General features: G+C 65.1%; 38 protein-coding genes, 1 tRNA gene and 2 pseudogenes (1 of these 41 running past the window's edge). 22 read left to right on the forward strand and 19 right to left on the reverse strand.

Translation table 11 applies throughout. From position 1 onward, the window contains the following. A pseudogene (locus NVS89_RS09320) lies at positions 1-299 on the reverse strand (alpha/beta hydrolase); the annotation flags it as partial. A 199-nt stretch (positions 300-498) separates the two neighbouring features. Beyond that, on the reverse strand, positions 499-2,076 hold the full coding sequence (locus NVS89_RS09325) for an ABC-F family ATP-binding cassette domain-containing protein (protein WP_258732392.1): 1,578 nt from the start codon (positions 2,074-2,076) through the stop codon (positions 499-501). Positions 2,077-2,158: 82 nt separating this feature from the next. Here NVS89_RS09325 and NVS89_RS09330 point away from each other — a divergent pair, with 82 nt between their 5' ends. Continuing rightward, positions 2,159-2,830: a TetR/AcrR family transcriptional regulator gene (locus NVS89_RS09330; RefSeq protein ID WP_374114551.1), complete on the forward strand. Its 672-nt coding sequence runs from the start codon at positions 2,159-2,161 to the stop codon at positions 2,828-2,830. Positions 2,831-3,055: 225 nt separating this feature from the next. Here NVS89_RS09330 and NVS89_RS09335 read toward each other — a convergent pair whose 3' ends face one another. The 5 genes from NVS89_RS09335 to NVS89_RS09355 form a co-directional block, all read right to left on the reverse strand. Further along, positions 3,056-4,279, reverse strand: a complete 1,224-nt coding sequence (locus NVS89_RS09335) for an NAD(P)/FAD-dependent oxidoreductase (RefSeq protein ID WP_258732394.1) — start codon at positions 4,277-4,279, stop codon at positions 3,056-3,058. Between the two features lie 192 nt (positions 4,280-4,471). Further along, positions 4,472-5,152 carry a response regulator transcription factor gene (locus tag NVS89_RS09340; protein WP_258732705.1) on the reverse strand — a complete coding sequence of 227 codons (681 nt, stop codon included), beginning with the start codon at positions 5,150-5,152 and terminating at the stop codon, positions 4,472-4,474. Between the two features lie 13 nt (positions 5,153-5,165). Further along, positions 5,166-5,555, reverse strand: coding sequence for a response regulator (locus tag NVS89_RS09345; RefSeq protein ID WP_258732395.1), 390 nt, complete (start codon positions 5,553-5,555; stop codon positions 5,166-5,168). A gap of 2 nt (positions 5,556-5,557) precedes the next feature. After that, complete coding sequence (locus NVS89_RS09350; protein ID WP_258732396.1) at positions 5,558-6,199, reverse strand: response regulator transcription factor; 642 nt, start codon at positions 6,197-6,199, stop codon at positions 5,558-5,560. Further along, positions 6,196-9,081: a PAS domain-containing sensor histidine kinase gene (locus tag NVS89_RS09355; RefSeq protein ID WP_258732397.1), complete on the reverse strand. Its 2,886-nt coding sequence runs from the start codon at positions 9,079-9,081 to the stop codon at positions 6,196-6,198. The genes NVS89_RS09350 and NVS89_RS09355 overlap by 4 nt, the downstream gene beginning before the upstream one ends. A 377-nt stretch (positions 9,082-9,458) precedes the next feature. Here NVS89_RS09355 and NVS89_RS09360 point away from each other — a divergent pair, with 377 nt between their 5' ends. Continuing rightward, complete coding sequence (locus tag NVS89_RS09360; protein ID WP_258732398.1) at positions 9,459-10,376, forward strand: MBL fold metallo-hydrolase; 918 nt, start codon at positions 9,459-9,461, stop codon at positions 10,374-10,376. Between the two features lie 195 nt (positions 10,377-10,571). Further along, complete coding sequence (locus NVS89_RS09365) at positions 10,572-11,558, forward strand: alpha/beta fold hydrolase (protein WP_374114552.1); 987 nt, start codon at positions 10,572-10,574, stop codon at positions 11,556-11,558. 170 nt (positions 11,559-11,728) lie between these two features. On the opposite strand, the gene NVS89_RS09370 is transcribed toward NVS89_RS09365, so the two are convergent. Beyond that, entirely contained in the window at positions 11,729-12,154 is a 426-nt protein-coding gene (locus tag NVS89_RS09370; RefSeq protein WP_258732399.1) for a hypothetical protein, read from the reverse strand. A 30-nt stretch (positions 12,155-12,184) separates the two neighbouring features. After that, positions 12,185-12,934 carry an SDR family NAD(P)-dependent oxidoreductase gene (locus tag NVS89_RS09375; protein WP_258732401.1) on the reverse strand — a complete coding sequence of 250 codons (750 nt, stop codon included), beginning with the start codon at positions 12,932-12,934 and terminating at the stop codon, positions 12,185-12,187. Between the two features lie 96 nt (positions 12,935-13,030). Between NVS89_RS09375 and NVS89_RS09380 the strand changes: the two genes are divergently transcribed. From NVS89_RS09380 to NVS89_RS09395, 4 genes are all read left to right on the forward strand, one after another. Next, positions 13,031-13,900, forward strand: coding sequence for a LysR family transcriptional regulator (locus tag NVS89_RS09380; RefSeq protein WP_258732402.1), 870 nt, complete (start codon positions 13,031-13,033; stop codon positions 13,898-13,900). A gap of 906 nt (positions 13,901-14,806) precedes the next feature. Continuing rightward, on the forward strand, positions 14,807-19,672 hold the full coding sequence (locus NVS89_RS09385) for a hypothetical protein (RefSeq protein WP_258732403.1): 4,866 nt from the start codon (positions 14,807-14,809) through the stop codon (positions 19,670-19,672). Further along, positions 19,669-21,078, forward strand: coding sequence for a hypothetical protein (locus tag NVS89_RS09390; protein ID WP_258732404.1), 1,410 nt, complete (start codon positions 19,669-19,671; stop codon positions 21,076-21,078). The genes NVS89_RS09385 and NVS89_RS09390 overlap by 4 nt, the downstream gene beginning before the upstream one ends. Positions 21,079-21,462: 384 nt before the next feature. After that, positions 21,463-22,362, forward strand: coding sequence for an HNH endonuclease (locus NVS89_RS09395; protein WP_258732405.1), 900 nt, complete (start codon positions 21,463-21,465; stop codon positions 22,360-22,362). Here the strand turns inward: NVS89_RS09395 and NVS89_RS09400 are convergent. After that, positions 22,352-23,017 carry a hypothetical protein gene (locus NVS89_RS09400; protein WP_258732406.1) on the reverse strand — a complete coding sequence of 222 codons (666 nt, stop codon included), beginning with the start codon at positions 23,015-23,017 and terminating at the stop codon, positions 22,352-22,354. The genes NVS89_RS09395 and NVS89_RS09400 overlap by 11 nt on opposite strands. 157 nt (positions 23,018-23,174) lie before the next feature. Between NVS89_RS09400 and NVS89_RS09405 the strand changes: the two genes are divergently transcribed. Together NVS89_RS09405 and NVS89_RS09410 are read left to right on the forward strand one after the other, a co-directional pair. Further along, positions 23,175-23,390 carry a transcriptional regulator gene (locus NVS89_RS09405; protein ID WP_258732407.1) on the forward strand — a complete coding sequence of 72 codons (216 nt, stop codon included), beginning with the start codon at positions 23,175-23,177 and terminating at the stop codon, positions 23,388-23,390. 604 nt (positions 23,391-23,994) lie between these two features. After that, positions 23,995-26,103: a DUF3363 domain-containing protein gene (locus NVS89_RS09410; RefSeq protein WP_258732408.1), complete on the forward strand. Its 2,109-nt coding sequence runs from the start codon at positions 23,995-23,997 to the stop codon at positions 26,101-26,103. On the opposite strand, the gene NVS89_RS09415 is transcribed toward NVS89_RS09410, so the two are convergent. Both NVS89_RS09415 and NVS89_RS09420 read right to left on the reverse strand, forming a co-directional pair. Beyond that, the gene (locus NVS89_RS09415) at positions 26,100-27,359 is read right to left on the reverse strand and encodes a hypothetical protein (RefSeq protein ID WP_258732409.1); all 1,260 of its coding nucleotides are present in this window, start codon (positions 27,357-27,359) and stop codon (positions 26,100-26,102) included. The two genes, NVS89_RS09410 and NVS89_RS09415, sit on opposite strands and share 4 nt — an antisense overlap. A 512-nt stretch (positions 27,360-27,871) precedes the next feature. Then, positions 27,872-29,092, reverse strand: a complete 1,221-nt coding sequence (locus NVS89_RS09420) for an AlbA family DNA-binding domain-containing protein (RefSeq protein ID WP_258732410.1) — start codon at positions 29,090-29,092, stop codon at positions 27,872-27,874. A gap of 278 nt (positions 29,093-29,370) precedes the next feature. Here NVS89_RS09420 and NVS89_RS09425 point away from each other — a divergent pair, with 278 nt between their 5' ends. From NVS89_RS09425 to NVS89_RS22985, 4 genes and pseudogenes are all read left to right on the forward strand, one after another. Continuing rightward, a complete protein-coding gene (locus tag NVS89_RS09425) occupies positions 29,371-30,813 on the forward strand; it encodes a VPA1262 family N-terminal domain-containing protein (RefSeq protein WP_258732411.1) in 1,443 nt (480 codons plus the stop codon). Between the two features lie 49 nt (positions 30,814-30,862). Then, positions 30,863-32,836, forward strand: coding sequence for a hypothetical protein (locus NVS89_RS09430; protein ID WP_258732413.1), 1,974 nt, complete (start codon positions 30,863-30,865; stop codon positions 32,834-32,836). A 532-nt stretch (positions 32,837-33,368) separates the two neighbouring features. Next, on the forward strand, positions 33,369-33,617 hold the full coding sequence (locus NVS89_RS09435) for a hypothetical protein (RefSeq protein ID WP_258732414.1): 249 nt from the start codon (positions 33,369-33,371) through the stop codon (positions 33,615-33,617). Between the two features lie 24 nt (positions 33,618-33,641). Continuing rightward, positions 33,642-35,273 (forward strand): annotated as a pseudogene (locus NVS89_RS22985) (recombinase family protein); the annotation flags it as partial. Here the strand turns inward: NVS89_RS22985 and NVS89_RS09445 are convergent. Together NVS89_RS09445 and NVS89_RS09450 are read right to left on the reverse strand one after the other, a co-directional pair. Further along, positions 35,244-35,333: transfer RNA gene (locus NVS89_RS09445), tRNA-Ser, on the reverse strand. The pseudogene NVS89_RS22985 and the gene NVS89_RS09445 sit on opposite strands and share 30 nt — an antisense overlap. 271 nt (positions 35,334-35,604) lie before the next feature. Further along, a complete protein-coding gene (locus tag NVS89_RS09450) occupies positions 35,605-35,955 on the reverse strand; it encodes a hypothetical protein (RefSeq protein ID WP_258732415.1) in 351 nt (116 codons plus the stop codon). 365 nt (positions 35,956-36,320) lie between these two features. Here NVS89_RS09450 and NVS89_RS09455 point away from each other — a divergent pair, with 365 nt between their 5' ends. The 6 genes from NVS89_RS09455 to NVS89_RS09480 all read left to right on the forward strand — a co-directional run bounded on the left by NVS89_RS09455 (position 36,321) and on the right by NVS89_RS09480 (position 49,636). Beyond that, positions 36,321-37,682, forward strand: coding sequence for an efflux RND transporter periplasmic adaptor subunit (locus NVS89_RS09455; protein ID WP_258732417.1), 1,362 nt, complete (start codon positions 36,321-36,323; stop codon positions 37,680-37,682). A gap of 45 nt (positions 37,683-37,727) precedes the next feature. After that, entirely contained in the window at positions 37,728-40,916 is a 3,189-nt protein-coding gene (locus NVS89_RS09460; protein WP_258732418.1) for an efflux RND transporter permease subunit, read from the forward strand. Between the two features lie 400 nt (positions 40,917-41,316). Continuing rightward, positions 41,317-44,628 carry a transglutaminase family protein gene (locus tag NVS89_RS09465; protein WP_258732419.1) on the forward strand — a complete coding sequence of 1,104 codons (3,312 nt, stop codon included), beginning with the start codon at positions 41,317-41,319 and terminating at the stop codon, positions 44,626-44,628. Positions 44,629-44,730: 102 nt separating this feature from the next. Then, on the forward strand, positions 44,731-47,247 hold the full coding sequence (locus NVS89_RS09470) for a circularly permuted type 2 ATP-grasp protein (protein WP_258732421.1): 2,517 nt from the start codon (positions 44,731-44,733) through the stop codon (positions 47,245-47,247). Beyond that, the gene (locus NVS89_RS09475; protein ID WP_258732423.1) at positions 47,244-48,149 is read left to right on the forward strand and encodes a transglutaminase family protein; all 906 of its coding nucleotides are present in this window, start codon (positions 47,244-47,246) and stop codon (positions 48,147-48,149) included. The genes NVS89_RS09470 and NVS89_RS09475 overlap by 4 nt, the downstream gene beginning before the upstream one ends. A 128-nt stretch (positions 48,150-48,277) precedes the next feature. Continuing rightward, positions 48,278-49,636, forward strand: coding sequence for an AmpG family muropeptide MFS transporter (locus tag NVS89_RS09480; RefSeq protein WP_258732424.1), 1,359 nt, complete (start codon positions 48,278-48,280; stop codon positions 49,634-49,636). 31 nt (positions 49,637-49,667) lie between these two features. Here the strand turns inward: NVS89_RS09480 and NVS89_RS09485 are convergent, their stop codons facing one another. Then, entirely contained in the window at positions 49,668-50,840 is a 1,173-nt protein-coding gene (locus NVS89_RS09485; protein WP_258732426.1) for an acyl-CoA dehydrogenase family protein, read from the reverse strand. Between the two features lie 136 nt (positions 50,841-50,976). Here NVS89_RS09485 and NVS89_RS09490 point away from each other — a divergent pair, with 136 nt between their 5' ends. Then, positions 50,977-51,669 carry a winged helix-turn-helix transcriptional regulator gene (locus NVS89_RS09490; RefSeq protein WP_258732427.1) on the forward strand — a complete coding sequence of 231 codons (693 nt, stop codon included), beginning with the start codon at positions 50,977-50,979 and terminating at the stop codon, positions 51,667-51,669. Between the two features lie 4 nt (positions 51,670-51,673). On the opposite strand, the gene recR is transcribed toward NVS89_RS09490, so the two are convergent. Further along, complete coding sequence (recR, locus tag NVS89_RS09495; RefSeq protein ID WP_258732428.1) at positions 51,674-52,279, reverse strand: recombination mediator RecR; 606 nt, start codon at positions 52,277-52,279, stop codon at positions 51,674-51,676. Positions 52,280-52,489: 210 nt separating this feature from the next. Here recR and NVS89_RS09500 point away from each other — a divergent pair, with 210 nt between their 5' ends. Beyond that, on the forward strand, positions 52,490-53,926 hold the full coding sequence (locus tag NVS89_RS09500; RefSeq protein WP_258732430.1) for a sodium:proton antiporter: 1,437 nt from the start codon (positions 52,490-52,492) through the stop codon (positions 53,924-53,926). A 7-nt stretch (positions 53,927-53,933) separates the two neighbouring features. Here NVS89_RS09500 and NVS89_RS09505 read toward each other — a convergent pair whose 3' ends face one another. The 3 genes from NVS89_RS09505 to NVS89_RS09515 all read right to left on the reverse strand — a co-directional run bounded on the left by NVS89_RS09505 (position 53,934) and on the right by NVS89_RS09515 (position 57,032). Beyond that, positions 53,934-54,458, reverse strand: a complete 525-nt coding sequence (locus NVS89_RS09505; RefSeq protein WP_258732432.1) for a DUF3016 domain-containing protein — start codon at positions 54,456-54,458, stop codon at positions 53,934-53,936. A gap of 37 nt (positions 54,459-54,495) precedes the next feature. Next, positions 54,496-56,118, reverse strand: coding sequence for a phosphoenolpyruvate carboxykinase (ATP) (locus NVS89_RS09510; RefSeq protein WP_258732433.1), 1,623 nt, complete (start codon positions 56,116-56,118; stop codon positions 54,496-54,498). 161 nt (positions 56,119-56,279) lie between these two features. After that, positions 56,280-57,032 (reverse strand): HugZ family pyridoxamine 5'-phosphate oxidase, encoded by a 753-nt coding sequence (locus NVS89_RS09515; RefSeq protein WP_258732434.1) that lies wholly within the window; start codon positions 57,030-57,032, stop codon positions 56,280-56,282. Between the two features lie 192 nt (positions 57,033-57,224). On the opposite strand from NVS89_RS09515, the gene NVS89_RS09520 reads away from it, so the two are divergent. Further along, positions 57,225-57,671, forward strand: partial view of a response regulator transcription factor gene (locus NVS89_RS09520; protein WP_258732435.1) — the 5' portion only. Its footprint extends 252 nt past the window's final position; only the first 447 of its 699 coding nucleotides appear in the window; the start codon lies at positions 57,225-57,227; the stop codon falls past the right edge of the window.

Genomic DNA, 57,671 nt, shown 5'->3' on the forward strand with positions numbered 1-57,671 from the left:
TGAGGCGCCACGTCCACATAGGCGTGGATGTCATAGGGCCAGCCGTGCAGCAGCAGGACGACGGGCCCGTCGGCCGGGCCGGCCTCGGCATAGCCCACATCGAGCGATCCGGCGCGCACCGTCTTCAGCGGAGCGAAGGTCGTGTGAGCACCACGCCCGGCCGAGGCCTCGGCATGAGCCGTCGATGATGAAGCCGCCGGCTGCGCGGCGGCGGTGGACAGGGCGAGCGGGCCTGTTGCAAGACCGAGGGCGGCCATGCCGAGAAGGTTGCGGCGCTGAAGATCCATGTCGAACTCCATGAGGTATTTCCGATTGCTAGTAATGACTAGGAGTAGATGGCGAACTATCCGCAGGCTGGGGAACATAATGAGCCACAACAAGCGACCGCTCTTGCCAGGTCGCACGGGATCGCTACTTGAAATTCAGCAAATCGGGTGTGCCAATGTTTGAACGTCGCTGGTCGATGGCAGAGACTTATCCAACCAAGCCACGACATGGCTAACCGAGACTGATGCGTCGCTCGATTCCGATCTTGCCAAGGAATGCCTCGTCATGGCTAACGACGAGCAGAGCGCCGTCATAGGTGAGGAGGCTGCGTTCGACCGCCGCAGTCGACTCGATGTCGAGATGGTTGGTCGGCTCGTCGAGGATGAGCAGGGAAGGAGGGAATACTCCTCCGAGTACGCAGGCAAGCCCGGCACGCAGCAATTGTCCGCCACTGAGCACGCTGGCCAATTGGTTGGCTGCTTCCGCCCGGAACTCGAAATTGGCAAGGGCGGCACGGCACGCGTTCTCGCCTGTGCCGGGATTGAGCTGCAGAAAGTTGTCGCGCAGGGTGGCCGAGGGATCGAGCATGCCAACGCTTTGATCGAGCATGGCCAATGCCACCGAGACTGTGACATGGCCGGCCGTGGGCAAGAGGCTGCCGATGATGAGCTTTAGCAGCGTGGTCTTACCCGATCCGTTCGGTCCCACTAGGGCGACGCGTTCAGGCCCCGTCATTGAGAGGGAAAAATGTCGGATGATCGGGTTCGCCGCTCGATAGCCTCCCGTGACGTCGTCCAGGTTCAGGACCTGTCGGCTCGCCGGAAGGCCCGTCGATGGCAGCTTCACCGACATCGTTTGCAGAACCTCCAGGCGCGATCTGGCTGTCGAAGCCGATTCAGCCGCTCTCGTCCGTTGGTGTTCAATAAGCCGCAGACCGCTGGCGCGGCTCGCTTCCGCGTTGTTCTTGCGTCCGCCGACAACGATGCGGGGAAGGTCGCCGCGAGCGCCCTTGCGGGTCGCGTTCGCTTTGCGTCGGTCGCTGCGCTCGGCTGCGAGCTGAGCCTTGCGATGAGTCTCGGCCACCTGTTTCTCCGCATGAGCGAGGTCATGCTCAGCGGCGGCGCGTTCGGTCGCCTTGCGGATTCGATAAGCGCTCCAGTTGCCGCCATAGCGCGCGACACCGAGCGAGGTCAGCTCCACGATGGTGTCAACATGGTCGAGAAGTTCGCGGTCGTGGCTGACGATGATCGCGCCGGATCGCCAGCCAGAAACGAGGTCAATGACCAACAAACGGCCGGCGCGGTCGAGATTGTTGGTCGGCTCGTCCAGCAGGAGGAAATCCGGATTCCCGAAGATCGCCGCCGCAATGCCGGCCCGCGTCCGCTGTCCGCCCGAAAGCCTTGCAAGCGGCACGGCGGCATCAGCAGGCAAATTCATGCGCGTCAGCACGGCGGCGAGACGCTCTTCGAGGCCCCAGTCGACATCGGGGAGTTCATCAATGGTCGCCTCGCCCGCCATGGCGCGATGCGCCAGCGCCAGCGCGCCCGAAGCTCCAAACAGATCGGCGATAGTCATCCCCGGATCGACCTGCGCCATTTGCGACAGACGACCAATTCTGCCGTTGGCGCGGACAGCTCCGACTTGTGGCGCGATGTCGCCAGCGATCAGCCTGAGCAGGGAAGACTTGCCTGTGCCGTTGCGTCCGACAACGCCTGTCCGCTCAGGCCCGAAGGAAAGATCGAGGTCGGTAAAGAGCGAATTGCCATCCGGCGCGGTCCATGACAGTCCCGACAGATCGATTGACGCCATTGGTTTCATCATTCATTGCATAACGGCACGGTTCCGTATCGTTACAGAATACAGACCTAAAACGCAACGACGTCGTGTCGTTTTGGTGAGGGCGAGGTGTGCAGTGAAAAGCGAGTGTCATCCTGGCAGGCGGCCCGGCGGACGGCCGAGCAAAGAGGAAGCGGAACGCCTCGGCGCGAAAATCCTTGATGGCGCACGTGCCGTCTTCGGCACGAAGGGAATCGGGCATGCGTCGCTGGATGAAATCGCGTCCGAGCTGGGTGTATCCAAGCACACGATCTATCGGCGCTATCCCGGCAAGGCGGCCTTGCTCGACGCGGTTGTCGGTCGCGATATAGCGAGATTTCGGCAGGCGCTTGTCGCTGCCGGCGAGGCGGGCACGGAGCCGCTGGACAAGGTGCGGCGGATTGCCCGGAGCTATGTCGCGTTCGGCACGGCGCGCGACTATGCCGCCTTCTATCTCTCAGTGAACGCCGAAGCCGCCGTCAGTCCGTCATTGAGGGAGCAACTCGCCATATGGTCGGCCGCGGCATTGGAACCGCTGGCTGAGGCGGTAAGCGTCGCACAAGGAACAGGCGTCCTGCGACCGGGCGATTCCCTCTTGGCACGCGACGTCCTGATCGATCTCATGGAGGGGGTGAACAACCGTGTGCGCCTCGCTGCGGGTGCGATCCCAGATGTCGAGCGCTTGTTCGAGGACCGGTGGCAAGTCTTCCTTGCTGCGATGTCGACGCCGGCAGATCCTGGCCGCTAAACGTGTCTGGAGAACGCAGCCACCATCAATCGTCACGCTGACGCCAGTCATGTAGGCCGACAGCGGAATACCTCGATCCTCCTTTGGCATGCTGGCCAAGAGAGATTCCGTGTCGCGAAATTCCTAGCCAAGATCAACTTTGACAATCTGATCAAGGATCGTGCACTGCGGGCGCCGGAGAATAGGTGCAAACCTTACCGGCGCCCTCCGCACTAGGTGGCTCTGCTACAGATTCGTGACCTGTTCCGGGTCGGCCGACGCCAGTGCTGCCGTACGATCCGGCTGCGGCGGATAGATCCACACTGTGTTGATCTCCCGCTTATACGCCTTGGCCTTGTCGCCGACGAACTCGACTTTCCGGTCCCAACCACGCGTGAAGACGGCGCCGGCCGCACCCAGATCCAGGCAGGTGACATACGCCTCCTGATGATAGGGGGACGTCGGCACGCCAAGCAGTTCGGCTGCCGCGTTGTTGCCGGCAAAGGCGCCCAACCGCGTGGCGTGCTGGCACGACATCAATGCATAGTTGCCGATATCGTCACTGGCGGCCTTGGCGGCGTCGCCGGTCGCGAACACCCCGGAAACGCCGGGAACCCGCAGCTCACGATCGACAACAAGACGGCCGGAACGGTCGCGCTCGGCGGGAATTTGCTCGGTGAGCGGCGCCGCCCGAATGCCCGCTGCCCAGATAACGGTTTCACTTTCGATGCGCTCACCGTTCGAAAGCGTGACGCCCGAAGCATCGAGAGCCGTGACGCCGAGACCTACCCGCGTGTCGATCCCGAGCGTGCTGAGCGCGGCTTCGACGATCGGCCGAGGCCCCGGCCCTAGGTCGGGAACGACGGTGCCGTTACGCTCGACAAGAATGACACGCGTCGTCCCTTCCACACCGAAGATTGCGCGCAAGCGCGCCGGCATTTCGGTTGCCGCCTCGATTCCGGTAAAACCTCCGCCCACCACGACAACGGTGTTGCGGGCCGGCGATGCAGGTCGCTGCGGCAGCGTCTGAAGGTGGTGATCGAGTTTGATGGCGTCATCGAGCTGATCAACACTGAAACCGTGCTCAGCCAGCCCAGGAATCGGCGGACGGAAGAGGCAGCTGCCGGTCGCGAGTACCAACCGGTCGTAGCTCACGGCGTGGCGCTCGGCCTTGGCCAACGCGATCTCGATCGTCTGCGCTTGCGTATCGATGGCCTCCACAGTGCCGCGCATGTAAGTCACGCCGATCGCTTCGAGGACATCGCCGAGCGGCGCGGTCAGCGTTTGCGGGTTAGGCTCATAGAGCCGGGGACGGATGACCAGTCGCGGCTCCGGAGAGACCAGCACAATGTCGAGTTTCTCGGGAGAGACGTTTTCGTTGTCACGCAGGCGCGCTGCGGACAAGGCTGCATACATGCCGGCAAAGCCGGCGCCGATGATCACAAGCCGCTTTTGCATCTCGGTCTCCATCCTCTCTGTCAAAGGCGCCGTCGCCGGAGATGGCGCCGTCGCTCGGGAATGGAGGGATGATCGCACCCTGGGCCACAGCCCTATACTGTGCCGCGGGATAGGTTGTGGTCTCCAGATGTCAGGTCGGCCAGACCCAGGCAGCAGGCAGGAACGACGGGCGTCGGTCGCCGTGCCGCATTAGGTGCAAAGGATCTAGGCTACGCTGCGCATAGCCTGTGGCTCGCGGATCGACGAGGGCAGCGTTTCCCAGGCTCGAATCAGGTCACCGATCGAAACGGCTTCCATCTTGCGCATGACATTGCCGCGATGGAGCTTGACCGTGACCTCGCGAATGCCGAGGTCAAAAGCGATCTGCTTGTTGACGCGTCCGCGCGCCACCTCCCAAAGAACCTCGCGTTCGCGGCACGTCAAACGTCGGAAGCGTTCGAGGTTTTGCCGGGTGATCTGAGTTTCCTTTCGGCGCGCTGCATCGATCTTCATGGCAGCCGTCACGGCATCGAGGAGGGTCTGGTCTCTGACCGGCTTGGTCAGGAAATCCACCGCGCCTGCTTTCATTGCCTGGACGGTCATTGGAATGTCGCCATGCGCGGTCAGGAAGATGATCGGCTTGGGGTTAGCGCGCTGGGCGAGGTCTCGTTGCAGATCGAGGCCGCTGGCGCCCGGCATGCGCACATCAAGAATCAGGCAACCCGGATTGTCCAGGGTGTCTGAATCCAGCAATTCCCGTGTCGAGGAGAAGCAGACGGAGCAGAATCCTGCTGAATGGATGAGTTCCGTCAGACCTTCTCGGACCGAAGCGTCATCGTCGACGATCACGACGAGAGGCTGGTCTACGCCTTTGCCTCGCGGCTTTGATGCCGGCGTCAATCCTATTGCGAAGGTTCGATCATTTTTCACGTCGGATTCCTCCTTTTGGATCTCGCAACGCGTCGCCGACGGCTGCAAGCAAAGCTTTCGCGTCGAAGGGCTTGCGGAAGAACGAGCCGCCGTCGATTGCGCGCTCGCGATCGGCGAGTTCATGGCGCGCGGTAATCAGAAACACCGGCAGGCCAGGACTTATCTTTGCGACCAGGTCGCGGAGCGCAAAGCCATTCATGCCTGGCATTCCAATGTCGGTGATGAGCAGGTCCACGCCCGACAGCCCGTCGAGCAGCAATGATTCAGCCGACAGGAAGCTTCGAGTTGCATAGCCTGCCGACTCCAGAAGCTCCTCTAGAGACTCGAGAGGTCTCGGGTCATCGTCGACAATTGCCACGACAGGCCTTCCTTGCTTCACACTTACTTCCTTCCGGCTCGGCGCGAATGGGTGATCGGTATCGCCAAGCGCTCTGCGATGCGTACGAGATCCGCGAGCGATGCGGCGGCCATTTTCTGCATCACGCTGCGGCGGTGGAGCTGCAGTGTGACCTCGCTGATTCCCAGCTCGGCGGCGGCCTGCTTGTTGAGGAGGCCGCTCACCACGAGTGGTAGAACCTCGCGTTCGCGCGGCGTGAGTTCGAGATAGCGTTGCCGCCACTCCTCGAGTTCGGCTCGCTCCGCTCGGTTCTTCCGGTCTTGCGCGAGTGCCGCATGGATCGCGGCCATGAGGGCGGCATCGCTGATCGGCTTGGTCAGGAAATCGACGGCGCCATGCCGGATCGCCCGTACCGACGAGGGGATATCGCCATGGCCGGTGATGAAGACGATTGGCGGGTGATCGTCCTTTGCCAGCTGCTCCTGTAGTTCGAGGCCGTTTATATCCGGCAGCTCGACATCCAGAATGAGGCAAGCGGGAACATTACCCTTGTCCGCGTTCACATAGTCCCGGGCGGACGCAAATGTGATGGCCCGCATGCCGTGGGACGCCAGAAGTTCCTCGAGCGCTTCGCGGATGCGTTCATCGTCGTCCACGATGAATACCGTAAGGCTCTCCACCGTCATGGCGTTGCCCCCGGGCCGATTGGCAACGTGAAGATGAATGCCGCTCCCCGAGGCTCATTGTTCTCCGCCCAAAGCCGCCCACCGTGCGATTCGACGATCGAACGGCAGATGGCCAGTCCCATGCCCATTCCATGCTCTTTCGTTGTGAAGAACGGCTCGAATATCTTTTCAGGAAAGGCGATGCCCCGACCGCGGTCGCGGATGTCGATTTGGATCGCATCCCCCGCGCGTCGTAGCTGCATCCCGACGACCTTGTCGCCTCCGACCGTATCCATCGCGTCCATGCCGTTTCGGACGAGGTTGATCAGGACCTGCTGGATCTGGACACGGTCGAGCGTGAGTGGCGGCAGACCTTCCTCGCTGTCGACCTCAAGGCGGACATGGCGTCGCAAGACCTCGTCGGCCAGCAATTCGCGGGTTTTGGAAACGATACTCTCGAGCGACGTCCGGCATCGAGATTCGGTGGACTGCCGGAACAGTGCGCGAATACGGCCAACGACATCCGCCGCCGAATTGGCATCGCGGATGATGCGCTCCACGATCTTCTGCACCCGTTCGATGTTGGGAGTGTCGCCATTGAGCCAGCGTTGGCAGGCGTGGGAGTTGGCGACGATCGCCGTCAGCGGCTGATTTACCTCGTGTGCGATAGACGCGGACAACTCGGCGAGGCTCGCCGCTTGGCTTTGGCGAGCGAGGTTCTCATAGGCGAGGCGCAGTTCCTCTTGCGCGCGCACAGCATCATCGATGTCGATCGACACGTGGTACCAATGTACGACCGTGCCGTCCTGGTCGCGTAGTGGTTCGGACCGTCCTTCCACCCAGCGATAGCCCCCATCGGGGGTTCGACGCCTATAGCGCATTGTGAAGGGATCGCCAGTCTTAAGGCAGTTCGCCGCCACAAGCTCCACCGCGACGCTGTCGTCGGGATGGATCAGTCCGCGTATGACCTTCGCGAAATCTTCGAAATTCGCTTGAGAAAGGCCGAGATGCTCCAAATATCGCTTGTTGACGTAGGCCAACTTGCCGTCGGGCGTCCAGCTCCAAATATGGATCGGCAAGGCGTCGATCAGCTGCTGCAGTTCTCGCTCGCTACGTCGCAGCTTCTCCTGGGCGGTCACCATGTCGTCGATGTCGACAGCCACGCCGTACCAGCGCAGGATATTGCCGCCATCGTCGCGTAGCGCCTCCGCGCGTGTCTCGGTCCAACGATAGGAGCCATCGCGTCGAATCTGGCGATAGCGCACGAAATAGGAGCCCCCGGTTTCGAACGCGCGGGTGCGCACTTGCGTTGCCGCCGCCCGGTCGTCGGGATGGGTTACTGCCAAGGGGGCCGGCGAGCCGTCCGCAGCGAAGAGCCCCTCGAGGGTGATGCCGGTTACGTCGATATATCGTTTGTTGAGGTAGGTCGGCGTTCCCTTGTCCGTCGTGCTCCAGATCATCACCGGCACCGTGTCGATCAATTGCTGGAGCTGCCGTTGGCTCTGCCTCAACGCCTCTTCGGCCTTCATCTGATCGTCGATGTCGTGGCAGACGCCGTGCCATTGAACGATGCGTCCGGCCTGATCGCGCAGCGGTTCCGCCCGGCTCGACATCCAGCGATAGGCTCCGTCGGCACGGCGCAGGCGGTAGATCTGATCGAAGCCGGCTCCGGCGACGAGACAACGCTTCAGCGTCTCTTTGAATCCTGCCGCGTCGTCGGGATGGATGGTCCGCATGAAGGCGTCCAGTCGGCTCCCATCCGACTCCTCGAGGTCGGTAACGTCGAGGCCGAGGAAGTCGATCATGCGCCGGTTGAAGAAGGTCGGCTCGCCGTCAGGCGTCAGCCTCCAGAGATGGCTTGGAACCATGTCGACAAGTTGTGAAAGCTCGCGCTCGCGGTTGCGCAGCGCCGTCACCGTTTTCTTGTAGACGTCAATATCGAGCGCGATGCCGAACCATCCGATGATACCCCCATCGCGGTCACGCGTTGGCCGGGCCGCGGTCCGGGCCCAGACATAGGCGCCATTCGCGCGCCGAAAGCGGAACTCGACGTTGAAGTGATCGCCAGTTTGCAGGCAATGACGCCAGGCGGCGGCGATCTGGTCGTAGTCGTCCGGATGCAGCAGTCGCTTCCAGGCCGTGTGCCCCTCTTCCAGGGCAGCATTTAGGTCATCCAGCGTCACGCCGAGAGAATTCAGGGCGAACGGGTGAAGATAGATCCATCTCCCCTCGGCATCGAACGCCCATCCGTTGCCGAACAGACTCTCGACGACCTTCGCCGACTGCCTAACGTCGAGATCGCAATAGCTGGTGGGTTCCGCCGGCGGCTCCCTATCGGTGACCACGTCGTCGATGTCGACGCTGATGCTGTAGTCCGGCTCGGATCGGGTCTCGATCCAGCGATAGCTGCCATCGCCATGGAGTTGCCGGTAGCGCACGACCTGTGGAACGCCGGTCCAGAATGCGCGAGCGGCCGCATGCGCGGCCAGGTCGCGATCTTCCGAATGGATGAGGCTCAGGGATGGGCCGCTGGAAGTCGTCTCGCTCCGGGCAATCGCGTGGTTGTCGGTCACTTGGGGCGTCGTTGCGGCGTTCGGATGCTCGCTTGCGGTCCCGTCGGCGCCTTCATCCGCGCGGGCGGTAGCGGCCGAGGTCACGATCGCCCCGATGCAAAGTGCGACAGCGAACATTGACGTCCACATCAGCGCGACGTCGAGCGTTGCCTTAGCGTGTGTGCCCCAAACCGCCGCCGAGAAGATGATCCCCGTACCCAACGACGCATTCAGAAGAGTCAGCGCTTTGCCTCGTGCGTAAAGACATAGGCCGGCGAGCGGGGCGAGCAGGCCGAACGGTGTTGTTGTGAGCCAGCAAACCGTGAGACCGACCAAGGTCGACAGAGTCATCAGCACTGGGCGACTTTGGGGTAGCGCAGCTCTCATGATCGGCGGCTCCTGCGGACAAGAATTGCCAAGGGATCGATAGCTCTTGTTGGACGCCTCAGGTTGACCGCGGGCCTTCTGACCAGCGCCTCCCCTTACTCCCGACCGGACCCCGCCGCATCTTATGGAAATCCATAAGAGCCTCGCCATTGGCGGTGGGACGAGGCAGCACGGGCTGCGCGAGAGGAACGCATCACATGGTGTTAGCCACCCAGCGCCAACAGCGAACGTGGTCTAGCCAAGGGCTAGTTCGACCTATCCCCGTGCACGATATCGGCAGCCTTGCTCCCTCCATAGCCTCCTCATGCCGCAAGCAAGGCGGCGTACAGCAGGAGAAAGCCATGAATCTGAACAACGCTCCACGCGCCGACACGGCGGCGCCCGAAGAGCTGGTTCCCTCGCGCTATGCGGTGCGGATCGGCGATATCGAAGTGCTGGTGATCAGCGACGGGGTGCTGCCGCTGCCGACCAAGATGCTGGGACACAATGTCGACCCGGCCGTGCGCGCGGCCTGGTTGGACAACATGTTCTTGCCGGCGGACGCCTTCGACTGGTCGTTGAACGCCGTTGTGGTTCGCAGCGGCGATCAGATCATCCTTGTCGACGCAGGGCTCGGGCTGGATCCGGACCTGAATCTGCCGCGTGCCGGCCAGTTGGTCAGGCGGCTGGCCGGCGCCGGCATCGACCTCGCTACGGTGACCGACGTGATACTCACCCACATGCATATGGATCATGTCGGCGGACTTCTTGTCGAGGGAGTGAAGGAACGGCTGCGTCCGGACCTGCGGATCCACGTGGCGGCTGCCGAGATCAGCTTCTGGGAAGCTCCCGACTTCACCCACGTCAACATGCCCGCTGGATTTCCGGACGCTCTTCGGGCGACCGCCAAGCGGTTCGCGCAGGAGTATCACAGCCAGCTGCGAGCGTTCGACGAAGAGCGCGAAGTGGCGCCGGGCGTCGTCGTTCATCGCACCGGCGGTCACACGCCGGGGCACAGCGTGGTTCGGCTGGCCTCCGGTGGCGAGCGACTTACTTTCGCGGGCGACGCCGTTTTCACGGTCGGGTTCGAGCATCCCGATTGGTACAACGGGTTTGAGCATGACCCCGAAGAGGCAGCCCGCGTTCGGGTTCGTCTCCTGACAGAGCTTGCCGACACCGGCGAACAGCTTGTGGCAACTCACCTCCCATTCCCCTCGGTCGGCCGGGTGGCGAGGGACGGCGACGCCTTTCGTTGGGTGGCCGCCTTCTGGGACTACTGACCGGCCGTTAGACCGGTAACGCCCCACTCATCCGCCGGGCACGCCGGCATCCTTGCCGGAGCTCCCGCGCGACAAGGCGGCACGCCTTCCGCCAGCACCTCAGAAGCCGCGCTTCTGCGGACGGAGGGCTGTGCGCCGTCGCAAGGCCAACAGACGGGAAACTGTCGGAGCCAGGATTCAAGCTAGGACACGACCATGACACATGCCCGCGAATACGCGTCAGGCGGCTCCACCCGCCGCAACGTCGTACTAAGTGGCGGCGCCGCCGCCATCGGTCTGACGCTGCCGGCGACCCAAGTGGCCGCTCTCGTCTTCGGACAGGTTCGTCCCTCCAATTCAAACCGCGAAGGAAGCAAGACGATGGGTACGATCACCACCAAGGATGGTGCCGAAATCTACTACAAGGACTGGGGTTCGGGCCCGGTCGTGACTTTCTCCCATGGCTGGCCGCTGAACGCGGACGCCTGGGACGGCCAGATGCTGTTCCTTGCCCGGAACGGCTATCGTTGCGTCGCGGTCGATCGCCGCGGGCACGGTCGCTCAAGTCAAGTCTCGACGCGCAACGACATGGATGGCTACGCCGACGATCTGGCTGAAGTCATCAACGCCCTCGACCTCAAGGATGCGGTCATGGTGGGGCATTCAACCGGCGGCGGCGAGGTTGCGCGCTATATCGGCAGACATGGCACCCGGCGGGTGAAGAAGGCCGTCCTGGTTGCCGCGGTTCCGCCGATCATGCTGAAGACCCCGGCCAACCCGGAAGGATTGCCCATCACGGTCTTCGATCAGATCCGGGCGGGGGTCGCTGGCGACCGATCCCAGTACTACAAGGAGCTTGCACGCGCCTTCTACGGCGCCAACCGTCCCGGCGCTACGGTGTCACAGGGAACGCTCGACCAGTTCTGGCTCTGGAGCATGCAGGCCGGCGCGCTCAACGCCTATGAATGCGTGAAGGCCTTTTCGGAGACGGATTTCAGCGAGGACCTCAAAAAGTTCGACATACCGACGCTGGTTCTACACGGTGAAGACGATCAGATCGTGCCGGTGAAGGATTCCGCGCGCAAGTCGGCGCATCTGATCAAAGGTGCCAAGGAAATTTACTACCCGGGCGCACCGCATGGTCTGACGGCCACGCATCAGGATCAGTTCAATGCAGACCTGCTCGCGTTCATCCAGGCCTAAGTCCGAGCCTCCGGAGATGGCCTGCCCACGCCCGTGATGGGGAGGCCGCCTTGCCGTCCCGCTTGGCCAGTTTGAAAGACCTGGGCTTGGAAGCGATCTGGCTCGGGCAGACCCGAGCCTTTGCCAGTCCACGCATGACACTGCGCCCGGCAAGCCGGGCGCAGTATCTTTCAGACGACCCTCCCACGTTTCGGCAGGAAATCACCCGCGTCTTCGGCGCGAGGAAATGCGGCAACGGTCTCTCCCGCGACCTGCCAGCCCTTCGCCTCTCTCCGCCACCGCAGTTCATAGAGTGCGGGCGCAGCCGCGGGATCCATCCGGCGGTAAAGCAGCGCGGTCGCATGGTCCCCCTGCTGCTCGACATGGAGCACGCGGTGCTCGGTCGACAGCGGCAGATCACCCGCGGCTCCGCGAGCGGCGAATTCCGCCATCATCGTCTCGCGAGGGGAGCGTGCGACATGGCCGCTGCCATCGACGAACAAAATGGACTGGTCAGCGGTGTAGAGCTCTTCCATCACGTCGACCCGGTAATGACTACCATGCTCGACGACCTTTTCGATGAAGGCGTCGATGGCGGGATCATGCAGCTTCTTCATTCTCGATGAGCCTCGATTGTGCTGTCTCGGTCAGGAAAGCGTCACGCCGCCGTCAACGGAGAGATTGACGCCCGTGATGAACCGACTGTCGTCGGAGCAAAGGAACAGGGCTGCCGCGGCCAGTTCCTCGACCATTCCCAGCCGGCCAAACGGAATCATTGCCGCGATCCGCTCTTCCATGCCGTTCATCGATTCTGCGGCTATGCCGAGCTTTCCAATGATCGGCGTGTCGGTCGGCCCTGGACTCAACACGTTCACCCGAATGCGCCGGTCCTTGAATTCGAGCGTCCAGTTCCGGGCGAAAGCTTCGATCGCAGCCTTGCTGCCGGCGTAGACGGCGTGACCTTCGAGAACCTTGTGCGTGGCGATAGAACTTGTCAGCAAGATCGCGGCCCCGCCCCGCAGCAGAGGCGCGATCTTCTGCACCCCGAAGAATGTGCCGCGAGCATTGGACAGGAACTGCGTATCATAGTCGGCGGGCGAAACTGCCGTGCTGGGCTGGATGCGGATGCCGCCGGCGTTCGCCACATAGATGTCGGCACGGCCGAACTTCCTCTCGACGACCGCGGCGACGCGGTCATGCGTTGCAAGATCGGCGACGTCGCCCACAAGCCCTTCCGCGCGTTCTCCGAGCCCTTCGACCGCATCATCGACGGCGGCCTTTCGCCGCCCGACGATCAATACTCGCGCGCCTTCGGCGACGAACGTTCGCGCGATGGCGAGGCCGATGCCGCTGTTACCCCCGGTAATCACGGCAACCTTGTCTGACAACTTGTTCATAGGGACCTCCATTTGGAACGTCCCTCAGTTGATGAGTTCCCTTCGAGAATTGGAGAGGGTTGTCTGGACCTTCACTTGTGCCAAAATGTTATCAATATGCAGAACTTGAGCATCTTTGTGCGTGTGGTCGAGGCGGGGTCATTCACGGCCGGAGCTCGATCGATCGGCACGACGCCCTCTGCGGTCTCGAAAAGCATGGCGCGTCTTGAACGACGTCTCGGCGCTCGGCTTTTCCTGCGATCTACCCGTGCCTTCGGCCTGACGCCCGAAGGCGAGGCCTATTTCGAACGCATCGCGCCGTTGATCCATGCCATTGAGGAAGCCGGCGACGTGCTGGGACCGGATGCTGGCGCTTCAGGGCGGCTGCGTATCAGCGTTCCCGCCGACTTCGGCCGCGTCCTCGTCGATGCCCTGACGACGCGTTTCCGGAGCGAGTACCCCGGAATCACGCTTGATCTCAGCATGAGCGACCGGCAGGTCGACCTGGTTCGTGAAGGATATGATGCGGTCGTGCGCGTGGGTCGTCTCGCCGACAGCGGACTGATTGCTCGTCCGCTCGGGAGCCTGCCTATGGCCCTTGTCGCCGCGCCCGCATATCTCGCCTTACGCGGTACGCCCGGCAGCATCGCTGCGCTCTCGCAGCACGATCACATACGCTATCTGCTCAACGGCAGGCCGTTCCCCATTCGATTCGAGAGTGGAGAGCAGATCGTTCCGGATGGCGTCTTCGACACAGACAGCGGCGAGGCGATGCGAATTGCCGCTCGTAACGGCTTGGGAATTGCGCAGCTCCTGCGTGCCTCCGTTTCGGAAGAACTGTCATCGGGAGAGCTGGTGACCGTCTTGACCGATCACCCGTTGCCCGCGGTGCCAGTCCAGATTCTGCATGCATTCGCACGAGCGACCCCAGGGCGCGCAAATGCCTTGTTCCGATTTCTCGAAGCCGAGACGGCGCGCTGGCAATAGCGTCAACTTTGGCGGATAGAGGAAGACTGCAGGGCGGGTCGTCGAGTGCCGACATTTGCATTGCACGATAGAGTCTTCACTCCGAGCGACCGTGGAGAACCGCCTTCTGGCGCAGGTGACCTAAAAGCATCTCTGCAAAATGCAGAAATTCACTAAGCGGGCTGGTGAACCCACTTCGTCAGCCTACAGCCCTGCCCACTCAGCAGTGCAATAATGTGGGGTAAAATGGCGGTAACTGCATCGGTGAACATCAAAAAATTTAATAAAATCAATGGCTAATGCAATGAAGTTGGCGGGCCGCGAGCGACCAAGAAGAGAACTATGTGTTCGCTATAGCCCTATGACGCATGCTGACCCCATACCTGCCCTTCGCCGCCTTTCAGCGAGGTCCGCTTTGCGCCGCCATTTCTGTCATTACCGTTCGAAAGGCTGCTGCCCAGAAGCGGGCATGAGCGAGGCAGGACGTCGTGCATCTTTGCGTCAAAAACGGCCATCGGAATGGGGCGACGTTCTCCGACGTGACATGCGCCTGAATACCGGGCGGCAGACAGATTAGAAGGAGCGATCCCGCACGGGGGCCAAGCTGCGGAGAGCCCCTTGAATGCACGGCTTGAGGGAATGCCTTGCGAGGGCCGGATCGCAAGGGCGATTCTGCAGGAGACGGAAGGCTTGCGCTGCCAACGCCCAAAGAGCATTGCGCGAGGGACCGCTACCGAGAATGAGCTTATCTGCTGCCAGGGCAGCATTTTTGCCTAGAGCCTGGTTCCCGTTTGGAGCGTCACCTGCCAGCAGCCAGCAGCCAGCAGCCAGCAGCGATTCGTGGCATATGCGGCATCTTCCAGGTACCTTCGTGAAAGCTTGTTAGGATCGTCCCGCAGTGCCAAATATTTCCCTCGCGAGGGGTTGATGACAGAGACAAATACGAATCCGCAGGCTGAAAAACTTGCGGCGGGCGGCGGAAACGCCACAGCCGCGGGCGTGATATTTCAGTCAGGCGTGGGCGCGCTTTTTGCTGTCGATATGCTCACTCAACGCGCCCTTGACCATCGGCTGGAACTGGGCGCCGCACGTCCTGTGGCAGTGCGTTTCGAGTCAGAGGCGCCCGTCGATGACATTTTGGTCGAGACCACTGCGGGTGGCTGGATATTTGTCCAATGTAAGACGACGATGACGCTTTCGCGCTCGCTCGAAAGCCCCCTCGGCAAGACCGCAGACGAGATTGTGCGTCTCTGGCAGATCTGTGAGTCCGACTCCCCATCTTACGGGTGGGACCGCCCGCTCGATCCGGCGCGCGACCGAATTGTTGTCGCGGTCGGCGCCGCTGCATCATCGTCAGTCCGAGAGGCCCTGGCTGGGGCGCTGGCCGCCGTGCGCGCGCCGAGTGCAGCTCCGCTCACCCAAATCGCTTACGAGGCTTTGGACGCGCTGCGGAATTTGCTCACCCTAGCTTGGTCGCGGGTGACCGGCAGCTCGCCGTCAACCGGGCAGGTCGAAGCCATCCTGCGGCTGGTTTGGGTCGTCGAGTTCGATCTGCCGGGGGGCGCCCAGAGCGCTGCGATCGAAGCGCTCCGCGGAACCCTGCAAAATCCTGAGACCGCGTCGGCGACGTGGTCGGCAATACAATCGCAATGTGCGGTTTTGATGAGCGCGCGCCGCGGCACGGACGAGTTCGATCTTAAACGCCGGCTTGGAGTCTCTGTCGCCTTCTTGGCCCCGCCCGATTTCCGGGAGGATGTCCGGGTCGTGCGGCAGCGCAGCGATGAGGTGCGCGACGACCTCGCGCGTTTCGAGGAGACCCGCGTACACGGGGCGAGTATCCAGGTTCCCCGCGCCTGCACCGACGCAGTCGTTGCTGCTGCGCGAGATGGTTCGCTTGTCATTGTGGGGGATCCGGGCGCCGGAAAGAGCGGCGTCATCAACAGCGCCGCAGCTGCCCTTCGCGCCGAGGGGCATGACGTTATTGAACTTGCCGTTGATCGGCTGCCCGTCGACTCCCTTGGCGAGCTTCGCACTCAGCTCGGGCTGGAGCACAGCTTCCGGGAGGTGCTCGCAAACTGGCCGGGCGCTCAGACAGGGTACTTATTCATCGACGCGCTGGATGCCACGCGTGGCGGCCAAAGCGAAGCAGTCTTTCGTGCCGTCATCGCTGAGGTCCTCGGAATGTCCGATCGGCGATGGCACGTGATTGCCTCGATAAGAACATTCGATCTCATGTTGGGCGAGCAGTTTCGACGCCTGTTCGCGGGTGCGCCGCCAAGCCCTCAATTCGCTAGCCCGTCGTTTGGGCGTGTCCGCCACATCCAGATCCCGGAATGGTCAGACACGGAATTTGCCGAACTGCTGCGTCAGGCGCCCGACCTGCGAACGGCGATTGAACACGGCGGCGAGCGCCTTCGGAATCTGGCGCGGGTTCCGTTCAACACCCGCTTGCTGGCCGACCTTCTCAGCGGCGGCATGGCCCCGGAGGCCTTCGGAGAACTCGCCTCGCAAGTTGAGCTCTTGGGCCTCTACTGGCAGGAGCGCGTCGTTCGCCTCGGCACCCCGGCTGAGCGGTGCTTGCGCCGAACAGTAGAGCTGATGGTGCAGCGGGGCCGCCTTCAGGCGAACCGGATTGAGGCAAGCCGCGATACCGGCTCGGCCATCGACGAGCTTCGCCAGGCCAACGTGCTGGTCGATGTCGGCGACCGCGACGCGTCCTTTCGCCACCATATCCTGTTCGACTACGCCGCGAGCCGAGTGTTCATCGACCCGGACGACATCGCGGCGACCGCATCGCTGCTGCGCGCAAATCCAGCGCTTGGCCTTATGCTCGGGCCCGCGCTCGCGTTTGCGCTACAGGGGCTCTGGGCGAGCAGCGCGCCTGGAAGGTCGGAGTTCTGGGACGCTATCATCGAGCTCGCCGGAAACACGGCCGCCGACGCCGTTGGCCGCAGCGTGGCAGCCCGATGCGGGAGCGAGCTGCCCCGCACGGTCGGAGATATCGAGCAGTTTGCTGCGATGATCGCGGCGAACGACTCGCGCCGCAGCAATACCGCCGCGGCGTTCGCAAATGTTGTCGGTGCGCTTGCCGTTCGCGCCGAGGACAAGCTGACGATCGCCCTCTCGCCGTGGTGCCGCCTCGCTGCGTTGATCAGCCAGGTAAGGCAGGAGGTGGCCTGGCCGCTCCGAACGCTCCTTCACCTTCTTCTGGGTCGGGAGCCGGCTGGGCCCGATTTGAACGAGGCGGGAACGGCGGCGCGCGCGTTGCTCGCGTATGCGGTGCGCGAGCCGAACGCACAGACCTTGGTCGCAAGCGCGATCGGATTCGTAGGATCCACTTACCCGACAAATCCGGTTGCGTCGCGCGAAGCCCTGGCCGCCCTCCTTGATCCGGTGCGCCTCGCCGAGCATGCGCATGAGGATATGCACTGGCTCACCCGAGAGACGGCTCACATCGCACCGTACGACGCGGCGTTTGTGGTCCGCCTCTTTGCGACCGTGTTCGGGCACGAAGTGGGGGACGAACAGCAAACCTCCCTTGGAAATAGCCGAATTCTGCCGCTGTCGAGCACACGACGGCAGGATTACGACATGGCGCGATGGTCGCTGAAGGAAGCCTTTCCGGACTTTATCGCCTCCCATCCCGCCGAGGGCGTTCGCGCGATGATCGCTGCGATTGCCGGCTACATCGCGCAGGGGCGGCACTCCACGTCCGGCACGGAGGCCGTACGAATTGAAGCCGGCGGTGCGTCCATAACCTTTCAGGAGGATATGAGCCACATCTGGGCGTGGGACCCAACCGATGCTCACTCGAACAATGCGATCGCCCTCGTCAACGCCTACGCAAAGTTCCTGGCTGCGGCACCCGCCGATAAGGCGGCCCGCCTCGTCGAAGCGGTCATGCAGGAAAATACGACTGCCCTCATCTGGGCCCGTACCTTTCAGGGCGCTGCCAAACGGGCGGACGATGCAGCAAGCGCGCTGCGGCCGTGGGCTGTTCAGCCGCCCTTCCTGATCAGCCTCGATACGCGCAAAGACGCAGTCGATTTCATCGCAAATGGGTATGGCACATGGCCGGTGGGAGAGCGCGCGGAATTCGAGCGCGACGTCCTCGCACTCAAGCGTCCAGACGTGAAGGACCCCGCCGAATGGCAGAATCATATTCGTCGCGTCATATTCGGCACAATTGGCGAAAGCGCGCTGGCGAGCGAGAACGCGCGCGCCTACGCGCGCCCGACGTCAGAAGGCGTAGAACAGCCATCAAATGAGCGTGCATTTGCCATCCGGTCTTACTCCCGCGGCGTGGATGATCACTGGTGGCTGCTCGATAGAGGCGTGGATGTCGATGCCGAACCAAATGCATCCGTGCTGGAGCAAATCGACGCCGCCACAACGATCGCGCCCGGCGACCTGGACGCCGCGACCCTGCACGCATTGAGCGAAGCTCTGGCGGGTTTGGTTGCCGCGCTCGAGACGACGCCGGCCGATCCCCTCGTCATCGATCAAGGATGGCGCCGCGCCGCGTCGGCCTGTGAGCGGCTGTCCCAGCAGTCGGAAATCCTTCGCCAGCTGCCGGACGATGTGACCCGCTTGGCTTCCATCGTGTCACGCCTCCTCGCTCTTCCCGTCGAGGCGGCCGATGCCGACGATCAGGGGCAGGTCTCGCTCGGCGGCATAGAGAGCGAGGCACTGGAAGCGGCACTGAATCTCGCGCTCCTGGATCGCTCGACAGCCGAGCGCTTTCTGCCCGCGCTGCATGATCGCGCCGGGGTCCCCCGGGCGTCGGCGCGGTTGGCGGTGATGTCGCGGCTGAACCAGCTCTGGAATAGTGCCCGCGAAGACATGTGGTGTATTGCCGAGGCGCGCGCTGCGGCCGAGAGCAATCATGAGGTCTTGCGGTTCTTGCTCGGCTTCCTCAATCGCCTGGTTCATGCCGATCCCGTGCGCGTGGAAGCGATCGCGCTGACGCTCCTCCAGCGCGGCGTTCTCGCGAACACCGATCCAAGCCGTGAGATAGAGGGTGCCGCGGGAACACTGTTCGCGATCCTGTGGGTCTCACACGGCCGCGAACAGTCGCATGCCGTTCTCGATCGCTGGCTCGAGGCACCCGCCGGCCACCGGGACGAGTTTTGCGAAATCGCCTTTGCCATCCGCGGCGGGCTCGTTCTTGGCTATGACAAGGAGGACGCGGCGGATGACCTTGTGCGTCACCGCTGCCAGGCACTCGCCGCTCGGATCATTGACGTCACCGCGTCTCAACTGGACGCTTATCTTGCAACGCCTGCAGATCAGGTTCCTGCCGACGGACCCGATCGCGCCGGTGTCCTGGCCCAGATCATGGACCGGATGAGCGACCAATTCTACTTCGCCTCGGGCGCTATGGCCGAGCGGGACAGAAGCGAGAGCACGGGACTTAGTACACCGGATCTGCGGCGCCGCTTTTTTGATGAAAATCAGGCGACGTTCCGCCGCGTCGGGACGTCGGGAACGCCGCACACTATCTATCACCTCATCGAGCTGCTTGACTTCCTTTCGGATGCCGACCCGCCGGCGATATTCGACCTCGTTGCACATGCTCTGCTGGTAGGTGGGCGGCGCCACGGCTTCCATTTCGAATCGTTGGGCGCCGACCGGTTCGTCAAAGTCATCGGCCGCTTCTTGGCTGACTATCGGCCCCTATTCGAAGCGCCGGATCGGCGTAGCCAGATCGTCGAATGTCTCAACGTATTCGCCGAGGCCGGCTGGCCTGCGGCCAGGCGGCTGCTCTTCCAGCTGCCCGAGCTGCTGCGATGAACATTTATGAGGCGCAAAGCAGGTTCAAGAGCCGGATGACCGAGCTTCAGCGCTGGGAGGAAAATCACGCATCGCCTGAGTTCGTCGGCGCGCGGTACTCCTCTCCTCTGGAAGCAACGACACGCAAATTCGTGATCGACGAAGTCATGGACGGCCTCCTGTGGGACCTCAGCCGGATGACCCGCGAAGTGGTGGAAGAAGCCCGCGTCCGGGGCGAGACCACGCTCTTTCTGGACTACCTTGGCGTGAACCCCGACACGCGCCGTCCTTGGCTGATCGTCGAGGCCAAGGCATGGGCCAAGCCCATGATCGCGTGGTCGGCAAATGGCCTGTCGAGCAAGACGGTCAGCAAAAACCCGGCCGAGATGGTGGCCGCCGCCATCAACCACCTAAAGGCCGGAAAGGAAGCGAAGGACTCACCCGTAATTTTGGAGTGGGCGCAATGGCTGGAAAAACTGCGCGACTACGTGCGGGATTTGAAAGCGGAAAGCGGTATCGCGGTTACCCGGGCCGCCATAACCTCTGGCCGGTGGCTGGTTATCATCAAGGACCCCCAGGTAACGCTGCTTGACGACCGCGTCGCCGGCGCACTCGAGGTGCTCGTCTATGAAGGGCAGTCGCTCGTCCAGTCGTCCGACGCGATCTTCGACCTCCTGTCGCGCATTTCGCTGCTGGGTGATACGCCCGAGTTCGCGACGCCGAGCCAAGCGGCGAGTCTAATCACAGCGGCAGACGTCGCGCGTGTATTCCGCGGGGTGTGGCTTGCCCGTCAGACGACTGGATCGCAGTTTCGGCCGCGACCCCTCATCAATCTCTACCCGATCATCGTGCTGGACCTTACCACAGGTGAAAAGCTGGTCGTTCATGATGAGTCGGAGTTCGCGCTGCCCGCCAAGGGGGACGCGGTACCAAAATCAACTGCCGAGCTGGAGGCAGCATCGAACGCTCTTCTGGCGCAGATCAACGCAGTGTTCGGTGCTATATTCACTGCCTCGCCCCTAAACGAATTCGGCGGGTTCCCCAACCGGCCTGGCGATCCTGCCCTATCGCCGATACGGCCGCTTTCAAAATACGCCAATGAGTACATGGCAGTTACCGGCGAGAGCGCCCACTATCTGAGGTCGGCGCCGACCATCGGGTCCTGCGCGGCGCATGGGTGGGGCGCGTTGGTGCCGTCAGGCGTGCAAGTTGGATCGATGGTGCTTCGATCATCTGTAGACCCTGCGTCATATTTCGCAGACGGTGATGCCTTTCATTGCGCCCACCGCGTCGTGCATGAGCGTCGCGACCGGCAATGTTTCATCGCGCCTTTTGAGAAGTATCTCTGCTGCAGAGCATGCATCTATCAGGATCGTTGTTGGTCGCCGGCCCAGCTTGGGGCGCTGCCTTGTGGTCTGACGATGTAAACAACGTAGCCCTCAAACGCCGCGCCGACAGGGTTGCGCTAAACGATCCCTTCGGTCCATCCGATGGTCCGTATTGACGTCGCATCTCGTCGCTGGGCGTACAGCGGCTAAGAGGGCGCAGATGAGCGGTCTCCAAGGTTCCGAATCTTGGACGATGTCAAAGGCAAGACCGTGCCATTGGCAATTTCGATCACTGCCACGGTCACTTCTTGCCCTATGCATTGATCGGCGGTGGGGCCGCTTCTCGTTGATCGCCCCTAATAGCTGACCATCCGCTGTCGGCCCCCAAACCGGGCATTCGTCCTCGCCGCAGCGAACGTGTCCTCCGGGCGCGACCGGCTCTTACGCGCTCGCCCGCGCGGGATAGCGCGGTAAGATCGTGTCATGGGATTCGGCGTTTTCATCCATCGTACAGACTCGATCTATGACGATAGGCCGGCTGAGCGGTACCAGTTCCCTCGGCAGTATCTCGGCCGCGTCGAGGCCTGCGTTGGCGATTGGGTTGTCTATTACGAGCCGCGGAAGGTGGCGGACACGCGGGGATACTTCGCCATCGCGAAGGTGGAGCGCGTTGTGCCCGATCCGACGACGCCGGGGATGTTTCTCGCGCTGATAGAGCCAGGAAGCTATCTCGACTTTGCCAGTCCGGTGCGCTTTAGCGACGAGGGTGGCGTCATCGAGCGCGGCGTTCTGAACCAGGATGGGCGGATCTCCGGCCGTGCCCAGGCTGCGGTTCGAGCGCTCTCCCCGGGTGATTTCGACCGTATCATTGCGCGCGGCCTCGATGACCGGGCGCCGCTGCTTCCGCGCACGGATATGGATTTGCCTCCGAACGGATTCAGCGAAGAACTGGCTCCCTTTGTGTTCGAGGAGAGTCGGGAGCGCATCAGCTATCTGTCGTCACGGATCGTGCGGGATCGCGTCTTCCGCCGCATCGTGCTGCGCGCCTATGACGAGCGCTGCGCCATCAGCGGCTTGAAGTTGATCAATGGTGGCGGGCGGGCCGAGGTCGCAGCGGCCCACATTCAGCCCGTTCAGGCGAACGGACCGGATATCGTCAGCAACGGATTGGCTCTGTCGGGCACGGCACACTGGATGTTCGATCGCGGGTTGATCAGCCTGTCGGATGATCTCGACGTGCTGATCTCCCGGCACGCCAACGATCCCGACGGCGTACGCGCCTTCGTCAATCGGAGCGGGCGCGCAATTGCCCCGCAACGGGCGTTCGAGCGTCCGCATCCGCACTTCCTGCGCTGGCATCGCGAGCACTGCTTCAAGCAGTGAAGCCGACTGCATCGTGACGCTGTACCTGCATCAAGCGCGCAACATCCCGGCGGATGCGCCGTAGTTCGGGCCAAGGGAAATGCCGCCCCTCGGCGCCATCCGCGCCGACGGCAAGCAGCACGTCGAGCTTCGTGGAGAGGCCGCGCAGAGACGTGGCTTCCGCTGCAAGAACTCCCTTCATCAGGCGCTCTTCTTCGTCGGAAGCCGCCTCCTCTCGCTGCCGAGCGACGGAGTAGCCGATGGCGCGATCCGCTTCGTCCCAACGCTGCTGATGTGCGCGCAGCACTGCGGCGACTTGGGCGCGCCGCGTGCAAAGTGACGGCAAATCGCCAGCAAGCTGATCGAACTGCCACAAGGAGTTGATGCGCACCGGTGATGGCAGTTCGGCCGCAGCTAGAACCGCCTGCGGAAAGCCGATCGTCCGCGCGAGTTCGGACTCCAGAGCTTGCTGTTTCCGACACAGGGCGAGCGTTCGCCGATGCGCGGCGCGCCACGCATTCCACGCAATGACTGCGGCATCTGTCGTGCCGCCATCCTGGGGCGCAGCTGCAGCGGAATTGTTGAAGGAGGTGCCGCCGATCGTCATCAGGGCGGCAGAGAGAACGTCCCTTCGGGATGGTCGGGACAGACTCGTGCTAATCTCAGAATCAGCCATGATCCGAGCTCCAGGCAGCTTGGGTTGTGGTCAGGCCGGGCGCGTGGTGCAAACACGCGTTCGGCCGTCATGAGTCACCAAAGGTACACTTCTGTAGGTCGATGAACAATAAAAATCACCATATTATGGTGACTTCGTGACCCCGGCGCAGTGCAGGATGGCGCGCGCGGCGTTGACGTGGGGAGTGCTCGATCTCGCTCGCGAGGCTTCTATTTCCACGCAGACGATCGTGCGTTTCGAACGCGGTGAACAGCTTCGTTCTTCTACAGTCGCAGCGATGCGGGACGCTCTCGAAGCCGCCGGCATCGAATTCATCCCAGAGAACGGCGGCGGCGCCGGTGTCCGCTTTCGTAAGCCGTCAGCGTCAGACTGAGGCCGAGTTGAGTGCAACTTGCACACTAAGAAATTGCGGGCTCCGCGCAGCTCGACGACAGTTTCACTGCAAGGTTTCTGCACGCTAGCAGACGGGCACGTGCAACTTCGCTGCGGATTGGCGGGAGCGCGGCCGCGGCGTAAGCGGCTTTTGGCCGCGAACTCACGCATCAACCGTCGCGACTCCTAAGCCGGCTGTAGCGCCTGCGGCGGCGACAGCGTGTTATAGGTTTGCTCGGGCGGCAGCAGACATTGCGCGGTTGTTGCCTCGTAGTATAATTGGCATGACTAGTTTGTTTAAGTGCGCCAATAGTGAATAAGAAAAGATTGAGGGCAAGATAAATCGGATTTTCAATCCGCGCGGGCGACGCCCGCAAAATGTTGTCTGCACGTTGTTTTCCGTTCCGGAAAACGGGTCTACGCGGATTTCCGGAAGGTGCGGATCTGTGCGACGGTCGTTCAAACGATTGATATTTAACCAATCTTCGTGTGCATGCGGAATGTGCGCTCCGCCGGCCCTGCGCCAAAGCCGACGTTTCCACGCTCTACTTTGATCGCGTAATTTTCGACTTGCGGGAGCCATTGGCGCGGCCAAACCTGCGGTCATGACACGCCACGACGACGATGATTTCCGCATCAAGCCAGGCCGTCCGCGAAGCCGGGGCACGCGGCTGAAGACGCACGAACTGCCCTTCGTTCGACAGGCCCTGATCGCCGCTCGCAATGCCGGCGGTGGCGCCCGGAGCGGTGGTGGCTTTGCCGGAGAGGCGGGCGGCAGCGGTCGGTTCAATGCCCGCGGACGCGGGGCGAAAGTGATGGCGTCGCTGCCGCGCGACAGCGGCGGCTGGCAGTCGGGTTCCTCAGGCCGGTTCCGCTCCCGCCGCGTCGTGGTCAAGGCAAGGGTGGTGAAGCTCGCCGGGAAGGGGAAGAGCGCGCGCGGCCCGAAGATGCGCGGTGCGGTGTCGGTCGGCGCTGTGGGCGCGCATCTGCGCTACCTCGAACGTGACGGCGTGACCCGCGACGGCGAGAAAGGGCGTGCTTACTCGGCGCTGGGTGACGAGGTCGACGCCAAGTCTTTTGTTGAGCGCAGCGGCAAGGATCGCCACCAGTTCCGCTTCATCGTCGCGCCGGAAGATGCTGCGGAACTCGAAGACCTGAAGCGCTTCACCCGTGACCTGATGCGACACATGGAGAATGACCTCGGCACCAAGCTCGACTGGATCGCCGTCGATCATCACAACACCGGCCACCCCCACAGCCATATCCTCGTGCGCGGTGTGCTGGATGATGGTCGTATCCTCAACATCGCCGGAGACTACATCGCCCACGGCATCCGCCATCGGGCGAGCGAGCTTATGACGCTGGAGCTCGGCCCGCAGACCGAGGTGGAGCTGCAGAACAAGCTGCGCCATGAGGTGAACGCCAATCGGCTCACCCGGCTCGACCGGATGATGTTCGCCGAGCAGCGCGAACATGGTGTCCTCGATCTGCGACCAGACGCTGGCGAGAGCTACCTCGTGCGGACCAACCGGCATGTTCTGATCGACCGGGTAAAGCGGCTGGAGAACTTCGGCATCGCCGAGGAGATCGAGCCGGGACGCTGGAGCATCGCCGAGCGAGCCGAGAGCACTCTCCGGGCGATGGGCGAGCGTGAGGACATTTTGCGCATCATGCACCGCGCGCTGGCCGATCATGGGCTCACGGAGGAGCGCGGCGCTGCGCAGTACCTCACCCATGGCGACCGCATCTCACATGCCTTGGTCGGGCGCGTGCTCGACAAGGGATTGGCCGGTGATGAGATGGGAGAGCGGTTCTATCTCGTGATCGATGGCGTGGACGGACGCACCCATCATGTCGAAACCAGCGACGCCTCCCGGTTAGACGACATCAAGCGCGGCCACATCGTCGCGCTCGACCCGCTGCCGACAAAGTCCGATCCACGTCCGGCGGACCTCAACATCGCCATCATGGCCGAGGCAAACAGTGGCATCTACCGGCCGAGCGAGCACCTAGAAGCGGCGCGCCCGGCAATCGAGCAGCAGCGCGGTGATCCCGATGCCTTTATCCGCGCCCATGTGCGCCGCCTCGAAGCCCTGCGTCGCGCCGGTCACGTCGAGCGCATCGACGCCGACCATTGGAAGATCCCCGACGACTTGCCCGAGCGCGGCATGGCCCATGACGCACGCACCCAAAGGAAGGACTTCGCGGTCCACACGCTCTCCGCCTTCGATCTCGACCAGCAGGTCGCCAGCGACGGCGCAACCTGGCTCGATCGGGAACTCGCCTCGCGCCAGCGCACGGAGCTTTCCGACGCCGGCTTCGGCCGTGAGGTGGGTGACGCTCTGGAGCGCCGCCGCCAGAGTCTCGTCGATCAGGGGCATGCCGTTCGACTGGAAAACGGCAATGTACGGGCACCGCGCGACATTCTCGCGCGGCTTGAGACCGCCGAGGTGGAGCGGGTCGGGCGTACCATGGCGGCAGAGCGCGGCCTCTCCTACACCCCCAGCCGGCCGGGCGAGTACGTGTCCGGCCGGCTCGCCGGCTCGGTCAATCTGGTCAGCGGGCGCTTCGCCATGATCGACGATGGCCTCGGCTTCCAGCTCGTGCCCTGGCAGCCTGTGCTGGAGAAGCAGATCGGCCGGCACATCTCCGGCGTCTCCCGAGACGGTGGCGTCGAGTGGAGCCTCGGTCGTAATCGAGGGCTCGGGCTTTAGGCCGCGCCGTCCTGCGGAGGCGGTGTTTCCTGATCAGGGTCGGCCGGCAGCGGCGCGAAGGGATCGACCTCCGGGAACAGCGTGCGCTCACGCAGCCAATCGCCAAACGAGGCGGGATCGAGCGCACGCTCCAGTTCGCCAAGGCGCCGGCGTGCCCAGTCAAGCATGCGCTGCGTTTCGGTGTCCTCAATATCCGCCGCCCAGGCCATCCAGGAGCGCAGCTGTTCGGCTTTGCGGCCCATCTCGACGATCTCATCAAGCAGTTCGTCGCGTTCCTCCTCGCGCTTGGTGCGCGCCTCCGTCCGCTTCCGGTTCTCTTCCGCGCGGCGGCGGAGACGTGCGTTGCGCTCGTCTTTGAGACGGTCATCGCGCCGGTAATCGATCCAGCCGCGGAGTTCCTCGATGATGGGGTCGAGTTGGGCTTCCAGGGTCGCACGGGTGTTGTCCCGCCAGTTGCGGCGGCGCTGGTCTGTGCTCCAGGCTTCAATGGAGATCGTCAGTTCACCAGTCGCGATGTAATCGAACTCGGGATATTGGCGCTCGTAGGTGAATGCCCAATCACGGTAGCGAGCCGAGCGGCGATAGCGCTCTTCCGCCTTTAACTCGTCGACCGTAGGCTCGTGCTTCTGCCTTTTGATGGTCTCCGCCAGGATGAAGGGGACCTTGTCGACGCCCCGACGCACTTCGACATGCTTGCCTGCGAAGGTGCAGGAAATCTCCCGCGCCTCCAGCCCGCGTGCGATGCTGTCGAGAATGAAGATCGCCCTCTCGATCGAACCGGCTCCCAGCCGCATCGACAGCAGGCCTTCCCCGCTAATCGCGATGATGCCGTCATGATCCGGCTTGGCCCGGCGCAGTGTATGGGCGGTCAGCGATACGGCAGTGTGGGGTTTGTCGATCCGGCTCCACTCGATCGTCCGTGTGTTCGGCTCTCGCGGCTTCAAAAGCCGGCGTGGCGCGGTGGCTGCCTTGCGCGCCTGTTGGAGGCGCTCCTCGACAATCGGATCTGACGGGCTCGTCGGATCGAGGCTGATTAGCTCGACGGCAGAATCGGCGGAGGAGGCAAAGATCGTTTGCCTCGGGCGCTTGCCGGCCGCCTTGTCTCGCCAATAGGCAGTTGTCGGGAGCGGCACGCGATGCCGGACGCAGAGATCTTTGAGCCGCCAATGCGAGGTGCCGAGCTTGGCAGCGACGGCCTCAAGCGGCTCGGCCCAAACGAGATCATACATCTCGCGGCGGGTAACATGGGCAATCATGCGGATATGCGAGCGACATCAACGGGAAGCATGCAGTCTATCGCCGATCGATGACATCCCGCCGGCCGACCAACGCCATTCACAGAAAAGAACTTCCGCGAAGAACCAGTAGGCCGGTCGGCCGCAGCCGCATCAAGGCTGGCGCTTCGCGCCACCGCTCACGCGGCTACGGCCTTGACCCAGCCGCGGCAGACCGGCAGGGCTGGCCATCGCGTAAGGCGGAGTGTGAGCGGCTTGCTCAACGAGTGGGAGACGCCGACGGTTGGGACGCGCCGGGAACGGACTGGTCGGTTTTTGGCTGCCGCTGTGCAGATAGCCGCCGTTCTGCAGCCGACCCCATTTCCGCCTTCATGCATTCCCTCGCGGGGTGACGGTTTTGAGCCCTGTTGCTGGAGCAGCCATGGCGTCTGGGGTGGAGAGCCGAAGCCGGAAACTCACCCTAGCGACGGCCGGGGAGCGGCCTTCCGTTCTGCCAAGCACGAACCTAGGCAGAGGTCCTCGCGGTGGTGCGTTTACCTCTGAGTTCCCTGTTTTTCGGGCGGCAGTTTCAGATACTGACGGATCTTGTTTTTCACCTGATCGGCTAAGTCGATCTCATCTAAGGGTACGTTCCTTCCACCAACATAGTGGGTGGCTCCGAATACTTCCCGTTGAATCTTGATGGCTGTCTCGAATTCCACATCAAGAATTTCAGCGAGCGCTTGAAAGGACAGCGCTTCACCTGGCCATTTTACATTTTCTTCGCCAGCAAGGACGGAGAGTGTAGTCCTAGATAGGTTAAAGCCCGACGGATGAAACGCTCTTTCCCGGATTTCATGAATATCCCGGGTCAAATCAGAGAGCCTGCGCTCCAATTTCTCGAGATTGTTTACGCCCTGTTCGAGTAACTTCTCCGATGGAGAGCTCACTCGAATGGTGCTGTGAAAATCTTTCAGGTAGTACGTATAGGTCTTGGTGTGTTGGTTTCCGTCTGCATCTGCGTAGTGCAAGGTTACATCCATACGATCTTCGAGATGATCGTGGAAGAAATTAAAGCCAGCGCCCGGAAAATTGCGATTCTCTCCAGGATGGATAATGCGGAAGGGCTCAGTATAGGGACGACCCAGCCCCGGTGTCCAGATTTTTGCGATGGCGCTGTTTTCTATGCCATCAATCTGGATCCAGACATTGAAGACCGCGCCAATCCCTTCGTTAGCGATAACAAATGATATCTCACCGCCCTGAAACAAAACTGAAAGACTTGCCCCGCTTGCGATGGCTGCGACGCGTCTACGAATGTCGTCGATCTCGAAGGCAAGTAGCGGATCGACGCGGAACAGGCGGCGCGCATAGTACCGTTTATCTGACGATTGATGTGGTGCATTCAACGACGGCGGCACGTCGATGACTAGGAGATGGCCGCCGACGGCTTCGATCCGAGTAATTGCAATATTAAGTCTTGGCGTGATGCGGGAGAGAAGACCGTCCTCAATCCAAGCCTCGTCCTTTTTACCGTCCGCCACAGGTACAATTTCCGAAATCCGCCGATCGCCGTCTTCCTCGACACCGATGATGAGAACGCCGCCGATGCTGTTGGCTAGAGCAGTGATCTCCTTTGAGAGAGTTTCAAATATCTTGTCATTCTTTTGATCAAAGAGACGGCACGATTTGAATTCGAGCGTGGCATTTTCGGAATCACCACGGTCTCGCATCTCTAGAATATGCTCTAACGTTTGCGGAACGAAATAGGGCATGTGCGGCATCTCGTTTCTGTGGAGTCACCTGAATCGTAGATCATCAAGTTGATGTAAAAAGAGATTTATTCGTCATGTAGCGGATGGCATACGTGACCTACATTTAGAGGTGGGGTGACTGCTATACACGTTTGCCTCCGGACCTTACAATAACAGGTAATATTTCAGCATGGTGCGACATGACGAGAACCGGAAGGCGCCATTGGCTTTGGGTGGCGTTCGGCATAGAGGCAACCCTACTCTACGGGTGCCTTGTTCATAGCGCTGAACTCGGAGCCGTGATTCCCGACAACGAGAAGCGGAAGACCGCGCGTTTCGACGGGACGGACGTCGAGATAATTCAAGCCCTCCTAGACAGCGAAGAGGCCCAGCAGATTGGGGATGCGGTTCGTACGCAGTCGACCTTGGATCTTTCACGGCAGGGCGGTCCGCGCATCGCGTTGGGCGGTTCCCGTCACAGGCTCGTTGACGGGTTTGGACGCCGTTCCCGTCCGATGAAAACCTATGTCGGCACAGTTCACCCTCCGCTCTCGGACAATGGATGGACTCAGGCTTTAAATTTCCTCAGGGAGACGATCGGTCTCGATTTTCGCCGGCTTCCCGATCGTCTCGGTGCTTTCGACATCTACGATGTGCCCGAGGCCGATGGTAGAGATCCGCCCATCGATTTCAGCGTGGAACGGGACCGCTCTACGGAAACGCTAACCTACCCGGAACAGTTCGTACTGCGCGCAAACCGAACGGCCGTCGACGATTACGCTGTCCATGTGGTGCTCGAACTCGGGCAGGAGCCTGTTTTTTCCAAACTGATCACCATGCACCCTACCGCAACGGTGGAGGTGGAGGCGGTTCCGTTCGATCACTACAGAATGTCCGTCTTTGACCGGTCGGGCATGCTAGTCCAGTTCGAGGAGCATTCGCTCCTGCTCCACATCAATCTCAACATATCAGCAATGGGGCCAACGCTCGCGATCAATGACACATTGGCCCGCTCGGCTCAGGGGCTCGGACCGGAACTTCGAGATAGCGCATCGAAGGTTCGCACTCGATCCACGAGCCGATCGAAGATTACGGCTGAAAGCGATGCCGCCTTCGAGGCGAACCGAACAAAGATGCGGGCGCTCGCGCACCGGTTGGTGCCTCCGTCAGGCAGCGACCGCTGGTTTCATCGAGGTATCGCAGAAGAGGTCGGCGTCATCGCTCACTTGAACGTTCTGCTGGACGGCGCGCGTGTCAGCGCCGGCACGATCGTCGATCCGTATTTCGGGATCGACACCCTGAAGCGGGTCATTTCCCGGCTCGAAAGCCTGGATGTCGATCTGACGGTCGTCACGAGTCTGATAGAGACCGACCCGGAAACAAATGATCCAAATGTAAGCCTGCTCGACGAACTGGAAACGGTCCTGCGCGACTTGCGGGGCAGCGGCATCCCCAACGCCGCCCGCCGACTGAGGGTTCGCAATCTCGTCGATGGCCCGCGACAAGCATTCCATGACCGTTATCTCCTGCTCACGCCTCATGAAGGCGAATGCGAGGTCTATCTTCTTTCCAACAGCTTGAACCGTATGGCGGGAAAATGGCCGTTCTGCATGTCGAAGCTTGAGGGGGCCGCGGCGCGTGACGCCGCGCTTTACATTGATGGGCTTGCCAATGGGCGGGACATCTCCGGATCGACGCAACCGACGACAAACTTCCAATGGCCTTACGATGACGGGCGATAGGGCTGATCCAAGGCTTGCGCCGGGCGTGCTTGCTGCTGCCGTCTGGTTGATGAACGACGAGCGCGAAAGCGAAGCCAGTCTGTTCAAGAGAGCTTATTTTACGGGGTTGCTTCGCAAAGGACGCAACGGCGGCCCTTGGCACTGCGACGGGCCGCTTCTGGCGCGTCTGCTCAGACGCCGCGTACTTTCCGACGAGCTGGCTTGTCACGGTGCCGTCCTCGTCGGCATCGGCGAGATGATCGCGCACGGCCACGCGCCGGAGGATGAGATTGAGAGCAGTCTGGGCCGGCTGTTTCGCCGCGCCTATCCAGAAGCGGCCCGACAGAGATTATTACGGCAGGCACTTGATCTCGTCAGATCGAAAACATCTACAACGCAATCCTCGCCTTCGCCCGTCTACCAGAGCGAACATCTCTCGGTCATGGATTGGACGCGAATCAACTTCGCGAATCGATGGATGCAGCATCCAGTACCGCTTGGTTCTTTCTTCGGCTACGGATTGAGCTTCATCGCCCGTATCCTCCTGCGCAATGCTCCCACTCGCTTGCGGTGGTTCGCGAACGAAGCGAACAAACGAAGCCTTCTGCCTGCTGTTGTCGGAGGTGTCGGAGAAACCTGCTACCGGAACGGTAAGGCCTCGCAACAAGCCTTGCGAAGCGGCGTGCCGCTCTTCATAGGTTTTGGGGTGGCCAAGCTTCGAGACGGCGGAAAGGATGGGGAAGGCTGGAAGGCGTCCGCCATAGACGCCGCGCTTATCGACAATAAGGTGGCAGTCGAAGGACGGATACACGTCAGCGCTTTCATGTTGAAGGAAGCCGTTCATGCTTGGCATCGTCAGAAAAATCGCCCTGCCGAAAACCGCCGCCGGCGCTCCCTGCTCGAAATCGACCCTTCCCAAGCGCTAGGCGGCGAACATCACGCCATTTTCCAGATCGAGCGTCTGAAGGAAGAAGAGCCTGAACTGGAGCGATGGCGGTCTGCGGTCATGCTGGCGCTTGACGACGCTTTGCAAACTGCCGCGCAGCAAGACATCGATCCAGGCAAACTCTGGAGCGTCTTCGAGCCATCGCTGGTCGATACTCCGGAGATAAGGCATCGCTTCGCGATGGCACATGCCGACGGGCTACTGCGGCGTGCGGCTTTAGAAGCGGCTTTGGCAAACTTCGATAAGTTAGTGGCCGTCCGGCACCCGGAAACGATCATCGGTCAAGATTTTGAATCGTTCCGCGCCGAGTGGGAGTTTGCCTTTTGGGCTGCGAGGTCTCAGGTCGAACTATCAAAAGTTAACGGACGCGATCCAGGCCGTGACGCCGCGCGCAGGATCGAAAAGGCCGAAGCCGCGCTGCGTGCCTTCGCGTTGCAGCCATTCGCGGCCACACGTTTCAATGAGCGCTTCCAAAACAGCCTTGGCCGCTGGTCCCTTATACTCCAATTCGCGTTCCTAGTCGCTCTTTCGGATCCAAGAGCCCCGTTTGTCATCTTACGCGACGCGGCGCTGAAATCGGCGGCAACATTCTTGCCGGTCGCCAATCGATCCGGGTACGACCACCGATGGGCAGACGCCGTCGCCGATTTGGTTGTCGACGCGGTTTCGACGACGCAAGACAATAAGGCTCGTGACTGGATCGACGACGAGCGTCAGCCTGTACTGCTTCGCACGCAACTCGTCTGGGCGTGTCCAGCTACTCTCGAAACAGACTTTCAACGTGCAACATCGCTTGTCGATGAGATCGCCGCTCGAAAGACCTTCCGCGCAGACGTCGGACGGAATGCGTCAGACCTGCTCAACATAGTCGACCGGGCAGCTGCCGCGATGAAGCGGGAAGATCGGCCGGACCTTTATGACCACCTGGCAATCCCCTACGCAAAAGCGGTGGCGCACACCGATGCTCCGCTCGCCAAAAGCGTCTCTCTGCAAACGCTACTTGCCGCTCTGAACGCTGATCCCGATGCGCGTACGATTCTGCTCAAGGATCCGGTGTGGGGGCACAGCCGTGTTAGTGAGACGCTTCGCAACGATTGAAGGGAAGCGGACTAATTTGATGGCGGGGCGGGGAGTTTAAGGGCTTGCGTCACCGAAGAGGCGGAACGCCCGCGCGTGCGCGTCGAACATCATCTCCTGCGTCTCATACGGATAGGCGCGCATTAGTAACAGGGGGCTGTGGGATACAGGCGCGGAACCTTGCCGATGGTCTCCACGAGCAGCATCCCGGCTGGCCCCCGCTCTCGACTGGACGGGAAGATGGAAGAGAGACCGGGGTTGGCCCCGTTGGGATGCCGATCAGGCCCTTGGGCAGAACCGGCCCGCGCCGATCCTGCAAGGCGAGAACGATGCGGCCAGCCGGTTGCTGCTGGACGACGATGGGAAGAAAGCGATCTGCTGAAGAATGTCGGCTTTTGGGATCGCCGATAAGACGGCTAACGTCCGAGATGGCGGCGCAAGCCGCCGCTCGCATAAGCGAGCCGAGGTAGCCGCTTCGGATCAAGGAAGTTTTGCGTATTTCCGGTCATAGATCGGCTGTTGGGCATCGGTCGCCGTCGCGGCAGTCTTGGGAATGACCAGACGCTCACCTTCACCCACTCGATACACCGCCTATCGATTTGCGCCGGGCCGCTTGCCGGACAACCTCTACACCTACGCCGAAACACCTCCGCGTCAGCGTCGGCGGCGAACGCCCCCGGTCTCCACCCAGATGACTGTCACCGACGACTGGCCGGAATACATTCCGGTGACAGAGACGGAGATCGCTGTCTTCGAGGCGTGGTTCGGGGATATTCTGGAGGAACTGATCCAAGGGGAATGACCGCCTGACACGAAAGGCTCCGCCATGACCGCTCCGCTGCGTGCCGCTTTGTATCTGCGCGTCTCCACAGCCCGGCAGGCTGAGCACGATGTCTCGATCCCCGACCAGCGCCGGCAGGGCGAGGCCTATTGCCAGGCGCGCGGCTATCAGCTGGTCGAGACATATGTGGAGCCTGGGGCCTCAGCGACCAACGATCGACGGCCCGAATTTCAGCGGATGATCGAAGCCGGCACGTTGAAGCCCGCCCCCTTCGATGTCGTCGTGGTGCACAGCTTCTCGCGGTTCTTCCGCGATCATTTCGAGCTGGAATTCTATGTCAGGAAGCTCGCCCGCAACGGCGTGAGGTTGGTGTCGATCACCCAGGAGATGGGCGACGACCCGATGCACGTCATGATGCGGCAGATCATGGCGCTGTTCGACGAGTACCAGTCCAAGGAGAACGCCAAGCACGTTCTGCGGGCGCAGAAGGAGAATGCCCGGCAGGGCTTCTGGAACGGTGCTCGCCCGCCGATCGGCTATCGCGTGGTCGAGGCCGAGCAGCGCGGCGCCAAGGTCAAGAAGAAGCTGGAGATCGATCCGCTGCACGCCGACACGGTGCGGCTGATCTTTGATCTCGCAATCAACGGGAATGGTCGCTCCGGCCCTATGGGTGTGAAGGCCATCGTCAGCCATCTCAACCGGAACCGGATCTACACCCGCGAGGGCGGGCGCTGGGGCATTGGTCAGCTTCACCGGGTGCTGACCCGCCGCACCTATGTCGGCGAGCACCAGTTCAACAGCCGCTCCAAGAGCAAGCAGAAGAAGCCCGAGAGCGAGGTGGTGGTGGTCGCCGTGCCGCCGCTCATCGACACGAAGGTCTTCGACGCCGTGCAGGAGCAGCTTCAGGCACGCAATCCCAAGATCGTCCCGCCGCGCGTGGTGAGCGGCCCGACACTGCTCACCGGCATCTGCTATTGCGCCCAGTGCGGCGGGGCCATGACCATCCGCACCGGCAAGAGCGGACGCTATCGCTACTATGCCTGCTCAATCAAAGCGCGGCAGGGCGAAACCGGCTGCTCGGGTCGCGCCATACCGATGGAGACCCTCGACACCCTTGTGGCAGGTCATATCGAGCAGCGCCTCCTTCAGCCCGAGCGGCTGCAGGAAATCCTCGCCTCCATGCTCAACCACCGCCAGGAGCGGCTTGAGCGCCGCCGCGAACACATCGCCGAGCTCACTAAGCGCGCCACAGAGGCGGATCAGCGGCTGCGTCGGCTCTATGACGCCATCGAATCAGGCGTCGCCGACATCACCGATCCCGCTCTGAAGGAACGGATCGATGGATTAAAGGCGATCCGCGACCAAGCCCAGGTCGATGTCGCCCGCGCACAAACGTCGCTCGCAACGTCAGGCGAGCACGCAGTCACACCCGCCATGGTAGCGCGCTTCGCCGACATCGCTCGCAAGCGCATGCGCGTCGAAGGCGGCGGTTATCGGCGCGATCACTTGCGCGCCTTGGCTCAGCGTGTGGAGGTCGGAGCCAAGGAAGTCCGCATCATCGGATCTAAAGGGGACCTGCTCCGAACGCTGGCTGCCCTCTCAGGAGGGAAATCGGCAGCGATAGGCGTGCCCAGTTTGGGACTGAAATGGCGGAGGGAGCGGGATTCGAACCCGCGATACGGTTCCCCGTATACACACTTTCCAGGCGTGCGCCTTCAACCACTCGGCCACCCCTCCATCGGCAGGCGCTTCGCCGCCGCAGGGGCGCGAGATATAGGGAAGCGGCGCGGCTGGCAAGCCCATAGACGGGTCGGCAGATCCGGCCGGCCGCTCGCGGCGGAGACCGCGCCCAGCGGCCGGGCACGCGACGCAGTGGATCGCTCCGTGTCCCCCGCCTGTTCCGGCCGGTCGCGAGGGGGGCGATGCGATGGCGCAAGCCCGCGCAGGCTGCCTCCGCCCCGGATGCCGCCCCCGGCGCGGATAAGACGCGCGCCCCGGAGGCCCACCGCTACTGCGGCGGCGTGGTCGAGGTGATGGCGCAGGTCGCGGTGTCGGCCTTGACGCCCATCAGGTGCACCTGGCCGTCGCCCTTGGTGCCGGCGACGATGTTGTAGAGCGTGACGCTGGCGCTGCCCGCGGGCTTGCTCCCGGCGGTGAAGTCGCAGTTCACCACCGCGCTCTCCAGCGTCGCCTGGGTGCCGTTGGTGACCGACACGTTCATCACCGAGCCCACCGGATCGGAGAAGATCTCGCCCTGATGAAGCTCCAGCGCCGACTCCGCGGCACCGGCGGGAACGGCGGCGAGGAACGGGGTGCCCGCCAGGGCGAGGGCGGCCAGCAGGAAAGCGTTGGGCTTCATCGATTATCTCGCGAACGGGCGGCCGGCGGCGTGCGGGCCCGGCTGATTGCAATAGCGTCCGCCGCAGCGCGAGCCTAGTGGCTGCGCCGGCCAAATCAACCGGATTGCGCCGTCAGTCCGCCGCAACGTCATGCCATAAGGTCATTGCCGGGCGCGGGCGCGCCCGATGATGCCCCGCCGCCGGTGGCCGGGACGGGGGAGGGGGTGCGCGCGGGCCCGCGGCCGGGAGAAGCGTGACCCATACAACACTATGCAAGGATAAACTTGGATTTTACTTGGGCGATAAAGCCGTTCCACGGCGGTAGACAAGCCTAGTGCCGCCGGTATATTTCCAGCGCGGAATTGCCAGGCATGGGGAAAACGGGATGAATCCGAGCGCACGTCGGTCCGGTCTGCGGTGCCGTTGGCTGGGAGCGATCGTGGTCGTGGCGACCGCGGGAGCGCTCGCCGCCTGCTCGGAAGAGAACAAGTACGTCGCCCCGCCGCCGCCCCAGGTCACGGTGACCACGCCGCTGGCGCATCCCGTCACCCGCTATCTCGAGCTCACCGGCAACACCGCCTCGATCAACACGGTCGATCTCGTCGCCCGCGTCGAGGGCTTCCTCACCGCCATCGACTACAAGGACGGCGCGGTGATGAAGAAGGGCGACCGGCTGTTCCTGATCCAGCAGGACACCTACCAGGCCGATCTCGACCAGTCCAAGGCGCAGCTCGCCTCGGCCCAGGCCCAGCTCACCAACACGCAGGCCGAATATCAGCGCCAGTCCACCCTCGGCCAGCAGGACTTCTCGTCCCAGGCGGTGGTCGACAAGGCGCGCGCGGCGATGGAGCAGGCGCAGGCGTCGGTCGACGCGGCCAAGGCCAATATCGAGATCGCCACCATCAATCTCGGCTACACCAACGTGGTGGCGCCGTTCAACGGCATCGTCACCCGCCACCTCGCCGATGTCGGCCAGCTCGTGGGCCACGGCAATCCCACCAAGCTCGCCACCATCGTGCAGATGGACCCGATCTACGCCTATTTCAGCCTGAGCGAGAATCAGGTGCTGCGGATCAAGCAGGCGCTGGCCGCCAGCGGGCGCACCATCGAGCAGGTGAAGGAGGTCGAGATCGATATCGGCCTCCAGAACGAAGGAACCAGCTACCCGCACAAGGGCCATCTCGACTACGTCTCGCCCGAGGTCGACCCCTCGACCGGCACGCTGCTGGTGCGCGCCGTCTTCGACAACAAGGACCTCGCTTTGCTGCCGGGCCTGTTCGTGCGCGTGCGCATTCCGGTGCAGAAGATCCCGGACGCGCTGCTTGTCGAGGACACCGCGATCAGCGACGCCCAGCAGGGGCGCTACGTGCTGGTGGTCGACAAGGACAATGTGGTCCAGCAGAAGGTCATCACCACCGGCCAGCAGATCGGCGACCTGCGGGTGGTCGAAACCGGCCTCACGGTGGACGACCACATCGTGGTCGGCGGCATCCAGCGCGCCACGCCGGGCTCGAAGGTCGACCCGCAGATGCAGCCGCCGCCAAAGGCCCCGGCCGACCTCGTCGCGGCGACGCCCGAGCCGGCGAACGGTGCGGATGCCAAGCCTTCGGATGGAAAGCCTTCGGATGCCGGCAAGCCCGCGGATGCCAAACCGGCGGAGTCCGCGCCGGCCGGCACGGCGCCTTCCGGCTCCGCGCCCTCTGATTCATCGCCCGCCGACCAGTCGCCCGCCAAATCCGCGCCCTGATCCGAGGGCCTCGCCCCCGGCACGCCCGCACCGAAGGTCAGAGCCATGATCTCACGCTTCTTCATCGAACGGCCGGTTCTCTCGAACGTTCTGGCGCTGGTGTTCGTGCTGATCGGCGCGGTGGCGCTGATCGAGCTGCCGGTCGCGCAGTACCCGAACGTCGTGCCGCCGACCGTCCAGGTGACGACGCGCTATCCGGGCGCCAGCGCGCGCACGCTGGTGGACACGGTGGCCCTGCCGATCGAGCAGCAGGTCAACGGCGTGCAGGGCATGCTCTACATGCAGTCGACCAGCGCGTCGGACGGCACGTACACGCTCACCATCACCTTCGCCATCGGCACCGATCCCGACTTCGCGCAGGTGCTGGTGCAGAACCGCGTCGCCATCGCCATGGCCTCGCTGCCACAGGCGGTGCAGCTCCAGGGCGTGACGACGCAGAAGAAATCGACCGCGATCCTGCAGTTCGTGGCGCTCTATTCGCCGGACGGTTCCTATGACAGCCTGTTCCTGGCCAATTACGGCATCATCAACCTGCAGAACGAGATCGCCCGTCTCGACGGCGTCGGCAACGTCAACGTGTTCGGCGCCGGCGAATACGCGATGCGGGTCTGGCTCAACCCGGACGAGCTGCAGTCGCGCGGCCTGACCCCGCAGGACGTGATCGACGCGATCCAGCAGCAGAGCCAGGAGGTCGCCTCCGGCGTGGTCGGCATGCCGCCGGTGCCGAAGGGGCAGAACTTCCAGTACACGCTCACCGTGGCCGGGCGGCTGAACGACGCCGCCGACTATGAGAACATCATCGTCAAGGTGAGCAACGAGGACGGCGGGCGCATCACCCGGCTGCGCGACGTGGCGCGGGTCGAGCTTGGCTCGCAGACCTACAGCCAGACCTTCACCTTCAACGGCAAGCCCGCCGCCGCGCTCGGCATCTACCAGCTTCCGGAGGCGAACTCGCTCCAGGTGGCGACCGAGGTGCGGGCGAAGATGGCCGAGCTCGCCAAGAACTTCCCGCCCGGCCTCGCCTATCAGATCCCGTTCGACACCACGGTGTTCGTGACCGCCTCCATCGACGAGGTCTACAAGACCCTGTTCGAGGCGGGCATCCTCGTCCTCATCGTCATCCTCGTCTTCCTGCAGGACTGGCGCGCGACGCTGGTGCCGGCGACCACGGTGCCGGTCACCATCATCGGCACCTTCGCGGCCATGGCGGCGATGGGCTTCTCGGTGAACCTGTCGACGCTGTTCGCCATCGTGCTCGCCATCGGCATCGTGGTCGACGACGCCATCGTCATCGTGGAGGGCGTGGCGCGCCACATCGAGGCGGGCCTGCCAGGCCGGCAGGCGGCCGAGAAGGCGATGGACGAGCTGTTCGGCCCGATCATCGGCATCACGCTGGTGCTGATGTCGGTGTTCATTCCCGCCGCCTTCATGCCGGGCCTGACAGGCCAGCTCTACCAGCAATTCGCGCTCGTCATCGCCGCGACGGCCTTCATCTCCGCCATCAATGCGATGACGCTGAAGCCGACCCAGTGCGCGCTGTGGCTGCGCCCGCCGGTGCCGCCGGAGAAGCGCAACTTCTTCTATCGCGGCTTCAACGCGGTCTACGACGTCGCCGAGCGCTGGTACGCCCACCTCATCAGCCGCATGGTGCATGTGAGCTACATCACCGTCTCGGTGGCGCTGGTGCTGATCGGCATCGCCATCTGGGGTCTGACGCGGGTGCCGACCGGCTTCCTGCCGACCGAGGACCAGGGCTATGTGCTGATCGGCGCCCAGCTGCCGGACGCCGCCTCGCTGCAGCGCACCGACGATGTGATGAAGGAGATCTCTGACATCGTCTCGAAGACGCCCGGCGTGCAGGACGTGCTCGCCATCTCGGGCATCTCGGTGCTCGACAACAACGCCACCCTGCCCAATGCCGGCGTCGCCTATGTCATGCTCAAGGGCTGGGACGAGCGCGACAAGAAGGGCGAGGGTCTGCTGTGGATCTATGAGACGCTAAGCAAGGAGCTGGAAAAGGTCACCGACGCCTCGACCTTTGTGCTGGTGCCGCCGCCGATCCAGGGTATCGGCAACGCCTCCGGCTTCACCCAGATGATCGAATCGAAGGACGGCAGCTTCGACTTCGTCGAGCTGCAGAGCGTGACCCAGCAGATCGTCAAGAACGCCTCGAGCCAGTCCGCGCTGCAGCGCCTGAGCACCTCGTTCCGCGCCAACGTGCCCCAGCTCTTCCTCGAGATCGACCGCGTCAAGGCGGAGACGCTGGGCGTCACCGTCGGGCAGGTGTTCTCGACCATCCAGGGCTATGTCGGCTCGACCTACGTCACCCAGTTCAACGATTTCGGCCAGACCTTCCAGGCCTATATCCAAGCCGAATCCGGCTTCCGGCGCACGCCGGAGGAGATCCTGAACCTCAAGATCCGCACCCCCGCCGGCAACATGGTGCCGATCGGCACGCTGGCCAAGGTGCGCCCGATGTTCGGCCCGCCGCTGATCACGCTCTACAACCTCTACCCGGCCTCCACCATCGTCGGCGGCGCGGCGCAGGGCTTCAGCTCCGGCCAGGCGCTGGACATCATGGGCCAGGTCGCCGAACGGACCCTGCCGCGCGGCATGGGCTACAATTGGAGCGCCATGTCCTATCAGGAGGAAGCGGTCGGCAACGAGGTCTACTTCGTGTTCGGCCTCGCCATCCTGCTGGTCTACTTCGTGCTCGCCGGCCAGTATGAGAGCTGGATCCAGCCGCTCTCGGTGCTGCTCGCCGTGCCGCTGGCGCTGCTCGGCACGGTCGGCGCGCTGACGGCGATCGGCATCGCCAACAACCTCTACACCCAGATCGGCCTCATCCTGCTGATCGCGCTATCGGCGAAGAACGCGATCCTGATCGTCGAGTTCGCACGCGAGAAACGGGCCGAGGGCATGGAGATCATGGATGCGGCGGTGGAGGCGGCGCGGCTGCGCTTCCGCCCGATCCTGATGACCTCCTTCGCCTTCATCCTCGGCGTGCTGCCGCTGGTGCTGGCGACCGGCGCGGGCGCCAATTCGCGCAAGTCGATCGGCATCGCGGTGTTCTCGGGCATGCTGGCCTCGACCTGCCTCGCGGTGCTGTTCGTGCCGTCCTTCTACACGGTGTTCCAGCGCTTCGAGGAATGGCGGGCCGGCCGCAAGGGCAAGACCCCCGCGACGCCCGCGCATGAGGGCCCGGCCGCGGGCGAGGCGACGCCGACGGCCTGAGGCAGGGATCGCACGCGGGGCCGGAAGGGTTCGGCGTCGACGTGCCCGGCTTCGACGTATCCGACAGCGACGTGCTTGGCACGGACGGGTTCGCGCGAAGCTCGTGGCGGGGCGGACCTGCCGCTCGCCGTGGGCTGGGTCTCCCGCCCGGCCTTTGCGGCGATGGCGCTTCCCGCTCGGCGACGCTTCGCCTCAATTTGCGGCATCAGGGTGGTGAAACTCTGGGCGGGCGAGGGGCCGATCCCGACCGCCGGAGCCGCCGGTGCCGTGCCGGCCGCATGGCAGCCTGTGGCAGGATTGCGGCACGATTCGTGCGTTCGCTTCCGGGCGTGTTGGTTCCGCGACCGGGTGCTCCTAAGCTTCGTCGCCGCGCCGCGGTCCTGAAGTCCAGTGGGTGCCTATGACAATCTTTGCGAGCCTGCATCACGTCACGAGCTACAAGTATGACCGCCCGGTCGCGCTTGGGCCCCAGATCATCCGGCTCCGTCCGGCACCGCACTGCCGCACCCCGGTGAAGAGCTATTCGCTGAAGGTGACGCCCGCCAATCACTTCGTGAACTGGCAGCAGGACCCGTTCGGCAACTGGATGGCCCGCTTCGTCTTCCCCGAGAAGGCGACCGAGTTCCGCATCGAGGTCGACCTGATCGCGGACATGACGGTCTACAACCCGTTCGATTTCTTCGTCGAGGAATTCGCCGAGACGCTGCCCTTCGCCTATCCCCCCGCGCTCGCCAAGGAGCTCAGCCCCTATCTCGAGGCGGAGGATGGCGGCCCGCTGCTCGACGCCTATGTCGAGAAGGTGCGCCCCGCCGAGGGCGACGCCACGGTCGACTATCTGGTCAAGCTCAATCAGCAGCTCCAGTCCGACGTGAGCTATCTCATCCGCATGGAGCCCGGCGTTCAGTCGCCGGACGAGACGCTCGATCTCGCCGCCGGCTCCTGCCGCGATTCCGGCTGGCTGCTGGTTCAGATCCTGCGCCGGCTCGGCCTCGCGGCGCGCTTCGTGTCGGGCTACCTGATCCAGCTCAAGCCGGACGTGAAGGCGCTCGACGGGCCGACCGGCACCGAGGTCGACTTTACCGACCTCCACGCCTGGTGCGAGGTCTATCTGCCCGGCGCCGGCTGGGTCGGCCTCGACCCGACCTCGGGCCTGCTGTGCGGGGAGAGCCACCTGCCGCTCTGCGCCACCCCGAACTTCGCCTCGGCGGCGCCGATCGCCGGCTCCTACGCCGCCGACGAGGACACCCGCACCGATTTCGAGTTCGACATGCGGGTCACCCGCGTGGCGGAGAAGCCGCGCGTCACGCTGCCCTTCTCGGACGACGCCTGGGCGGCGCTCGACGCGCTCGGCGACCGGGTCGACGCCGACCTCGCGGCGCAGGACGTGCGCCTGACCATGGGCGGCGAGCCGACCTTCATCTCGATCGACGACTACCAGGGCGCGGAGTGGAACACTTCCGCCGTCGGCCCCACCAAGCGCATGCGCGCCGACGACCTGATCCGCCGCGTGCGCAAGCGCTTCGCGCCCGGCGGCATGATGCATTACGGCCAGGGCAAGTGGTATCCGGGCGAGAGCCTGCCGCGCTGGACCTTCTCGCTCTACTGGCGCAAGGACGGCAAGCCGATCTGGCGCGACGCCGACCTCATCGCCAATGAGAGCCTCGCCACCGCCACGGTGGAAGATGCGCGCCTCTTCACCGAGGGCCTGTCCGAGCGGCTGGGGATCGGCAACACCTATGCCACGCCGGCCTATGAGGACCCGGCGCACTGGGTGCTGAAGGAAGGCGACCTGCCCGACAATGTCGACGCGCTCGATTCCAAGCTGGAGGATCCCGAGGCGCGCGCCCGGCTGATGCGCGTGTTCGAGCGCGGCCTCGGCCGGCCGACCGGCTATGTGCTGCCGGTGCAGCGCTGGCAGAGCCGCTCCAAGCGAAGCTGGATCAGCGAGAAGTGGCGGTTCCGGCGTGGCAAGCTGTTCCTCATGCCGGGCGATTCGCCGGTCGGCTACCGGCTGCCGCTGGCGAGCCTGCCCTGGGTGCCGCCGGCCGCCTATCCCTATGTCAATCCCGCCGACCCGATGGCCATCGCCGGCGATCTGCCGGACGCGGAGACGCTGCACCAGCTCTATCGCCGCACCTCGGTGGACGACAACCAGCAGGACCAGGTCGACCAGGTGCTGACCGGGACCGGCTCGGTGCGCACCGCGCTCGCGGTCGAGCCGCGCGACGGCCGGCTCTGCGTGTTCATGCCCCCGACCGAGCGGCTGGAGGACTATCTCGAGCTGCTCGCCGCGATCGAGGTCACGGCGGGCGAGCTGAAGCTTCCCGTCCATATCGAGGGCTACACGCCGCCCGTCGACCCGCGGCTCAACGTGATCCGCGTCGCGCCCGATCCCGGCGTGATCGAGGTCAACGTGCACCCGGCCTCGAACTGGAAGACCTGCGTCGAGATCACCCGCGACCTCTACGAGGAAGCGCGGCTGTCCCGGCTCGGCACCGAGAAGTTCATGGTCGACGGGCGCCACACCGGCACCGGCGGCGGCAATCACGTGGTGGTCGGCGGCGCCACCCCGGCGGACAGCCCGTTCCTGCGCCGGCCGGACCTCCTCAAGAGCCTCGTCATCTACTGGCAGCGCCACCCCGCGCTGTCCTACCTGTTCTCCGGCCTGTTCATCGGCCCGACCAGCCAGGCGCCGCGCATCGACGAGGCCCGGCACGACAGCCTCTACGAGCTCGAGATCGCCATGGCCAACGTGCCCGCCCCGGGCACCGGGCAGGCGCCCCCGCCCTGGCTGGTCGACCGGCTGTTCCGCAACCTCCTGACCGACGTCACCGGCAACACCCACCGCTCCGAGATCTGCATCGACAAGCTGTTCTCGCCGGACGGGCCGACCGGCCGGCTGGGCCTCGTCGAGTTCCGCTCGTTCGAGATGCCGCCGGACTGGCGCATGAGCCTCGCCCAGCAATTGCTGCTGCGCGCGCTCATCTCCTGGTTCTGGCGCGAGCCGCAGGACGGGCCGCTGGCCCGCTGGGGCACCGCGCTTGCCGACCGCTTCATGCTGCCGCATTTCGTCTGGTCCGACTTCATGGACGTGCTCGACGATCTCGGCCGCGCCGGCTACCGCTTCGACCCCATGTGGTTCGAGGCGCAGCGCGAGTTCCGCTTCCCCTTCTTCGGCCAGGTCGAGCATGGCGGGGTGAGCCTGGAGCTGCGCCAGGCGCTGGAGCCGTGGCACGTGCTGGGCGAGGAGGGCGCGGTCGGCGGCACGGTGCGCTTCGTCGATTCGTCGGTGGAGCGGCTGCAGGCCCGGGTCGAGGGGCTGAACCCGATCCGCCACGTCGTCACCTGCAACGGCCGCCGCCTGCCGCTGGTGCCGACCGGGCGCTTCGGCGAGTATGTCGCCGGCCTGCGCTTCAAGGCGTGGCAGCCGGCTTCCGGCCTGCACCCCACCATTCCGGCACATGCACCACTTACCTTCGACATCGTCGACCTGTGGTCGAACCGATCGCTGGGGGGCTGCGTCTACCATGTGGCGCACCCGGGCGGGCGCAATTACGAGACTTTCCCGGTGAATTCCTACGAGGCCCAGGCGCGGCGTCTGGCGCGTTTCCAAGATTACGGCCACACTCCCGGCTACCTGTTCGTTCCGCCGGAAGAGCCGACGCCGGAGTTCCCCGCCACGCTCGACCTGCGGCGCCCGGCCAACATCTGACGGCCGGCGGCAGGAAAGCGTGAGCGCCCCTGGTTCCTCGCACGCCCACCGCCGTCCGCGCGGCCGGCCGGCGGCGGACCCCGGGCGTGGTGTGAGGGACGGATGGGACGACGCAATGACCCCCGGGTGCGCACGCGCCGCTTCGAGGAGGAAGCAGTCGACGCGCTGCTGGCCGGCTACCAGCCGCTGCCCGGGGTCAATGACGAGCTGATCGACGCGGACGGGCGCCCGCGCGCGCACTGGACCTCGCTGCTCGCCTCGCTCGCCGAGATGGGCGTCGACGAGGTCAATCGCAGCTTCGCCTCCGCCGACCGCCAGCTCTACCGCTCCGGCGTGTTCTACCGCGTCTATGGCGATCCCAATGGCGGGGAGCGGCCATGGCCGCTGTCGCACCTGCCGCTCGTCATCGACGGCGAGGAATGGCGCGCGCTGGAGCGCGGCCTGATCCAGCGCGCGCAGCTGCTCGAGGGCGTGCTGGCGGACCTCTATGGCGAGGCCAATCTCGTGCGCTCGGGCGCGCTGCCGGCGGCGGTGGTGGCCGGCAGCCCGGAATTCCTGCGCCCCATGGTCGGGGTCGACCCGCATGGCGGCAGCTTCCTGCGGATCTACGCCGCCGATCTCGGCCGCGGGCCGGACGGGCGCTGGTGGGTGCTCTCGGACCGCACCCAGTCGCCCTCGGGCGCGGGCTACGCGCTCGAGAACCGCATCGCCATCGCCCGCGCTCTGCCGGAGCTTGCGCGCTCGCTGAACGTGGTGCGCCTCGCCGGCTACTTCCAGGCGCTGCGCGCCGGGCTGACCCGGCTCGACCGCTCGGGCGAGGGCAGGGTCGGGCTGCTCACGCCCGGCCCGCTCAACGAGACCTATTTCGAACACGCCTATCTCGCCCGCTATCTCGGCTTCGTGCTGCTGGAGGGCGAGGATCTCACGGTGCGCGACAACGTGGTCTATGTGCGCACCGTCGCCGGGCTGAAGCGGGTCGACGTGCTGCTGCGCCGCCTCGATTCCGACTTCTGCGACCCGCTGGAGCTCAACCCGCGCTCGCGGCTCGGCATTCCCGGCCTCGTGCAGGCGATCCGCTCGGGCGGCGTCGCGGTGGCGAACGGGGTCGGCGCCGGCCTCGTCGAGGCGCCGGCGATGATGGGCTTCTATCCGCGCCTCGGCGGTCAGGTGCTGGGCGAGGACCTCGACCTGCCCAACGTCGCCACCTGGTGGTGCGGCCAGAAGGCCGAGCGCGAGCGGGTGCTCGACACGCTCGACGACCTTGTGCTGTCGCCGGCGTTCCAGCGTCCGCTGCGCGGGCTGATGGACACCGGCCCGGTGATCGGCGCCGACCTCGATCCCAAGCGCCGCGCGGCGATCGAGACCGCTATCCGCACCCGCGGCGTCGACATCGTCGGGCAGGAGGCGGTGCAGCTCTCCACCATGCCGGTCTGGCGCAACGGGCGGCTGGAGCCGCGCCCCTTCATCCTGCGTATCTTCGTCGCCGCGACCGAGAACGGCTGGAAGGTGATGCCGGGCGGCTTCTGCCGCGTCTCCGACAGCCTCGACGCGCGCGCCGTCACCATGCAGAGCGGGGGGCGCTCCGCCGACGTCTGGGTGCTGGACGGCCATCCCACCGACCAGATCACGCTGCTGACCAAGACCGGGCAGAGCGAGATCCGGCGCCAGACCGGGCCGCTGCCGAGCCGCGCCGCCGACAATTTCTACTGGCTCGGGCGCTATCTGGAGCGCGCCGAGACCACGCTGCGGCTGCTGCGCACGCTGGTCGGCCGGCTCTCCTCCTCGGCCGAGGGGGGCGAGGCCTCGGTCACCAAGCTGATCGGCCTGCTGCAGTCCTGGGGCTCGATCCCCGAGGACCTCGCCCGCACCCGCCCGGCGCGGCACGCGCTGGCGGCGCTGACCCGCAGCGACCTGCCGGGCGCGCTGCCCAACATCATCGACGCGGCGCGCCAGACCGCCGCCGTGATCCGCGACCGCCTCTCGCCCGACGCCTGGCGCACCCTCGCCGACCTGGTGGCGATGACGCAGGAGCCGGTGCCCGCCGCCGGCAGCGCCCAGGCCGACGCCTATGAGCGTTCAGACCGGGCTCTGCGCGCGCTCGCCGCCTTCTCCGGCCTCGCCTCGGAGAACATGAACCGGCTGGCGGGCTGGCGCTTCCTCGACCTCGGCCGGCGCATCGAGCGCGGCATCGCGACCTGCCGCTTCGCCCGCGCCCTGGTCGGCGAGAGCCCGACCGCCGGCACGCTCGACGTGCTGCTGGAGCTGTGCGACAGCCAGATCACCTATCGCTCGCGCTACGTGATGGTGGAAAGCCGCGCGCCGGTGCTGGACCTCGTGCTGCTGGACCCGGTCAATCCGCGCGCGCTGGCGTTCCAGATCGACGCCATCATGGCCCATCTCGACGCGCTGCCGGGGCATCTGGGCGACGAGCCGCCCCCGCCGGAGGAGCGCCTCGCCGCGCGCCTCGTCGCCTCGATGAAGGCGTTCGACGCCGGCGAGTTCGACGACGAGCGGCTGCGCCAGCTCGAGGGCCAGCTCATGGAGCTCTCCAACGACGTGGCGGAGCGCTATTTCATCCACCACTCGCCGGTGGAGACGCCGTGGGACCTCATGGCATGATGTACGACATTCACCAGACCACCGCCTATTCCTATGCCCACCCGGTGCCGGTGGCGCGGCACGTGGTGCGCATGGTGCCGGTCGAGCGGGCGCGCCAGCGGGTGATCGTCAGCCATATCAGCGTCGAGCCCGAGCCGACGGAATGGACCGAGACGCGCGACTTCTTCGGCAACAAGACGCTGCATATCCGCATCGACACGCCCCATACCGACTTCAAGGTCCACACCCGCGCGCGGGTGCTGGTCGAGCCGGAGCCAGCGCGCGAGCCGGAGGCCTCCCCCGCCTGGGAGGAGGTGCGCGAGATGGCGGCCGCGAGCGACGACCTCACCGCCGCCTCGCCCGCCCACCACATCTATCCCAGCCCCGCCGTCGTGCTCAGCCCGCCGATCACCGACTGGGCGGCGCAGAGCTTTGCCGCCGGCCGGCCGATGCTGGCCGCCGCGATCGAGCTGATGCACCGGCTGCATGACGAGTTCACCTATGATTCGCGCGCGACCGACGTCTCCACGCCCGCGCTGGAGGCGTTCGAGATGCGCGCCGGGGTGTGCCAGGACTTCGCGCACATCATGATCGCGGGACTGCGCGGGCTCGGCCTTCCGGCGGCCTATGTCAGCGGCTTCCTGCGCACCGAGCCGCCGCCGGGCGAGGAGCGGCTGCAGGGCGCCGACGCCACCCATGCCTGGGTGATGGTGTGGTGCGGGCCGGAGATCGGCTGGCAGGGGCTCGATCCCACCAACGCGCTGCTGGTCTCGACCGACCATGTCGTGCTGGCGGTCGGGCGCGACTATGCCGATGTCGCACCGATCGGCGGGGTGCTGCTCGGCTCGGGCCGGCAGAAGCTCGACGTCGCGGTCGACGTGATCCCGATCGACATGCCGGACGCGAGCGCGCCCGTGGTCTGACGCGACCATCGTCTGGCGTGGGGACCGCATTCGCGATTCAACCGGACACCAAAGCACTCTAGACATAGACGAGCAGGAAACCCGAATCGCCCCGGCGCGGCGCGCCCGGCGACAGAGCGCGAGCCGCCATGACCGAAGCCGCCCCGCAGGACGCACGGCCCGCCGCAGCCGAGGAGGATGACGGCTTCCTCGCCAGCCTCGCGGTCTATCTGCGCCCGCGGGTGCTCATCGTCATCCTGCTCGGCTTCTCCTCCGGCCTGCCGCTGGCGCTGTCGGGCGCGACGCTGACCATCTGGATGGCCGAGGCGAAGGTGAATCTCGGCACGATCGGCCTCTTCGCGCTGGTCGGCGTGCCCTACAATTTCAAGTTCGTCTGGGCGCCGCTGGTCGACGCGCTCGACGTGCCGCTGCTCGGGCGGTGGCTGGGGCGCCGGCGCGGCTGGCTGGTCTTCACCCAATTGCTGCTCGCGGTCGCCATCGCCTGGCTCGGCTTCCAGGATCCGGTCCTGGCGCCCTGGCACGTCGCGCTGGGGGCGCTGCTGGTCGCCACCGCCTCGGCGACGCAGGACATCGTGGTCGACGCCTTCCGCGTCGAGAGCCTCGAGACGCGCGAGCAGGCGGCCGGCATGGCGGGCTACGTCGCCGCCTACCGGGTCGGCATGCTGGCGTCGGGCGCGGGCGTCGTGCTGCTGGTGGCGTGGTTCGAGGTGCTCGGCGCGCCGCATGCGGATGTCTGGTTCTACGGCTATCTCGCCGCGGCGCTGATGGTCGGCGTCGGGCTCGTCGCCTCCCTGCTGGCGACGGAACCGGCGGGCGAGCCGGTGATCTCGCACGAGGTGAACGTGTTCCGGCGCATCGCGCAGACGGCGGCCGGCGCGTTCGGCGCGTTCCTCTCCCGCCACAGCGCCATCGCCATCCTCGCCTTCGTGGTGCTGTTCAAGTTCTGCGACGCCTTCGCCGGGGTGCTGACCGGGGCCTTCGTCATCGACATCGGCTTCGACAAGGCGGCCTATGCCGGCATCGTCAAGGGCGTCGGCTTCGCGGCGGCGCTGCTCGGGGGCTTCGCCGGCGGGATGATCGCGCGGGCGCTGCCGCTTTCCACCAGCCTGTGGATCGCCGGCGTGCTGCAGATGGCCTCCAACCTCGTCTTCTCCTGGCAGGCCTGGGTCGGGGTCGATCTCGGCGCGCTGACGCTGACCATCGTGGTCGAGAACTTCACCGGCGCCATCGGCACGGTGATCTTCGTCGCCTACATCTCCGCGCTGTGCGGCGACCGCGCCCACACCGCCACGCAGTATGCGCTGCTGACGGCGCTGGCGGCGGTGGGCCGCACCTTCCTCGCCTCCGGCGCCGGCTTCATCGCCGAGGAGACCGGCTGGATCGCCTTCTTCGCCGTCACGGCGCTGGCGGCGCTGCCGGGGCTCGCCCTGCTGGCCTATCTGCAGGCGCGCGGCCATTTCCGCGAACTGGCCGGCGCGGGCAGATAGGCCCCGGTCTTTCCGCCGCCCGCCGCCCCGCTCAGAACACCGTCGCCGTCGGCAGGCCGAGCGCGCTCGCCCCGGCATAGAGCGATTGCGGGCCGGACTGCAGCGGATGGTAGCGCGCGCCCTGGATGTCGCGGAAGCGCCGCTCCAGCGCCGCCGAGCGGTAGAAGGACTGCCCGCCCGCGACCTCCATGGCGAGCTCGACGGCCTTGATGGCGTGCTGCGCGACCAGCGTCCGCCCGATCATGACCTCGTTCACCGTGTCCGCCGAGGGCGCGTTGAGCGCGATCTGGTCGAGCATCCAGCGATGGGCGAGCTGGGCCGCCCGCAGCTCCGTGTCCATCCGCCCGGCGAGGGCGACGTCGGGCTGCGCCTTCCGCGCGGCGAGGGAGACGGCGATGTCGCGCGCGCTTTCCGCCACGCCGACATAGACCGAGTAGATCAGCGGAAGCGCGATGGTGGCGATGATCTGGAACACCGGATGCCACTCGCCGGCCTTGCGGGTGAAGGCGACGCTGGCGTCGGGAATGAGCAGATTGTCGATCACCACGTCGTTCGAGCCGGTGCCGCGCATGCCGAGCGTGTGCCAGGTATCCTCGATATGCACGCCGGGCGACTTCATCGGCACGCCGAAATGGACGACGGAACGGCCGCCCTGCTCATCCTCGTGGATGGCCCCGGTCATCAGGATGTCGCCGGCCTCGGCGCCGGAGGTGAAGATCTTGCGGGCGGTGACGCGGTAGCCGCCGTCCACCTTCTCGGCCCGGCCCGAGCCGCCGATCCAGTCGGAGCCGCCGGAGGAGAGCAGCATCAGCCGCTCGCTGGCGATCCGCTTCAGCAGCGGCTCGACGGCGGCGACCTTCTGGTGCCGCCAGCGCCAGGCCGGAATGGCGACCTGGTGCGTGTGCATGGAGAAGGCGAGCGCGGTGGAGCCGCAGGCACGGGCGAGCACGCGCAGCATCTCGGCGAGCTCGGGAATCTCCGCGCCGCCGCCGCCGAGCTCGCGCGGCACGCCGGCCTCCCGCAGCCCCGCCTTCTTCAGCAGGGCGTAGTTCTCGGCGACGAAGACCTCGTCCTGGTCGACCGTTGCGGCGTGCGCGGCGATCTCCGGCGCCAGGCGGTGCGCGATCGCCACCACGTCGACGGGCGGTTCGGGGTGGTGATCGATGGGCGACAGGGGCGTTTCCGATACCGTTCTTAGGGACATGGCACCCTCCAAGGTGTGACGCCCGAGGATCGCGCCGCCACCGGGGAGGGGTCCAGTTCAGCAACTGTACTGGCGACGTTTCCCGCCGCCCGCCGATCGGATACGATGGAGCGGCACGAGACGGTCAGGTGTCGAGATGGAAGAGCGCGGCAGTTACGGCCAGTTCTGTCCGGTGGCGATGGCTTCGGAAATCCTGTGCAGCCGCTGGACCACGCTGGTCCTGCGCGAACTCCTGTGCGGCAGCACGCGGTTCAACGATCTCCGGCGCGGCGTGCCGAAGATGTCGCCGGCGCTGCTGTCCAAGCGGCTCAAGGAGCTGCAGCAGGCCGACGTGATCACGGTCTCGCGCCGGCCCAACGGCTCGGTCGAGTATCACCTGTCCGAATCCGGCGAGGAGCTGCGCCCGCTCATCATGGGGCTCGGAAGCTGGGCGCAGAGCTGGATCGAATCGCGGCTGTCGCTGAAGAACCTCGATCCCTCGCTGCTGATGTGGGACATGCGCCGCAACATCGATCTTCAGCTCATGCCGGCCCGGCGCTGCACGATACAGTTTCTGTACCCCGAGCTGACGCCCTCGCAGAAGCGGTGGTGGCTGGTGGTCGAGGGCGGTGCGGTGGACCTGTGCAATTTCGATCCCGGCCACCAGCTCGACCTCTTGGTGACGAGCTCGCTGCGGTCCATGACGGCGATCTGGATGGGAGTGAGCACCATCCGCAAGGAAGAGGAAAGCGGCGAGCTCGAGATCGACGGCGACCCGGCGCTGGCCCGCTCCATGCAGCAATGGCTGGGGCTGAGCCCCTTCGCCCATCAGCCGCGGCGGGTGACCTGAGCGGCTAGAGGCTGGTGCGGGCGCGAATGGCGGCGGCGAGGGTGCCTTCGTCGAGATAGTCGAGCTCGCCGCCCACCGGCACGCCATGGGCGAGGCGCGTGACCTTCACCCCCGACTCGCGCAGCAGGTCGGTCACGTAATGGGCGGTGGTCTGCCCGTCGACCGTCCCGCCGAGCGCGAGCAGCACTTCCTTGATCGCGCCCTCGTGCACGCGCCCGACCAGCGAGGCGAGGTTCAGGTCGTCCGGCCCGATGCCGTCGAGCGGCGACAGCGTGCCCCCGAGCACGTGGTAACGTGCGTTCAGCGCCCCGGCCCGCTCCAGTGCCCACAGGTCGGACACGTCGGCGACGACGACCAGCAGGTTCGGGTCGCGTGTGTCGTCGGTGCAGATCGAGCACGGGTCGCGTACGTCCACATTGCCGCAGACCCGGCAGGTCGCGATCTTGCCCAGCACGTCCTCCATCGCCGACGCCAGCGGGCCCATGAGCTGCTCGCGCTTCTTGATGAGCTGCAGCGCGGCGCGGCGCGCCGAGCGCGGGCCGAGCCCCGGGACCCGGGCCAGGAGACTGATCAGGCGTTCGATTTCGGGACCGGCGACGGCACGCGGCATGGCATCCTCACGGCCGGCGACGTCCCGGCGGGTTCCGGTCTAGCGCACCGGGGCGCGCGGCGCCAAGCGCCACATTCGCTCGCATGTGCCTCGTTCGGCCTGCCGGACGGGCAATCACATCGCCAGCAGTGAAATCCGGTTTCGCTCGACACCGCGGTGGGGCGTTGATAACCGGGAGGCAACGGATAAGAGAGCCTCCGGGGAGAACCGATGACGACGACGAAAGCCGCCGCCAGAGCCGCCGTATTCCTTGCCGCCATTCTGTCATTCGCGGCGCCGGCGCACGCGGCGGAAGGCGCCGGCATCGACGGAGCCGCCCTCTCGCTCGCCTGGGGCATTCCCTTCGCCGGCATGCTGCTGTCGATCGCGGTCGTCCCGCTGCTCGCCGGCAATTTCTGGCATCACCACTATGGCAAGGTGGCGCTGTTCTGGGCGCTGGCCTTCCTCGTGCCGTTCACGCTTACCTTCGGCACCGGCACCGCGAGCTACGAGGTGGTGCACGCCGCGCTGCTCGAATACCTGCCCTTCATCATCCTGCTGTTCACGCTGTTCACCATCTCGGGCGGCATCCTGCTCACCGGCAACCTGCGCGGCAGCCCGGAGGTGAACACGGTGATGCTGGCGATCGGCACGGTGCTGGCGAGCGTCATCGGCACCACCGGCGCCTCGATGGTGCTGATCCGCCCGCTGCTGCGCGCCAATGACGAGCGGCGCTACAACGTGCACACGGTGGTGTTCTTCATCTTCCTGGTGTCGAACATCGGCGGCTCGCTGACGCCGCTGGGCGATCCCCCGCTGTTCCTCGGCTTCCTGAAGGGCGTCGGCTTCTTCTGGACCACCGAGCACCTGTTCCACGACACGGCGCTGATCGCCGTCATCCTGCTGCTGTGCTTCTACCTGCTGGACCGCTACTTCTACGCCCGCGAGGAGAAGCTGCCGCCGAAGGAGGACCCGACGCCGGACACCGAGCGGCTCGGCCTTCGCGGCCTGCGCAACCTGCCGCTGATCCTCGGGGTGATCGCCGCCATCCTGATGAGCGCGCTGTGGCAGCCGGGCATCGAGTTCAACATCCTCGGCACCCACCTGTCGCTGCCCTCGCTCGTGCGCGACGTGCTGCTGCTGGTCTTCGCCGGCATCTCGATGTGGATCACGCCGGCCTTCATCCGCGAGCGCAACGGCTTCGACTGGGAGCCGATCCGCGAGGTGGCCAAGCTGTTCGCGGCGATCTTCCTCACCATCATTCCGGTGATCGCCATCCTCAAGGCGGGCATGGACGGCGCGCTTTCGCCGCTCGTCGCCCTCGTCACCGGGGCGGCGGGCGAGCCCTTCAATGCCGGCTATTTCTGGATGACCGGCCTGCTGTCGGGCTTCCTCGACAATGCGCCGACCTATCTCGTCTTCTTCAACCTCGCCGGCGGCGACGCGGCGACGCTGATGGAGAAATACGCCACCACGCTGGAGGCGATCTCGGCCGGCGCGGTGTTCATGGGCGCGCTGACCTATATCGGCAACGCGCCGAACTTCATGGTGCTGGCCATCGCCCGCAGCCGCGGCGTCGCCATGCCGAGCTTCTTCGGCTACATGGCCTGGTCGTGCCTGTTCCTGCTGCCGTGCTTCGCGCTGCTGACCTGGCTCTACTTCCTGTAGGCCGGTCTCAGCTCGCGGGCGGGAGGCGGCCCGGCGCGGCGCCGCCGAACCGGGCGCGGAACCAGTCCGCCAGCATCGCCTTCTCGAAGCGCAGCGGATCGAGCGAGCGCACCGCGGACGGGTCCGACAGATAGTCGATGCTGCGGATCGTCTCCTCGCCCCGGGCGAGGGTCCGGCCGCCGCGCCGCAGCGTGTAGCGCAGCCGCATCGAGGGCCAGGTGTCGGCGCGCATCACCCGCAGCGTGCCGGAGGGCGCGCGCACGGGGTTGATCTTGCCGGCGAGGTCGATGTCCAGCACCGCGACGTCGAGATCGTCGCCGCTCGCCAGCCGCTTCTCCGCCAGCTTGCCGATGATGCGCTCGAGGCCTTCCAGCGTGAGCCGCTGGTCGACCGGGCCCCAGCCGAGATTGCCGTCCGTGTAGGTCTGCGGCGCGAGGAAGGTCACGCGCGTCTCGGCGCGGGCCATGGCCATGGCCGGCAGAAGGCCGGTGGCGGTGAGCGCAAGGACCAATGCTGCGGGACGGGGGGACATGCGCGCCTCCGGGCCGTGGGAGGCGCGCAGTCTGGCACTACTCGGCGGCGATGGCGAGGCGCGGCTGGGCGTGGCGCACCTCGTCGTCGACCGCGGTCTCGAAGCGGGTGAAATTGTCGGTGAACATGCCGACCAGCCGCCGCGCGGTCATGGCGTAGTCCATGCGGCTCGCCCAGGCGCGGGACGGGTCGAGCAGGCGCGCATCGACGCCCTCGACGGCGGCGGGGATGGCGAAGCCGAAATAGGGATCGGTGCGCATCTCGGCTTCCGCCAGGCTGCCGTCGAGCGCGGCTGCGACCAGCCGGAGCGTGGTCTCGACCGGCACCCGCGTGCCCGTGCCCGCCCGGCCGCCGGTCCAGCCGTTATTGACCAGCCAGCAGGCGATGTCGTGCTCGGCGATGAGATTGCCCAGCATCTGCCCGTGAAGCGAGGGCTGGCGCGGCGCGAAGGAGGCGGCGAAGCCGGCGTGGAAAAGCGCCTGCGGCTCGCCAGCGCCGTTCGGCCCCTCGGCGACCTGGCCACTGTAGCCGGACAGGAAGTGGTACATCGCCTGCGCCGGCGTCAGCCGGGCGATCGGCGGCATCACGCCGAACGTGTCGCAGGTCAGCATGAACAGGGCGCGCGGCGTGCCGGCGCGCCCGCTCGCATCGGCATGGGCGATGAAGGCGAGCGGGCAGGCGGCGCGCGCGTCCTGCGGATGGGCGTGCAGGTCCGGCACGCGGGTGTCGGGGTCGAGCGGGACGTTCTCCAGCACCGTGCCGAAGCGCTGCGCGGCGGCGGCGATGGCCGGCTCGCCCGCATCGAAGGCGTGGGTGATCGAGGTGTCGGCGATCCGGCCGTAGCAGCCGCCTTCGAGGTTGAACACGCCCTCCGGCGACCAGCCGATCGCGCCGTCGCCGATCAGCCGGCGCGCCGGGTCGGCCGTGAGCACGCTCTTGCCGGTGCCGGAAAGGCCGAGGAACAGGGCGACGTCGCCCGCTTCGCCCACATTGGCCGCGCCCTCGAGGGGGAGCACGCCGCGTTCGGCAAGGAGATAGGCGACATAGTCGACGATCGCCTGACGGATCTCGCCGGCGTCGAGCGTGCCGGCGATCAGCACCAGCCCTGCCGCGAGGTCGCCGGCGACGACCGCGTTCTCGCTGACGCCATGGCGCTCGGCCTCGATGCGGAAGCCCGGCGCGCAAAGGAGGGTGAGCTGCGGCGCGAAGGCGAGCAGTTCCTCATGCTCCGGCTGGCGCAGCATGTTGCGGGCGAACAGGCTCTGCCAGGCGTGCTCGGTATAGACCCGCACGTCGATGCGGCGGGCCGGGTCGGCGCCGGCGTGAAGGTCCTGCGCGAACAGGGTCCGGCCGGCGGCGTGGGCGAGGATGTCTTCCTTCAGCGCCTCGAAATGCTCGCGCGACAGGGCCTCGGTGCCGTCCCAGGCGATGCTTTCCTCGCTCGCCTCGTCGCGCACCACGCAGCGATGCACGGGGCCGCGCCCGGACTGCGGGGCGGGCTCGGCGGCCAGCGCGCCGGTGGCGGTCAGCCGGGCCTCGCCGCGGGCGACGGCGCGCTCGTAGAGAACGGATTCGGTGAGATTCCAGAAGACCTTGCCGGGGCCGGCAAGGCCGGACGCGGCGGCGTCGTGATCCTGGTTGCGTATGCCGGTTTGGTGCAAGGTCGGCTCCTCCTGACGCGTGACATGCAGGGGCACCGTGCGCGCCCACTCGGGCGTTTTGGCTGAAATTCCGGGTCCACAGTGTGGCGAAACCACGCCGAAGCGATGATGCGCGCCGATGCCGCGGCGGGCTGTGGATATCGCCGCGGGCCGCTCGCGAACTATTGCGGGGAGTCGATGCTGGCGCCGCGCGCGGCGTTGGCGAGCTCGACCAGCATCTCGCGCATGCCGCGCGCGCTCGTGACACGGCGGGGGAAGGCGAGGCGGCGCACGTCGAGCCCGGCCATCAGCTCGCAGCCTTCCGGATCGATGCCGATCATGCGCCATTCACCGGGGCCGGCGCCGAGCAGCTGCATGGCGTAGAGCTGGACGGCGTCGGCATGGTCGGCGTTCATGTGCGCCACCGCGCCGGCCTCTGCGGCGAGGAGCTCGTCGGCCTCCGCCAGCTCCGTCAGCAGCTCCGGGCCTTCCACATCGGTGATGCGCCCGAAGCCGGCGACGAGATGGGCGGAGTGCGGCATCAGGCGGTAAAAGGCGAAGTCGGCGAAGTCCGCGAACCCCTCGGCGTCGGGATGGCGGGCGAGGAAGCGGCGGCGGGCGGTGCCGGTGTCGGCGATCCGCTCGATGCGCCCCTTCAGGCTGGCGCGCGCGCCCTGCAGCTCGTCGCCGTGGCGATGCTCGTCGACCAGCAGGGAGACGCGCGGGTCGCGCCCGAGATTGCGGGTGTGGCGCGCGAGGCCTGAGAGCAGGAACACCGGCGAACCGTCATTGAGGGGGGCGACCTGCACCAGCGAGGCATAGGGCGCGCCGTCCTCGTCGAGGGTGGCGAGGGCGCCGGTGCGCGCCTCTCGCAGCAGCCGCCGGACCGCGGCGGCCGGCTGGAATCCGTCCTCGGGGCGCGGCGCGGCAGGCATGGCGGTCTCCTCAGGCTCGACAGGGCAGTCGTGCGCCAGCGCGGGCGCTTGCGTCAAGCACCGCCGCCGGATTGGCTATGTGCCTCGAAACGCGCTAATTTCGGTGGAATCAGTTTGCGTGTCACATTCTGGCCACGCCGGCACGGTTCACCCGCCCCTGCGTCTATCGGTGCCGAACAGGAAAGTGTGCAGATGCCGACCATCGCTCTCGTCGACGACGATCGCAACATTCTGACCTCCGTCTCGATCGCCCTCGAATCCGAGGGCTATCGCATCCAGACTTATACCGACGGCGCCACGGCCCTCGACGGCTTCAAGACCAACCCGCCCGATCTTGCCATCTTCGACATCAAGATGCCGCGCATGGACGGGATGGAGCTTCTGCGCCGGCTGCGACAGAAGAGCGACATGCCGGTGATCTTCCTCACCTCCAAGGACGACGAGATCGACGAGCTGTTCGGCCTGAAGATGGGGGCGGACGACTTCATCAAGAAGCCGTTTTCGCAGCGTCTGCTGGTGGAACGCGTGAAGGCCGTGCTGCGCCGCGTCGCTCCCAAGGACGGCACCCTGCCGCGCGAGAGCGACAGCGCCAAGGTGCTGGAGCGCGGGCAGCTTCGCATGGACCCGGAGCGGCACACC

The sequence above is a fragment of the Ancylobacter mangrovi genome, from assembly GCF_024752355.1.
Lineage (GTDB): Bacteria > Pseudomonadota > Alphaproteobacteria > Rhizobiales > Xanthobacteraceae > Ancylobacter > Ancylobacter mangrovi.

What these genes read in the sequence shown, in the direction of transcription:
- NVS89_RS09515 (WP_258732434.1), bottom strand. Translation starts at nt 57,032, where the DNA reads ATGCCTGCCGCGCCGCGCCCCGAGGACGGATTCCAGCCGGCCGCCGCG.
- NVS89_RS09410 (WP_258732408.1), top strand. Translation starts at nt 23,995, where the DNA reads ATGACACGCCACGACGACGATGATTTCCGCATCAAGCCAGGCCGTCCG.
- NVS89_RS09415 (WP_258732409.1), bottom strand. Translation starts at nt 27,359, where the DNA reads ATGATTGCCCATGTTACCCGCCGCGAGATGTATGATCTCGTTTGGGCC.
- NVS89_RS09375 (WP_258732401.1), bottom strand. Translation starts at nt 12,934, where the DNA reads ATGAACAAGTTGTCAGACAAGGTTGCCGTGATTACCGGGGGTAACAGC.
- recR (WP_258732428.1), bottom strand. Translation starts at nt 52,279, where the DNA reads ATGCCGCGTGCCGTCGCCGGTCCCGAAATCGAACGCCTGATCAGTCTC.
- NVS89_RS09500 (WP_258732430.1), top strand. Translation starts at nt 52,490, where the DNA reads ATGACGACGACGAAAGCCGCCGCCAGAGCCGCCGTATTCCTTGCCGCC.
- NVS89_RS09360 (WP_258732398.1), top strand. Translation starts at nt 9,459, where the DNA reads ATGAATCTGAACAACGCTCCACGCGCCGACACGGCGGCGCCCGAAGAG.
- NVS89_RS09365 (WP_374114552.1), top strand. Translation starts at nt 10,572, where the DNA reads ATGACACATGCCCGCGAATACGCGTCAGGCGGCTCCACCCGCCGCAAC.
- NVS89_RS09455 (WP_258732417.1), top strand. Translation starts at nt 36,321, where the DNA reads ATGAATCCGAGCGCACGTCGGTCCGGTCTGCGGTGCCGTTGGCTGGGA.
- NVS89_RS09460 (WP_258732418.1), top strand. Translation starts at nt 37,728, where the DNA reads ATGATCTCACGCTTCTTCATCGAACGGCCGGTTCTCTCGAACGTTCTG.
- NVS89_RS09335 (WP_258732394.1), bottom strand. Translation starts at nt 4,279, where the DNA reads ATGGAGACCGAGATGCAAAAGCGGCTTGTGATCATCGGCGCCGGCTTT.
- NVS89_RS09430 (WP_258732413.1), top strand. Translation starts at nt 30,863, where the DNA reads ATGAACGACGAGCGCGAAAGCGAAGCCAGTCTGTTCAAGAGAGCTTAT.
- NVS89_RS09350 (WP_258732396.1), bottom strand. Translation starts at nt 6,199, where the DNA reads ATGACGGTGGAGAGCCTTACGGTATTCATCGTGGACGACGATGAACGC.
- NVS89_RS09475 (WP_258732423.1), top strand. Translation starts at nt 47,244, where the DNA reads ATGATGTACGACATTCACCAGACCACCGCCTATTCCTATGCCCACCCG.
- NVS89_RS09370 (WP_258732399.1), bottom strand. Translation starts at nt 12,154, where the DNA reads ATGAAGAAGCTGCATGATCCCGCCATCGACGCCTTCATCGAAAAGGTC.
- NVS89_RS09390 (WP_258732404.1), top strand. Translation starts at nt 19,669, where the DNA reads ATGAACATTTATGAGGCGCAAAGCAGGTTCAAGAGCCGGATGACCGAG.
- NVS89_RS09380 (WP_258732402.1), top strand. Translation starts at nt 13,031, where the DNA reads ATGCAGAACTTGAGCATCTTTGTGCGTGTGGTCGAGGCGGGGTCATTC.
- NVS89_RS09450 (WP_258732415.1), bottom strand. Translation starts at nt 35,955, where the DNA reads ATGAAGCCCAACGCTTTCCTGCTGGCCGCCCTCGCCCTGGCGGGCACC.
- NVS89_RS09355 (WP_258732397.1), bottom strand. Translation starts at nt 9,081, where the DNA reads ATGACTCTGTCGACCTTGGTCGGTCTCACGGTTTGCTGGCTCACAACA.
- NVS89_RS09405 (WP_258732407.1), top strand. Translation starts at nt 23,175, where the DNA reads ATGGCGCGCGCGGCGTTGACGTGGGGAGTGCTCGATCTCGCTCGCGAG.
- NVS89_RS09420 (WP_258732410.1), bottom strand. Translation starts at nt 29,092, where the DNA reads ATGCCCTATTTCGTTCCGCAAACGTTAGAGCATATTCTAGAGATGCGA.
- NVS89_RS09400 (WP_258732406.1), bottom strand. Translation starts at nt 23,017, where the DNA reads ATGGCTGATTCTGAGATTAGCACGAGTCTGTCCCGACCATCCCGAAGG.
- NVS89_RS09485 (WP_258732426.1), bottom strand. Translation starts at nt 50,840, where the DNA reads ATGTCCCTAAGAACGGTATCGGAAACGCCCCTGTCGCCCATCGATCAC.
- NVS89_RS09465 (WP_258732419.1), top strand. Translation starts at nt 41,317, where the DNA reads ATGACAATCTTTGCGAGCCTGCATCACGTCACGAGCTACAAGTATGAC.
- NVS89_RS09395 (WP_258732405.1), top strand. Translation starts at nt 21,463, where the DNA reads ATGGGATTCGGCGTTTTCATCCATCGTACAGACTCGATCTATGACGAT.
- NVS89_RS09325 (WP_258732392.1), bottom strand. Translation starts at nt 2,076, where the DNA reads ATGGCGTCAATCGATCTGTCGGGACTGTCATGGACCGCGCCGGATGGC.
- NVS89_RS09505 (WP_258732432.1), bottom strand. Translation starts at nt 54,458, where the DNA reads ATGTCCCCCCGTCCCGCAGCATTGGTCCTTGCGCTCACCGCCACCGGC.
- NVS89_RS09480 (WP_258732424.1), top strand. Translation starts at nt 48,278, where the DNA reads ATGACCGAAGCCGCCCCGCAGGACGCACGGCCCGCCGCAGCCGAGGAG.
- NVS89_RS09490 (WP_258732427.1), top strand. Translation starts at nt 50,977, where the DNA reads ATGGAAGAGCGCGGCAGTTACGGCCAGTTCTGTCCGGTGGCGATGGCT.
- NVS89_RS09385 (WP_258732403.1), top strand. Translation starts at nt 14,807, where the DNA reads ATGACAGAGACAAATACGAATCCGCAGGCTGAAAAACTTGCGGCGGGC.
- NVS89_RS09435 (WP_258732414.1), top strand. Translation starts at nt 33,369, where the DNA reads ATGACCAGACGCTCACCTTCACCCACTCGATACACCGCCTATCGATTT.
- NVS89_RS09470 (WP_258732421.1), top strand. Translation starts at nt 44,731, where the DNA reads ATGGGACGACGCAATGACCCCCGGGTGCGCACGCGCCGCTTCGAGGAG.